Source organism: Deinococcus humi (genome assembly GCF_014201875.1).
In the GTDB taxonomy this organism is placed as follows: domain Bacteria; phylum Deinococcota; class Deinococci; order Deinococcales; family Deinococcaceae; genus Deinococcus; species Deinococcus humi.
Map to the genome: position 1 here is coordinate 1 of NZ_JACHFL010000001.1, position 56,309 is coordinate 56,309.

At 64.5% G+C, this 56,309-nt stretch carries 52 protein-coding genes and 1 tRNA gene (1 of these 53 running past the window's edge); 28 read left to right on the plus strand and 25 right to left on the minus strand.

Annotated features, from left to right (window positions below; genetic code table 11):
- Window positions 1-159: 159 nt before the first annotated feature.
- The 3 genes from HNQ08_RS00010 to HNQ08_RS00020 form a co-directional block, all read right to left on the minus strand.
- Entirely contained in the window at window positions 160-1,188 is a 1,029-nt protein-coding gene (locus tag HNQ08_RS00010) for an MFS transporter (RefSeq protein WP_184126830.1), read from the minus strand.
- On the minus strand, window positions 1,077-1,376 hold the full coding sequence (locus HNQ08_RS00015) for a hypothetical protein (protein WP_184126831.1): 300 nt from the start codon (window positions 1,374-1,376) through the stop codon (window positions 1,077-1,079). Before HNQ08_RS00015 ends, HNQ08_RS00010 begins: the two co-directional genes overlap by 112 nt.
- A 241-nt stretch (window positions 1,377-1,617) precedes the next feature.
- Window positions 1,618-2,376, minus strand: a complete 759-nt coding sequence (locus HNQ08_RS00020) for an ABC transporter substrate-binding protein (protein ID WP_184126832.1) — start codon at window positions 2,374-2,376, stop codon at window positions 1,618-1,620.
- Window positions 2,377-2,498: 122 nt separating this feature from the next.
- Here HNQ08_RS00020 and HNQ08_RS00025 point away from each other — a divergent pair, with 122 nt between their 5' ends.
- The 9 genes from HNQ08_RS00025 (at window position 2,499) to HNQ08_RS00065 (ending at window position 13,430) form a co-directional block, all read left to right on the plus strand.
- Window positions 2,499-3,872 (plus strand): FAD-dependent oxidoreductase, encoded by a 1,374-nt coding sequence (locus HNQ08_RS00025; RefSeq protein WP_184126833.1) that lies wholly within the window; start codon window positions 2,499-2,501, stop codon window positions 3,870-3,872.
- Window positions 3,873-3,971: 99 nt separating this feature from the next.
- Window positions 3,972-5,222 carry an aminotransferase class V-fold PLP-dependent enzyme gene (locus HNQ08_RS00030; RefSeq protein ID WP_221283939.1) on the plus strand — a complete coding sequence of 417 codons (1,251 nt, stop codon included), beginning with the start codon at window positions 3,972-3,974 and terminating at the stop codon, window positions 5,220-5,222.
- The gene (sufU, locus tag HNQ08_RS00035; protein WP_229789501.1) at window positions 5,219-5,668 is read left to right on the plus strand and encodes a Fe-S cluster assembly sulfur transfer protein SufU; all 450 of its coding nucleotides are present in this window, start codon (window positions 5,219-5,221) and stop codon (window positions 5,666-5,668) included. Before HNQ08_RS00030 ends, sufU begins: the two co-directional genes overlap by 4 nt.
- Window positions 5,669-5,698: 30 nt before the next feature.
- Complete coding sequence (locus tag HNQ08_RS00040) at window positions 5,699-6,784, plus strand: hypothetical protein (protein WP_184126835.1); 1,086 nt, start codon at window positions 5,699-5,701, stop codon at window positions 6,782-6,784.
- Entirely contained in the window at window positions 6,766-7,689 is a 924-nt protein-coding gene (locus HNQ08_RS00045) for a phosphotransferase (RefSeq protein ID WP_184126836.1), read from the plus strand. The genes HNQ08_RS00040 and HNQ08_RS00045 overlap by 19 nt, the downstream gene beginning before the upstream one ends.
- Before the next feature lie 108 nt (window positions 7,690-7,797).
- Window positions 7,798-10,143 carry a 3-hydroxyacyl-CoA dehydrogenase/enoyl-CoA hydratase family protein gene (locus HNQ08_RS00050; RefSeq protein ID WP_184126838.1) on the plus strand — a complete coding sequence of 782 codons (2,346 nt, stop codon included), beginning with the start codon at window positions 7,798-7,800 and terminating at the stop codon, window positions 10,141-10,143.
- Between the two features lie 68 nt (window positions 10,144-10,211).
- Window positions 10,212-11,381, plus strand: coding sequence for an alpha/beta hydrolase family protein (locus HNQ08_RS00055; protein ID WP_184126840.1), 1,170 nt, complete (start codon window positions 10,212-10,214; stop codon window positions 11,379-11,381).
- Entirely contained in the window at window positions 11,378-12,208 is an 831-nt protein-coding gene (locus HNQ08_RS00060; RefSeq protein ID WP_184126842.1) for a DUF4393 domain-containing protein, read from the plus strand. The genes HNQ08_RS00055 and HNQ08_RS00060 overlap by 4 nt, the downstream gene beginning before the upstream one ends.
- A 19-nt stretch (window positions 12,209-12,227) precedes the next feature.
- On the plus strand, window positions 12,228-13,430 hold the full coding sequence (locus HNQ08_RS00065; RefSeq protein WP_184126844.1) for a thiolase family protein: 1,203 nt from the start codon (window positions 12,228-12,230) through the stop codon (window positions 13,428-13,430).
- Between the two features lie 107 nt (window positions 13,431-13,537).
- Here HNQ08_RS00065 and HNQ08_RS00070 read toward each other — a convergent pair whose 3' ends face one another.
- The 3 genes from HNQ08_RS00070 to upp form a co-directional block, all read right to left on the minus strand.
- A complete protein-coding gene (locus HNQ08_RS00070; RefSeq protein WP_184126846.1) occupies window positions 13,538-14,362 on the minus strand; it encodes a nitroreductase family protein in 825 nt (274 codons plus the stop codon).
- A gap of 183 nt (window positions 14,363-14,545) precedes the next feature.
- A complete protein-coding gene (locus HNQ08_RS00075; RefSeq protein ID WP_184126848.1) occupies window positions 14,546-15,694 on the minus strand; it encodes an MraY family glycosyltransferase in 1,149 nt (382 codons plus the stop codon).
- Between the two features lie 61 nt (window positions 15,695-15,755).
- On the minus strand, window positions 15,756-16,379 hold the full coding sequence (upp, locus tag HNQ08_RS00080; RefSeq protein ID WP_184126850.1) for a uracil phosphoribosyltransferase: 624 nt from the start codon (window positions 16,377-16,379) through the stop codon (window positions 15,756-15,758).
- 87 nt (window positions 16,380-16,466) lie between these two features.
- Between upp and HNQ08_RS00085 the strand changes: the two genes are divergently transcribed.
- Window positions 16,467-16,637, plus strand: a complete 171-nt coding sequence (locus tag HNQ08_RS00085; RefSeq protein WP_184126852.1) for a hypothetical protein — start codon at window positions 16,467-16,469, stop codon at window positions 16,635-16,637.
- A gap of 55 nt (window positions 16,638-16,692) precedes the next feature.
- On the opposite strand, the gene leuB is transcribed toward HNQ08_RS00085, so the two are convergent.
- On the minus strand, window positions 16,693-17,745 hold the full coding sequence (gene leuB, locus HNQ08_RS00090; protein ID WP_184126854.1) for a 3-isopropylmalate dehydrogenase: 1,053 nt from the start codon (window positions 17,743-17,745) through the stop codon (window positions 16,693-16,695).
- Complete coding sequence (locus tag HNQ08_RS00095; protein ID WP_184126856.1) at window positions 17,738-18,319, minus strand: 3-isopropylmalate dehydratase small subunit; 582 nt, start codon at window positions 18,317-18,319, stop codon at window positions 17,738-17,740. Before HNQ08_RS00095 ends, leuB begins: the two co-directional genes overlap by 8 nt.
- 290 nt (window positions 18,320-18,609) lie before the next feature.
- Here HNQ08_RS00095 and HNQ08_RS00100 point away from each other — a divergent pair, with 290 nt between their 5' ends.
- Window positions 18,610-20,358: an SLC13 family permease gene (locus HNQ08_RS00100; RefSeq protein WP_184126858.1), complete on the plus strand. Its 1,749-nt coding sequence runs from the start codon at window positions 18,610-18,612 to the stop codon at window positions 20,356-20,358.
- Window positions 20,359-20,453: 95 nt separating this feature from the next.
- On the opposite strand, the gene HNQ08_RS00105 is transcribed toward HNQ08_RS00100, so the two are convergent.
- Window positions 20,454-20,615, minus strand: coding sequence for a hypothetical protein (locus tag HNQ08_RS00105; RefSeq protein WP_169739084.1), 162 nt, complete (start codon window positions 20,613-20,615; stop codon window positions 20,454-20,456).
- Between the two features lie 82 nt (window positions 20,616-20,697).
- Complete coding sequence (locus tag HNQ08_RS00110; RefSeq protein ID WP_184126860.1) at window positions 20,698-21,987, minus strand: MFS transporter; 1,290 nt, start codon at window positions 21,985-21,987, stop codon at window positions 20,698-20,700.
- Window positions 21,988-22,226: 239 nt separating this feature from the next.
- Between HNQ08_RS00110 and HNQ08_RS00115 the strand changes: the two genes are divergently transcribed.
- Complete coding sequence (locus tag HNQ08_RS00115) at window positions 22,227-23,231, plus strand: C40 family peptidase (RefSeq protein WP_184126862.1); 1,005 nt, start codon at window positions 22,227-22,229, stop codon at window positions 23,229-23,231.
- 90 nt (window positions 23,232-23,321) lie between these two features.
- Here the strand turns inward: HNQ08_RS00115 and aguB are convergent, their stop codons facing one another.
- From aguB to HNQ08_RS00135, 4 genes are all read right to left on the minus strand, one after another.
- Complete coding sequence (aguB, locus tag HNQ08_RS00120; protein WP_229789510.1) at window positions 23,322-24,227, minus strand: N-carbamoylputrescine amidase; 906 nt, start codon at window positions 24,225-24,227, stop codon at window positions 23,322-23,324.
- Between the two features lie 44 nt (window positions 24,228-24,271).
- Window positions 24,272-25,030 carry a DUF4388 domain-containing protein gene (locus HNQ08_RS00125; RefSeq protein ID WP_184126863.1) on the minus strand — a complete coding sequence of 253 codons (759 nt, stop codon included), beginning with the start codon at window positions 25,028-25,030 and terminating at the stop codon, window positions 24,272-24,274.
- A 128-nt stretch (window positions 25,031-25,158) separates the two neighbouring features.
- On the minus strand, window positions 25,159-25,716 hold the full coding sequence (scpB, locus tag HNQ08_RS00130; protein ID WP_229789513.1) for an SMC-Scp complex subunit ScpB: 558 nt from the start codon (window positions 25,714-25,716) through the stop codon (window positions 25,159-25,161).
- The gene (locus HNQ08_RS00135; protein ID WP_184126865.1) at window positions 25,709-26,350 is read right to left on the minus strand and encodes an L-threonylcarbamoyladenylate synthase; all 642 of its coding nucleotides are present in this window, start codon (window positions 26,348-26,350) and stop codon (window positions 25,709-25,711) included. The genes scpB and HNQ08_RS00135 overlap by 8 nt, the downstream gene beginning before the upstream one ends.
- Before the next feature lie 56 nt (window positions 26,351-26,406).
- Here HNQ08_RS00135 and pilC point away from each other — a divergent pair, with 56 nt between their 5' ends.
- Window positions 26,407-27,627 carry a type IV pilus assembly protein PilC gene (gene pilC, locus HNQ08_RS00140; RefSeq protein WP_184126867.1) on the plus strand — a complete coding sequence of 407 codons (1,221 nt, stop codon included), beginning with the start codon at window positions 26,407-26,409 and terminating at the stop codon, window positions 27,625-27,627.
- 297 nt (window positions 27,628-27,924) lie between these two features.
- Here pilC and HNQ08_RS00145 read toward each other — a convergent pair whose 3' ends face one another.
- On the minus strand, window positions 27,925-28,998 hold the full coding sequence (locus HNQ08_RS00145) for a M20/M25/M40 family metallo-hydrolase (protein WP_229789514.1): 1,074 nt from the start codon (window positions 28,996-28,998) through the stop codon (window positions 27,925-27,927).
- 113 nt (window positions 28,999-29,111) lie between these two features.
- Here HNQ08_RS00145 and apaG point away from each other — a divergent pair, with 113 nt between their 5' ends.
- Window positions 29,112-29,531, plus strand: coding sequence for a Co2+/Mg2+ efflux protein ApaG (gene apaG, locus HNQ08_RS00150; RefSeq protein ID WP_184126871.1), 420 nt, complete (start codon window positions 29,112-29,114; stop codon window positions 29,529-29,531).
- A gap of 3 nt (window positions 29,532-29,534) precedes the next feature.
- On the opposite strand, the gene queA is transcribed toward apaG, so the two are convergent.
- The 3 genes from queA to HNQ08_RS00165 all read right to left on the minus strand — a co-directional run bounded on the left by queA (window position 29,535) and on the right by HNQ08_RS00165 (window position 32,579).
- A complete protein-coding gene (queA, locus tag HNQ08_RS00155; protein WP_184126873.1) occupies window positions 29,535-30,608 on the minus strand; it encodes a tRNA preQ1(34) S-adenosylmethionine ribosyltransferase-isomerase QueA in 1,074 nt (357 codons plus the stop codon).
- An 8-nt stretch (window positions 30,609-30,616) separates the two neighbouring features.
- Window positions 30,617-31,189 carry a LabA-like NYN domain-containing protein gene (locus HNQ08_RS00160; protein ID WP_184126875.1) on the minus strand — a complete coding sequence of 191 codons (573 nt, stop codon included), beginning with the start codon at window positions 31,187-31,189 and terminating at the stop codon, window positions 30,617-30,619.
- Between the two features lie 226 nt (window positions 31,190-31,415).
- Window positions 31,416-32,579 carry a glycosyltransferase family 4 protein gene (locus HNQ08_RS00165; RefSeq protein ID WP_184126877.1) on the minus strand — a complete coding sequence of 388 codons (1,164 nt, stop codon included), beginning with the start codon at window positions 32,577-32,579 and terminating at the stop codon, window positions 31,416-31,418.
- Window positions 32,580-32,761: 182 nt separating this feature from the next.
- Between HNQ08_RS00165 and HNQ08_RS00170 the strand changes: the two genes are divergently transcribed.
- From HNQ08_RS00170 to HNQ08_RS00210, 9 genes are all read left to right on the plus strand, one after another.
- Window positions 32,762-34,246, plus strand: a complete 1,485-nt coding sequence (locus HNQ08_RS00170) for an oligosaccharide flippase family protein (RefSeq protein WP_184126879.1) — start codon at window positions 32,762-32,764, stop codon at window positions 34,244-34,246.
- A 469-nt stretch (window positions 34,247-34,715) separates the two neighbouring features.
- On the plus strand, window positions 34,716-36,014 hold the full coding sequence (locus HNQ08_RS00175) for an aspartate aminotransferase type Ic (RefSeq protein ID WP_184126881.1): 1,299 nt from the start codon (window positions 34,716-34,718) through the stop codon (window positions 36,012-36,014).
- 54 nt (window positions 36,015-36,068) lie between these two features.
- The gene (locus tag HNQ08_RS00180; protein WP_184126883.1) at window positions 36,069-36,554 is read left to right on the plus strand and encodes a MarR family winged helix-turn-helix transcriptional regulator; all 486 of its coding nucleotides are present in this window, start codon (window positions 36,069-36,071) and stop codon (window positions 36,552-36,554) included.
- A gap of 146 nt (window positions 36,555-36,700) precedes the next feature.
- Window positions 36,701-39,871 carry an ATP-binding protein gene (locus HNQ08_RS00185; protein ID WP_184126885.1) on the plus strand — a complete coding sequence of 1,057 codons (3,171 nt, stop codon included), beginning with the start codon at window positions 36,701-36,703 and terminating at the stop codon, window positions 39,869-39,871.
- Window positions 39,872-40,557: 686 nt separating this feature from the next.
- Window positions 40,558-40,803, plus strand: a complete 246-nt coding sequence (locus HNQ08_RS00190; RefSeq protein ID WP_184126887.1) for a double zinc ribbon domain-containing protein — start codon at window positions 40,558-40,560, stop codon at window positions 40,801-40,803.
- A gap of 16 nt (window positions 40,804-40,819) precedes the next feature.
- Complete coding sequence (locus HNQ08_RS00195; protein ID WP_184126890.1) at window positions 40,820-42,454, plus strand: C1 family peptidase; 1,635 nt, start codon at window positions 40,820-40,822, stop codon at window positions 42,452-42,454.
- 63 nt (window positions 42,455-42,517) lie between these two features.
- Window positions 42,518-42,661: a hypothetical protein gene (locus tag HNQ08_RS00200; RefSeq protein WP_184126892.1), complete on the plus strand. Its 144-nt coding sequence runs from the start codon at window positions 42,518-42,520 to the stop codon at window positions 42,659-42,661.
- Between the two features lie 26 nt (window positions 42,662-42,687).
- Window positions 42,688-44,202, plus strand: a complete 1,515-nt coding sequence (locus HNQ08_RS00205; RefSeq protein ID WP_184126894.1) for a hypothetical protein — start codon at window positions 42,688-42,690, stop codon at window positions 44,200-44,202.
- A 15-nt stretch (window positions 44,203-44,217) separates the two neighbouring features.
- Entirely contained in the window at window positions 44,218-44,922 is a 705-nt protein-coding gene (locus tag HNQ08_RS00210) for a hypothetical protein (RefSeq protein ID WP_184126896.1), read from the plus strand.
- Window positions 44,923-45,093: 171 nt separating this feature from the next.
- Here the strand turns inward: HNQ08_RS00210 and HNQ08_RS00215 are convergent, their stop codons facing one another.
- Window positions 45,094-46,641 carry an MFS transporter gene (locus HNQ08_RS00215; RefSeq protein WP_184126898.1) on the minus strand — a complete coding sequence of 516 codons (1,548 nt, stop codon included), beginning with the start codon at window positions 46,639-46,641 and terminating at the stop codon, window positions 45,094-45,096.
- Between the two features lie 338 nt (window positions 46,642-46,979).
- Between HNQ08_RS00215 and HNQ08_RS00220 the strand changes: the two genes are divergently transcribed.
- Window positions 46,980-48,035 carry a GGDEF domain-containing protein gene (locus HNQ08_RS00220; protein WP_184126900.1) on the plus strand — a complete coding sequence of 352 codons (1,056 nt, stop codon included), beginning with the start codon at window positions 46,980-46,982 and terminating at the stop codon, window positions 48,033-48,035.
- A 138-nt stretch (window positions 48,036-48,173) separates the two neighbouring features.
- On the opposite strand, the gene HNQ08_RS00225 is transcribed toward HNQ08_RS00220, so the two are convergent.
- Window positions 48,174-48,248: transfer RNA gene (locus HNQ08_RS00225), tRNA-Thr, on the minus strand.
- Window positions 48,249-48,362: 114 nt separating this feature from the next.
- On the opposite strand from HNQ08_RS00225, the gene bshB1 reads away from it, so the two are divergent.
- The gene (gene bshB1, locus HNQ08_RS00230; RefSeq protein WP_184126902.1) at window positions 48,363-49,094 is read left to right on the plus strand and encodes a bacillithiol biosynthesis deacetylase BshB1; all 732 of its coding nucleotides are present in this window, start codon (window positions 48,363-48,365) and stop codon (window positions 49,092-49,094) included.
- A 25-nt stretch (window positions 49,095-49,119) separates the two neighbouring features.
- On the opposite strand, the gene HNQ08_RS00235 is transcribed toward bshB1, so the two are convergent.
- Both HNQ08_RS00235 and HNQ08_RS00240 read right to left on the minus strand, forming a co-directional pair.
- Window positions 49,120-50,820 carry an asparagine synthase-related protein gene (locus tag HNQ08_RS00235; RefSeq protein ID WP_184126904.1) on the minus strand — a complete coding sequence of 567 codons (1,701 nt, stop codon included), beginning with the start codon at window positions 50,818-50,820 and terminating at the stop codon, window positions 49,120-49,122.
- Window positions 50,821-50,893: 73 nt separating this feature from the next.
- On the minus strand, window positions 50,894-51,349 hold the full coding sequence (locus tag HNQ08_RS00240) for a peroxiredoxin (protein WP_184126906.1): 456 nt from the start codon (window positions 51,347-51,349) through the stop codon (window positions 50,894-50,896).
- A 437-nt stretch (window positions 51,350-51,786) separates the two neighbouring features.
- On the opposite strand from HNQ08_RS00240, the gene HNQ08_RS00245 reads away from it, so the two are divergent.
- A complete protein-coding gene (locus tag HNQ08_RS00245; RefSeq protein ID WP_184126908.1) occupies window positions 51,787-52,881 on the plus strand; it encodes an acyl-ACP desaturase in 1,095 nt (364 codons plus the stop codon).
- A 113-nt stretch (window positions 52,882-52,994) separates the two neighbouring features.
- Here HNQ08_RS00245 and HNQ08_RS00250 read toward each other — a convergent pair whose 3' ends face one another.
- Both HNQ08_RS00250 and HNQ08_RS00255 read right to left on the minus strand, forming a co-directional pair.
- Window positions 52,995-53,282: a YkgJ family cysteine cluster protein gene (locus HNQ08_RS00250; RefSeq protein WP_184126910.1), complete on the minus strand. Its 288-nt coding sequence runs from the start codon at window positions 53,280-53,282 to the stop codon at window positions 52,995-52,997.
- 4 nt (window positions 53,283-53,286) lie between these two features.
- The gene (locus tag HNQ08_RS00255; RefSeq protein ID WP_184126912.1) at window positions 53,287-54,366 is read right to left on the minus strand and encodes a pyridoxal phosphate-dependent aminotransferase; all 1,080 of its coding nucleotides are present in this window, start codon (window positions 54,364-54,366) and stop codon (window positions 53,287-53,289) included.
- Window positions 54,367-54,490: 124 nt separating this feature from the next.
- On the opposite strand from HNQ08_RS00255, the gene HNQ08_RS00260 reads away from it, so the two are divergent.
- Window positions 54,491-55,078 (plus strand): TetR/AcrR family transcriptional regulator, encoded by a 588-nt coding sequence (locus HNQ08_RS00260; RefSeq protein WP_184126914.1) that lies wholly within the window; start codon window positions 54,491-54,493, stop codon window positions 55,076-55,078.
- Window positions 55,075-55,407: a hypothetical protein gene (locus tag HNQ08_RS00265; RefSeq protein ID WP_184126916.1), complete on the plus strand. Its 333-nt coding sequence runs from the start codon at window positions 55,075-55,077 to the stop codon at window positions 55,405-55,407. The genes HNQ08_RS00260 and HNQ08_RS00265 overlap by 4 nt, the downstream gene beginning before the upstream one ends.
- A 78-nt stretch (window positions 55,408-55,485) precedes the next feature.
- Here HNQ08_RS00265 and HNQ08_RS00270 read toward each other — a convergent pair whose 3' ends face one another.
- On the minus strand, window positions 55,486-56,309 hold the 3' portion of the coding sequence (locus tag HNQ08_RS00270; RefSeq protein ID WP_184126918.1) for an undecaprenyl-diphosphate phosphatase. It continues 13 nt past the right edge of the window; 824 of the gene's 837 nt are visible here — the last part of the coding sequence; the start codon falls outside the window, past its right edge; it ends in the stop codon at window positions 55,486-55,488.

Genomic DNA, 56,309 nt, shown 5'->3' on the forward strand with positions numbered 1-56,309 from the left:
ATCGCGGGCAGCACAATGGTGCTGATCCCCGGCGCCGCCCACGCCGCCATCTACGAGAATGCCCCCTTCGCCAACCGCGCCATTCTCGATTGGGCGAAAACGCTGAAGTAAACGGATTTTGAGCCGGGGCAGCCTTTGGTAGCTGCCCCGGCGTTCTTTTCAGACCGACTTTCTCCCGCCACCTGCCCGCCGCAGCAGACCCAGTGTGGGCAAGCGCACCAGCGCGGCCAGCGCCAGTGCCGCCCGCACACCGAGGGCATTGCCCAGCAGGCCGAAGACCGGGCCGAAGCTGACCTGGCCCAACGCGTCGGCCTGCGCGGCGATGGAATTGACGGTGGCGCGCGAACGTGGGTCCAGCCCCCGGTTGATCCAGGCGTCATACAGCGGCGAATACAGCCCGCGCAGAACGCCATGAACCACCAGCGCCGCCGCCGCCCAGCCGAAGCTGGGAGCCGAGGCGAATGCCAGCAGCGCCGCCACGCTCAGGCCCAGCACCCAGCGCAACGCCCGCGAGGCTGCCCCCGCGTCGGCTGGATTGATGCGGCGGCGCAGCGGCTCGGTGACGGCCAGCCCGACCACCTGTGCGGTCAGGGCCAGCAGCACAAACCAGTTGGCCGCGCTCAGGCCGCCGGGCAGTCCCACTTCCCGGATCAGCAGAAATTCGTTCAGACGGTCCAGCGCCTCGCTGCTCGCGCCATACAGCAGCGCGCTCAGCATTAGCAGAGTCAGCACTCGGCTGGCCCGGACCTCGCGCACACCCTGACGGAACGTGGTGGTCAGCACCGCCCAGGTCTGGCGTTCCCCGCGCGGCGCTGGGGTAAAGCCGTCTTCGGGCATCTGCAGCCACAGGTACAGCGTGAGCATCAGGGCCAGGGCGCCGCCCGCCAGAATGGGAACGTGCAGGCCAAGAGTCGCTAGGGCCGCCGTCGCCGCAATGCCCACAATGCCCGCCGCCCGGCCGTACTGGCTGCCCAGCAGGTAGAGGTGCGCGGCGCGGTCTTCCCCCACCTCGTCGGCCAGCCACGCCTGCTGGGCACCGCTGAGGAAGGTGTAGCCGGCTGCCGAGACGATCTGCGTCAGCAGCAGCGCCCAGAACACTGGAAAAGCGGCCACCAGCAGCATAGATACGCCCAGGCACAGGCACCCCAGGACCACCGAGCGGCGGCGCGAGTACACATCGGCCACCACGCCGGTTGCACCTCCAGCACAAAAGCCGCGCCCTCCAGCGCTGCGCCGATCAGGAGCAGTTGCAGCGGATCCAGACCCGCCACAGTCACGAAATACAGGCCCTGTAACGTATAGGCCAGGGTAAAGGCGAACGACAGGCCCGCCGACAGCACCAGATAGACCCGCGTGGGGTCATTTGTTTTCAACATAGTCTTCCCTGGGAGATCAACAGTTCGTGAGGGTCAAGAAGGACAGCCGCGCTTCCCGGCAGGGGCGCGAAGATTCTTGGCGTGGAGGATCAGAGGACTGTTGACATGGGTGAATCACCCAGGGTTGAGGCTAAACGTACTGTACTGGAACTGGGGCCTGGGTGCCCACCAATGCAGAGGAGGGCGGCAGCCCCCGCAGGAACTGCCGCCCTCCTCTTGTCTGGCCTCTACCCCACCCCGCTCAGTTGCGGCAGCGGATGTCCTGACCGAAGGTCTGGTTGCTAATCTTGGCGTAAGTGCCATTGTTCATGACCTTGTCCAGCGCCGAGTTCAGCTCCTTGAGGAGGCTGCTGTTGCCCTTCTTGACCGCCATGGCGATGCTCTCCTTGAACAGCAGGGCGCCCTGCTTGACCTTGCCCTTCTGCGCCTTGACCAGATCGATCCCGGTGAACTTGTCACCCACCCAGGCGTCCACACGGCCCGCCATCAGTGCGGCTTGGGCATCAGTGTCCTTGGGAAAGGTCTTGACGTCGCCCACGCCGGGCACCTTACGGACATTTTCCAGGTAAGTGGTGCCCACCTGCACAGCCACCGACTTGCCCGCCAGATCAGCCGCCGTCATGGGGCCGCCGGGCTTGGCGACAATGGCGCCCCCGGTGCAGTAGTGGGGGTTGGAGAAGTCCACAGCCTTGGCGCGCTGCGGGGTGATGCCGTGGCTGGCGATCACGAAGTCGTAACGGTCCTGGTTCAGGCCGATCAGCAGGTTGTCGAATGGCTGCGTGGTCCATTCCACCTTCAGGCCCAGTTCCTTGGCCAGCGCCTCGGCCAGATCGACCTCAAAACCGGTCAGCTTCTTGCCTTCCAGCACATTGAAAGGGGGAAAGGCGCCCTCGGTGGCGATCTTGATGGTGCCGCTCTGCTTGATGGCGTCCCAGGTGCGGGCCTGTGCGGCGCTGGCAAGAAGGGCAAAGGCGGTCAGGGTGAGGATGGCTCTTTTCATGGGGTCTCCTGTGAATACTGAAACCTGGCACCTTGATGACGTCAGGCATGTGGTTGATAACCCGCATTGTAGCGTTCAGCGCCAAGTGAGGCGCAATGCGGGCCCACACCCTAGACTGCTCCATGCGAATCGTAATCGTGGGCGGCGTGGCCGCAGGAATGAGTGCGGCCAGTCGCGCCATGCGGCAGAACCCGGAGGCCGACGTGGTGGTCTTCGAGCGCGGCGAGTACATCAGCTACGGCGCCTGCGGGCTGCCGTACGTCCTGGGCGGCGACGTGGACAGCTTCGACGATCTGATCGCGCGGACGCCCGGACAGATGCGCTCACGCGGTATCGGCGTCCGGTTGCGCCATGAAGTGACGGGCGTCGACGCGAAAGCCGCCACCGTCACCGTTGTTGATCACGATTCCGGGCGCAGCGCCGTGGAACCGTACGACAAACTGCTGCTCGCCACCGGCGTCTCGGCCATCCGCCCCGACTGGGCAACAACCGATCTGGGCGGCGTCCATGTCCTGCGCGACATTCCCGACGGACAGGCCATCGAGAGCAGCCTTAAGGACGCCAGCGCCCATGGGAAGGGGCGCGCCGTGATTGTGGGCGGCGGCTACATCGGGCTGGAGCTGGCCGAGACGCTGCATTGCCGGGGCCTGAGCGTGGTGATCGTGGAAAAGGCCCCGGAGGTGGCGGGCCGCATGCTGGACCGCGATTATCAGCAGCGCGTGCGCGCCGAGCTGGAGGGCAACGGCGTGGAGATTCGCTGCGGCACCAGCGTCGAGGGCCTGACCGGGAAAGACGGACGCGTGACCGGCGTGCAGACCGATCACGGCCTGATCCGCGCCGACGTGGTGATCGTGGCGGTGGGCGTGCGCCCGAACACCGGGCTGGCCCGCGTCGCCGGGGCACGCGTGGGCAAGACCGGGGCGGTGGCCGTCAACACCCGCCAGGAAACGGCCGTGGAAGGAGTGTATTCGGCAGGCGACAACACCGAATCCCTCCACCGGGTCACGCGTCGCAAGGTGCACATTCCGCTGGGACTGACCGCCAACCGGATGGGCCGGGTGGCCGGGGTGAACATGGCCGGAGGCGACGCCACCTTTCCGGGAGTGGTGGGCAGCAGCATCTTCAAGACCTTCTCGCTGGGCGCGGCCCGCACCGGCCTGACCCAGACGGAAGCCGACGAGCTGGGCCTCAGGGCGGTTAGCGTGGACGTCAGCAGCACCGATCACGCCGGGTACTACGCCACCGCCAAGCCGATCTACGTGCGCCTGACCGCCGAGCACGGCACGGGCCGCCTGCTGGGCGCCCAACTGGTCTGCAACAACCACGAGAGCGTCAAGCGCGTCGATGTGATCGCTGCGCTGCTACACGGACGCGGCAAGGTGCAGGACCTGTTCGAGATGGACCTGTCCTACGCTCCCCCCTTCTCCGGCGTGTGGGACGTGCTGCTGGTGGCCGCCGATCGCCTGAGCCGCGAGATCGGCAAGAAGCAGGAGTAGGCGTGCTGACGGCAGGTAAGCTGGCCTGCAAAGGCTCACCGGGAGGCTGATACCCTGAGGGTGTCCCGCCGGCGCGATCACCCGGCCAAGGAGCGCCCCATGATTCATCCGCCCCCAGAGATCTCCCGTCCGGCGCCGATGCTGGACGTCAGGGCCGATTTCCCGCTGTTCGCGCACCGCCCGAAACTGGTCTTTCTGGATTCCGCCGCGTCCAGCCAGAAGCCGGCCGCCGTGATTCAGGCCATGGCCGATTTTTACGCCCACGATTACGCCAACATCCACCGTGGCGCCTACCGCCTGTCGGCCAATGCCACGGACCGCTTTGAAGCCGTGCGGGACCAGGCCGCGCAGTTCTTCGGCGCGCCGTCGCGCGACGGGGTGATCTTTACCCGCAACGCCACCGAGGCGATCAATCTGGTGGCCCACAGCTGGGGCCAGCTGCACCTGAACCCCGGCGACGTGGTGCTGGTCAGCGAGATGGAACACCACGCCAACCTCGTGCCGTGGCACCTGATCACCGGGCAGCGCGGCGCGCGGGTGGAGGCGGTCGCCATGACGCCGGATGGCAGGCTTGATCTGGAGGATTACGGGCACAAACTGCGTGACCTGCCGGTCAAGCTGGTGGCCCTGCAGCACGTGAGCAACGCGCTGGGAACGGTGCATCCGGCGCGGCAGCTGGTGGAAATGGCCCACTCTTACGGTGTGCCCATCCTGCTGGACGGCGCTCAGGCGGCCCCCCATCTGCCGCTGAATCTAGACGCGCTGGGCGCGGATTTCTATGTTCTGAGCGCCCACAAGATGCTTGGCCCCAGCGGCGTGGGCCTGCTGCTGGCCCGCCCGGAGGCGCTGCGCGGGATGCCCCCATACCAGGGCGGCGGCGACATGATCCGCGAGGTCTACTCCCAGCACAGCACCTACGCCCCGCTGCCCCACACCTTCGAGGCGGGGACTCCCGCCATCGCCGAGGTCATCGGTTTCGGCGCGACCCTGGAGTACCTGGGTGGTCTTGGGATGGCGAGGGTCGCGGCGCACGAACACGCCCTGCTCAGCTACGCCTTGCAGCGGCTGGGCGCGGTGGACGGTCTGCAACTCTACGGCCCACCCGATGACCGCTGCGGGGTGGTCAGCCTCAACGTGCTGGGCGCACACGCCCACGACGTCGCCGGTTTCCTGGACGAGGCGAACATCTGCGTCCGGGCCGGGCACCACTGCGCCCAGCCGCTGATGCGTGCGCTGGGCGTGGCCAGCACCGTGCGGGCCAGCTTCTCGGTCTACACCACACCCGCCGACGTGGATGCCCTGGCAGACGCGCTGAGCGAGATCGTGCAGTTCTTTGCGGAGACCCCATGACCCCCCCGGACAGCGCCATGCAGGCCCTCTATAAGCAGGTGGTCATGGAGCACTACCGCCGTCCGCGCAACTTCGGCAACCTGCCGGACGCCACCCACGCTGAGGGCGGGCACAACCCGTCGTGTGGCGATCAGCTGCAACTGATGCTCAGGCTGGACGGGGACCGCATCGAGGACGCCCGCTTCACCGCGCAGGGCTGCGCCATCTCGGTGGCGAGCGCCAGCCTGATGACCGGGGCGCTGAAGGGCAAAACCGTGCAGGAGGCCAGTGCCCTCATCCTGGCCTTTACCGGAATGGTGCGCAGCGGAGAGGCCGCACCCGAACTGGGCGATCTGGCGGCCCTGCGCGGCGTGCATACCCTGCACACCCGCGTCAAGTGCGCCACCCTGCCGTGGCAGACCCTGCAGGTGCTGCTGGAACAGGTACGCCCGCAGGACGGGGCATAAGGTGGAGCCGCCCACCACCCTCCCGAAGCCATGCGACTGACCGGCCTGCTCGTGGTCTCGCTGCTCACGCTGGCCAGTATCCAGACCGCCGCTGCACAGACCACACCTGAGGCGCTGGCTGGGGCGCTTCAGACGGCCGCACGGGCCGGTGATGGAGCCGCCTACCACATGCTGCTCAGCCTGGAGGGCACCTTCGCCGTCGAGGGCGGGAACTTCGCCGCCGATCTGGGCCGCACGCCGCAGCCCACCGTCACCTATCAGTTCTCCGAGGTCAGGGCGGATGGCCCGCAAAGCCGCGCCAGTCTCGCGCTGAGCTGGGAACGGCAGCCGGGACAGCTGTCGCGCGTCTCGCTTCCGGTGGTCCTGAACAGGCAGGGTGACGTCTGGCGTTACGGCGGCGAGGCCTTTGTGACCCTCCCAGCGAGAGGATTCACGCTGGACATTCTGGATGTGCCCGGGCTGCCCACGCGGGCCACGTCCGTCGCGCCCCTCCTGCCGCAGGCCGCCGCCCACGTGGCCGATGTCCTGGGCCTACAGGTGCCTGCCGCGGCCACCGTCAAGGTGTACCCGGACATGCCGACGCTCAGCGCCAGCGTCGCCCTGTCTCTGCAACCCGTCGGCGGCTGGAACGAGCCGGGCGAGGCGATCAAGCTGGTTCTGCCCGGGGGGAACAGCCCCGCAACCGAACTGCTGCGCGTGCTCTCGCATGAATTCACGCACCTGAGCGTGTCGGCGGCGGCAGGTCAGGGGCGCGACAAACGCCTCCCCTGGTGGCTGCACGAGGGGCTGGCCGACTTTGTGGCGCGGGCTTACTGGACGCCAGGGGCTACCCAGAGCCGCCGCGAACGTGTGGCCGGATACGCGCGCAGCGGCTGGGTGCCCCTCTCGGAACTGGCAGATTTCAGTACTGTCCCCGAAAACCGCTGGACCTACGTCTACGCGCAGGGGCTGGGCCTCGTCGAGTTTCTGGCGGCGACGAAGGGGCAAGAGGCTCCCATGCAACTCGCGCTGGCCTTCGCCGACACCGGGGATGCTGATGGGGCAGCCCGTGCGCTGGGGTTTTCCTCGTTCGCGGACCTCGAAACGAAGACGCGGGCGTGGCTGGCCATGCGTTGAGCCTGACCCTGAACGCGGCGCAGGCTGCCGCAATCATTCGCCGACAGTTCCCGCTGCTGGCCGCCCGGTCCGTGCAGGGGCTGGGAGAGGGCAGCGACCACTGGGCCTTCGAGGTGGATGGGCAGTGGGTCTTCCGCTTCCCAAAACATGCTGGTGGAGGCGAGACGCTGCTGTCCGAGGCGCGGCTGCTGCGTTGGTTGGCCGCCCATCTGCCGCTGCCCGTGTCGGCGCCCCCCTTCATCGGCCAGCCGTCTCCACCGTTTTCCGAAGCTTTTACCGGGGCGGCGAAGCTAGAAGGGACGGCGGGGTTGCACTGCCCGACTCCCGATCTGGCAGGGGTCGGGCGTTCGCTGGGGCGCTTTCTCCGAATCCTGCACGCTCAGGACACAGCGGAGGCTCACAGGTTGGGCCTGGGGCTCGACTTCGATCCCACCTTCGCTGACTGGCAGGAAGACGCGCTGGCAGACGCCGCAGCCATCGCTGATGCGGGCCACCTTCCTAACGCAGAGGAGTGGCGCGGGGTGCTGGGCCGGCCCCCAGCTGCACCGCCCCAACGCTTCGTGGTGCTACATGCCGATCTGGCCGCAGAGCATGTGCTGCTGGGGGAACGCGGCGAGATCACCGGCATCCTCGACTGGGCCGACGCGGCACTGGGCGATCCGGCACGCGATCTGGCCGGGCTGATCGGCTGGGGCGGGCGGACCATGCTGGACGCGGCCCTCAGTGAATACGGAACGGCTGACGCTGGATGCATCCGCCGCGCCGTATGGTACGCCGCCTGCCGCGCGGTGGCCGATATCGCCTTTGGAATCGAGCGAGACAGGCCGGCGTACGTGCGGGCTGGACAGCGGGCGCTAACGCTGTTACAAACCGAATTCGCTGTCGAACTGGCCGTGGGCAGATGAAGACTTTGTCCTCCAGTTGTGGTGGACAATGGCCCCTCATTGCACTAAACTTTGAACCGAGTCTAAATATTTTCGCCCCTTCAGATTCACCGTTTCCCAGGAGGTTCCATGAAGATTCAGCAAGCTGCCGTGATCGGCGCGGGTGTGATGGGCGCTGCCATCGCCGCGCAACTCGCCAACGCGGGTATTCCCGTGATGCTCCTCGACATTGTGTTGCCCGACAATCCGGACCGCAACTTCCTGGCGAAACAGGGCGTTCAGCGGGCCCTAAAAGCCCGCCCCGCTGCCTTTATGGATAAATCCCGCGCCGCGCTGATCACCCCCGGCAACTTGGAAGATGACCTGGCGAAAATCAAGAACGCCGACTGGGTGCTGGAAGCCATCATCGAGAAGCTGGACGCCAAGCGCAGCCTGTGGGAGCGCGTCGAGAAAGTGGCCAAGAAGACCGCCATCATCTCCAGCAACTCCTCGGGCATTCCCATGCACCTGCAGATCGAGGGCCGGGGCGAGGCCTTCCAGCGCCGTTTCGTGGGGGCGCACTTCTTCAATCCGCCGCGTTACCTCCACCTGTTGGAAGTCATCCCCACCCCCAAGACCGATCCCCAGGTCGTGGAAACGTTCAGCGAATTTGCCGAGACCACGCTGGGCAAGGGTGTAGTGATCGCCAACGACGTCCCGGGCTTCGTCGCCAACCGCATCGGCGTCTACGGCATCATCCGCGCCATGCAGCACATGCAGCAGGCTGGACTGACCCCCGCGCAGGTGGATCAGCTGACCGGGCCGGTGCTGGGCCGCGCCAATTCGGCCACCTTCCGCACCGCCGACCTCTCGGGTCTGGACATCATCTACCACGTCGCGAATGACCTCGGCAAAGCCACCCCCGATGATGAGGATTTCAGCCTGACCGATTCCTTCCGCACCCTAGTGGAAGACAAGAAGTGGCTGGGCGACAAGACCGGCAGCGGCTTCTACAAGAAGACGAAGGACGAGAAGGGCAAGACCAAAATTCTGAACCTCAATCTCGATACCATGGAGTACGAGGACCAGGGCAAGGTCAAGGTGGCCGCCGTGGAAGCGGTGAAGAGCAAGCCACTGGCCGAGCGCGTCAGGAGCCTGTACACCGCCGAGGGCAAGGAGGGCGACTTCCTGCGCGGCGTGATGAACGACGGCTTCTGGTACGCCGCCAAGATGGCCGGGAACGTGTCCAACCGCCTGCAGGACATCGACAACGCCCTGAAATGGGGCTTCGGCTGGGAGCAGGGACCGTTCGAGACGATGGACACCCTGGGCGTGCAGACCGTGATCGCCAACTTGGAAGCCGAGGGCCGCACGCTGCCGCCGCTGCTGAAGGCCATGAAGGACAGCGGACGCGAGCAGTTCTATGCGGGCGACGAGACCGTGACCCCCGAAGGTCAGCCCACGAAGTACGAAGCGCCGTACTTCATCCTCACGGACCTCAAGAAAGACGCGTCCAGGGTGGTCAAGAAGCGCGGCGGGGCCAGCGTCGTCGATCTGGGCGACGGCGTGCTGCTCGTCGAATGGCACGCCAAGATGAACGCGCTGGGCGAGGATCAGCTGCGCGCCGTGCAGGACGGCCATAAGCTGGTGCAGGAGATGGGTTACGCCGGGCTGGTGCTGGGCAACCAGGGCGAGAACTTCAGCGCCGGGGCCAATCTGCCGATGATCCTCTCGCAGGCGCAAGCCGACGAGTGGGACGAGCTGGACGACTCGATCAAACAGTTCCAGCAGGTCACGACGTCCCTGCGCTTCAGCCCGCACCCCACGGTGGCGGCGCCCTTCGGCCTGGCCCTGGGCGGCGGCGCGGAGTTCACGCTGCACGCCGATCACGTCGTCGCCAGCGCCGAACTGTACATGGGTCTGGTGGAGGTTGGTGTGGGTCTGATCCCCGGTGGCGGCGGCACCAAGGAAATGCTGCTGCGCTACACCGATCAACTGCACCCCAGCCAGCAGGTGGGAATCACGCTGCTCCCCGCCGTGCAGCGCGCCTTTGAGCTGATCGGCACCGCAAAAACGTCCACCAGCGCCCTGGAGGCCCGCAACCTGGGGTTCCTGCGCGACACCGATACGGTCGCCATGAACAGGAACCACATCATCATGGAAGCCAAGCGGCAGGTGCTGGCGCTGGCCCCCGGTTACGTGCAGCCCACGCCCCGTCAGGACATCCCCGTGATGGGTGACGCCGCCATGGCTGCCCTGAAGAGCGCGCTGTACGGCATGCACCAGGGCGGCTACATCACCGACTACGATCTGGTAGTCAGCAAGGAGCTGGGCCGGGTGCTCAGCGGCGGCACGGGCAACAACCGCACTGCCAAGGTCAGCGAGCAGCACCTGCTGGATCTGGAGCGCGAGGCCTTCCTGACCCTGCTGGGCAAGAAGGGCACGCAGCAGCGCATCGACCACATGCTCAAGACCGGTAAGCCGCTCAGGAACTGAGTTTCCTACCCCTCTGCCGTTGTAGAGGCCCCCGATTTCCCTCTCGTCCACTCGCAGGAGAATGTTTCATGTCGATCCTCACCCGAATCCGCCAGATCGACCGCCGCCGCGCCCTGGCCGGGATGGTCCTGAGCTATGCGCTGGCAGTGGTGGGCGGGGCGTTCCTGGGCGCGGAGATCACGCTGCGTTCCAAGACTCGGCGGGTGAAGGGCGAATTCGTGCCGGTGGGGCGGCGGGGGAACTCCGTGTATCTGCCTGCGTCGCCGGAAACCCTCTCGCGGGGCGTGGTGGGCATTGTGCCCCTGTTGCCCAACCAGGGCCACGCCCTCCTGGGGCCGCACAAACTGGTGGGGACACTGGTCAAGCGCGAGATTCTGGAAGAGCGGGGCGTGCTGCCCAACGGTTCGCTGGCCTGGGTGTCAACGTTTGTCTACAACGGCACGCCGGAGCAACTGGGCGTGGATTACGAGGTCACCTCCGTCAACACGGAAGTCGGAGACATGCCCGCATGGCACATCCCCAGCGTTTCCGGTGGCAAGGACGCCATCGCCATCGTCATTCACGGGCACGGCGGGCAGCGGGCGCAGGCGCTGCGGATGCTTCCGGCGTTGCGGCGTTCGGGGGTGGCCTCGCTGTTCGTGACCTTCCGCAACGCGCACGGCGCGCCCCGTGTGGGCCAGGGCTACCTAAGCCTAGGCGACAAGGAGGCCGAGGACGTGATCGCCGCGCTGGACTGGGCCAAAGATGCTGGGTACAGCCGGGCCATGCTGTACGGCTTCTCGATGGGCGGCAACGTCGCCCTGAGTGCGCTGCGGCCCCGGCACCAGCCGTACCCCATTCCGGTGACAGGCGTGGCGCTGGATTGTCCGGCGCTCGACTGGCGCGATACCATCCGCAGCAACGGACAGCGCTATGGCATTCCAGGCTTCATGGCACGGCACATCGGCAACTTCGTGCAGTATCTGGTCACCCGGCGCAGCGGGCAGGATTTCGATGTGGTGGATCAACTGGCCGCCGCCTCTCGCTTCAACCTGCCGATCCTGCTGTGGCACGGCACCCGCGACGCCACCATTCCCATCCGCCAGTCCGACACCCTCGCCGCCCTTCGGCCCGATCTGGTGGAGTACCACCGTGTCGAGGGAGCTAAACATATTCGCTGCTGGAACATCGACCCGGCGGGCTACGACGCGGCGCTGGAGGGGTTTGTGGCGCGGGTGATGGGGGATAATGAGCTATGAGTGACAGTGGCTCGGATGCTTCTAAAACGGCAATGCAGATTGCCGCATCCCTTGCTGGTGAAGTTTACAAGGATGGTGTGCAGCCATCAATACAAACGATTGGTGAAACTTTAAACGGCATCTTCAAGGCCGTAGGACATTACCCACGCTACTGGGGGATGATGTCTGATATTTCCCTGGAGGCTAAGGAAGAGCAATTCCGCGAAAAATTGCAGTCCAAAGTTGATGCAATACCCCAAGAGAGAAGGATTCTTCCCAGGCCCAATATATTAGGCCCTAGCATTCAAGCGCTTGAGTACGGGATATTTGAGGACCACCTAAGTGAGATGTTCACCTCGCTTATCGCAGGTTCTATGGATTTTGAAATTGCAAATGATGTTCATCCTTCGTTTGTGGAGATTATAAAACAGATTAACTCTGATGAAGCAAAGATGCTGCATGGATTACACACTTTTACTAGCATGTTCCCAATATGTAATGTTAGAAAAGGTACAATTAGAGATGGTAGTTTTATACATATCCTAGAAAAATTTACTCTGCTGTCTTGGAAAGTTGGCTGCTCTGCGCCGGAAAAGTATAGAGAGATGATAGAGAATTTGGAGAGGCTGAAGCTTATAGAGGTCTCGCTGGGAGGATTTGGTAGCAGGAGTATGGCAGATGAAAATGCCTACGATGAGACGATCAAAGAGCTAGAATCTCGTCTAGGTCTAAAGATAGACTTTGACACTAGCTCCTTCTCCATAAAGGTGGACCAAGTTCTTATGGATAAAGGATATATAGAGATGACCGCCTACGGAAGCCAGTTCGCACGGATTTGTGTCCGTTAAGCCTCAAGGAGTAACCCAAATGAAAGACGCCGTTATCGTATCCGCCGTTCGGACCCCTGTGGGACGCGGCATCAAAGGCACACTCGCAAACACCCGCCCCGACGATCTGGCCGCACTGGTCATGAACGAAGCCGTCAAACGCGCCGGCATTGACCCCGCCCTGGTGGAAGACGTCTACCTGGGCTGTGCCATCCCCGAAGCCGAGCAGGGGCTGAACCTAGCGCGCCTCGCCGCGCTGCGCGCCGGAATGCCGGACAGCGTGGGCGGCGTGACCGTCAACCGCTTCTGCTCCAGCGGGTTGCAGACCATCGCGATGGCGGCTGCGGCCATTCAGACCGGGCAGGCCGAAATCATGCTGGCCGGGGGCGTAGAGAGCATGAGCATGCTGCCCATGAGCGGCCACAACCCCAGCCCCAACCCCGATCTGGTCGATGACCGCCCCGGCGCGTACATCGGCATGGGCATGACCGCCGAGAACGTGGCCGATAAGTACAGCGTGAGCCGCGCCGATCAGGACGCCTTCGCTCTTCGCAGCCACCAGCGCGCCGCCGCCGCGCAGGATGCCGGACGTTTCGATGCCGAGACCGTCGCGGTGCCGGTGGAGAAGGATACCGTCAAGGGCACCAAGCTCAAGACCGAGACCGTCCCGTTTGAAAAGGACGAGCTGATTCGCCGCGACGCCAACCTGGAAGACATGGCGAAGGTGCGCCCCGCCTTCAAGACCACTGGCAGCGTGACGGCGGCCAACAGCAGCCCCTTCAGCGACGGCGCCGCCGCCGTGGTGATCATGAGCGGTGATAAGGCGCAGGAACTGGGCCTGAAGCCCCTCGCCAAGTTCCTGGGCTTCGCGGTGGCGGGCGTCGATCCCGAGCTGATGGGCATCGGCCCGGTCAAGGCCATTCCCAAGGTGCTCGCGCAGGTGGGCCTGACCCTGGACGACATCGACCTGATCGAGCTGAACGAGGCCTTTGCTGCCCAGAGCCTCGCGGTGATCCGCACGCTGGGTCTGAACGAGGAGATCACCAACGTCAACGGCGGCGCCATTGCGCTGGGCCACCCGCTGGGCTGCAGCGGCGCGAAGCTGACCACCTCCGCCATTTATGAACTTGGACGGCGCGGCGGCGGCAAGGCGCTGGTGACCATGTGCATCGGCGGCGGCATGGGCGCAGCAGGTGTGCTGGAAGTGTATCCGGCAGAAGAGACGGCCCAGGCCGCCGACTGAGTTTTTCCCAGACCCCAGAGGCGGCTTTCGGGCCGCCTTTTACTTTTTCGGGGCTGACAGGCACGGACCGCGCTACCCCAGAGGCGGGCGATCAAGCGGGTTTACGATCACGTCATGGACTGAAGTGGGCCGTCCAGCCGCTGCTCACCCGCCCACATGCCTTGCCGCTTGAGGGCCGCCACCAACCGGGGTTCGCGACTTTCCATGCTGCCATCCACAGCGAAGTAGGACCGTAGCAGTCTGGCCCAGTCGCCGGGCTGGTCCTTGCGGGCCGCGATGGGATTCATGACCTCCACTGCGTCGCGGATTTCATCGTCTGTGCCGCTGTGGTAGGTATCGGTGTGGATGACCAGCGGGCGGGGAACGCGCGGGCGATACGGCGTGTCCTCGGCGGATGTCCCGATGGTCAGGGCAGCGAAGGGCAGCACGCCGGGCGGCAACCGCAGCAGATCAATGATGCCTTCCAGCCCGTTCATCACGCCGCCGATCCAGCAGCCCTGATAGCCCAGCATCTCGGCGGCGGTCAGCAGATTAGTGCCGGCCATCACGGCGTCCCCGATCCCAAAATGCACGGCGATGGCGGGCCAGTGCCCCGGCGTGTGCCCGCTCACCTCCAGCACCCGTTCCACCCGCCGCACGTCCGCGCACACCACGAAGGCCTCAGAGGCAGTGGTCACGTGCGCGTTCGTCGTCAGTGCAGCCACCTCGGCGCGCACCTTCGGGCTCACCAGCCGCACCAGCGAGTACAGCTGCGCGGTGGCGTCGGTGGGCGCACGCTGGGCGGCGTGCAGAATGGCCTCCAGATGATCGGCAGGCAGGTGCAGTGGGGAGCCGTCGTGACCCGTAACGTACTTGCGGGTGGTGCGGTGGGCATCGTAAAAGGCCATAACCTCTTCGGCACTCTGGGTACGGGTGGGCAGCGGGGCAGACATGCGGGCAGCATAGCGGGCGGGGAACCGGGGAAAGCCAGAGTTGCAGCCTGGGCGCATCTGTCATGAAGCAGGTATGCCGGGCAACTTCTGAACCCGAACTAGGTCCTGGTGACTCTATGAAGAAGGCCAGCTTCCAGACACTTGATCTGGAAGCTGGCCCGTGTTGGCTCAGGCGCGGAGGCGTCAGGCATCTTTCGTGGCCGACGCTTGCCGTCCAGACTCGATTTTCTGGGCGCGCACGCGGCGGTGGGCGACAAACCACAGGCAGGCGGCGATCAACACTCCGGTCGCCACGATGACCGGCCAATCCACGCCCTGAAACGCCATGCCCACCATGCCGCAGACCAGCGCCACCGTCCACAGGATCACGGCGGTGCGCCGGGCGCTGGCGGTGCGGGCCAGCACGCGGTGATGGATGTGGGTCTTGTCCGGGTGGCCCAGCGGGTTGCGAATGCCGCGCGCCAGCCGCCCGATCACCACCTGGGTGGTGTCCAGCACTGGCAGCGCCAGGACGATCAGCGGCACGATCAGGCTGGCCCCGGCACTGAACTTCAGTGTGCCCAGCAGGCTCACGGCGGCCAGGGTGTAGCCAAACAGGTACGCTCCAGCGTCGCCCATGATGATCCGGCTGGGATTGAAGTTGTGCCGCAGATAACCCAGCGCCGCACCGGACAGACCCGCCAGCAGCACCACGGCAGCGGCCCGGTCCGGAAACTGCGCCGCCGTCGCCAGCAGGACGGTGCTGACCACGAAGCCCACGCCCCCCACCACACCATCCACGCCGTCCATCAGGTTGACCGCGTTGGTAAGGCCCACGATCCATAAGACGGTCAGGAAGATGCTTAGCGGCGCGTTGATGGCGTCCGGGATGATTGGCAGGAAAGGAATGGCGTTGAAGTCGATTCGCAGGCCGTTGACGATCAGGAGTGCGGCGGCGAGCACCTGCACCAGCAGGCGCGACAGCGGCGACAGACCGTACTGGTCATCAATAAAGCCCACCAGCACCAGCAGCGACGCGCCCAGCAGGATGGCCAGCACCTGAATGTTGACGATTTCCACGACGATGGGCCGCAGCGCCCACGCCACGATCACGCTGACGATAAAGCCCGAAAAAATCGCCAGCCCCCCGGCATTCGGCAGCGGCTCGGTGTTCAGTCGCCGCGCGTTGGGCTGATCGGCCCAGCCCACCTGCACGGCGAAGTCGCGCAGGCGCGGGATGAACAGCCAGGTAAAGACCCCGGCGGTCAGGAAGGTGACGACGACGCTGAGAAAGCCCCGGCCAAAAAGGTCGGCAATACCCAGATGCTGGGCGAAGGCAGAAAGTGAATCCATAAGCTGACCGGAGTCTAAGGGCTGCGCGGCGCCGAAAGGTCAGTCGAAGGGTACAGGCCACTCATTTGGTGCCGTAAATCCGGTCTCCCGCGTCGCCCAGCCCCGGCACGATGTAGCCATGGTCATTCAGGTGCGAGTCGATGGCGGCAGTCACGATCTCCACATCCGGGTGATCGCGCTCGATCACGGCGATGCCCTCGGGGGCCGAGAGAATGCACATCAGCTTGATTGATTGCGCCCCAGCCTCCTTCAGGCTGTCGATAGCCGCGCTGGCACTGCCCCCCGTCGCCAGCATGGGATCGGTCAAAAAGACGCGGCGCTCGGCAATGTCGGCGGGCAGTTTGTTGTAGTACGCCACGGGCTTCAGGGTCTGCGGATCGCGGTACATCCCCAGATGACCCACCTTGGCCGCTGGAACGAGGCCCACGATGGAATCGGTCATGATCAGCCCGGCCCGCAGGATCGCCACCAGGGCCAATTTCTTGCCGCTCAACATCGGGAATTCGCCACTTTCCAGCGGCGTGGTGACGGTGTGCGGGGCGAGTTCCAGATCACGCATGGCCTCGTAGGCCAGCAGCATGCTGATCTCGGCGGCCAGCTCGCGGAACTCCTTGACCCCGGTCTGGGTGTCGCGCATCAGCGAGAGCTTGTGTTGAATCAGCGGATGGGAGACGACGGTGACCATGGGGGGAGCATATCGCCTTGAGGGCAGGTAGCCGGGAGGAGACGCAGGTCGACATGGGATCAGAGCCGCCCTTTCGTAAGCTAGGCTATGCCCAACCTCAGTCTGATGGAGTTGATCACGATCCTGCTGGTGCTCACCGTGCTGCTGGGCGGGATCTATCTGATCGTCCGGGTCATCCGCCGGGCCTGGGGCGGCGGCAATACCACTCGGATACAGGAGCTGGAAGCTCGGGTGAGGGAGCTGGAACAGGAGCGCTGAAAGCGGGGCGAAGGATCATTTCATCCCCCGCCCCGCTTCCTAGATCACCCTCTGCTCAGCCGACGGGCGTACCCATCGCTTCCAGCACAGCGTTGGTGAAGGTTTTCGTGTCGGCCTTGCCGCCCAGATCACGCGTGGGCTCCTCGCGTAGCGCCAGCGCCACGGCGCGCTCGATGCTGTTGGCCGCGTCGCTGCGTTTCAGACCGTGCCTGAGCAGCATGGCAGCGCTCATGATCGCGGCGGCGGGGTTGGCGACGCCCTTGCCGGCAATGTCGGGGGCGCTGCCGTGGATCGGCTCGAACAGACCCGCGCCGTCGCCCAGACTGGCACTGGGCATCAGACCCAGGCTGCCGGGGATCACGGCGGCCAGATCGCTCAGGATGTCGCCGAACAGATTTTCCGTGACGATCACGTCGTAGCGGCTGGGATCGGAGACGATCAGCATGGCCACGCTGTCCACGTACTCGTGGTTCAGGTGAATGCTGCGGTACTCGCGGTCACGCAGGGCCTGCACGTCGCGCCGCCACAACTCGCTGACCTCCAGTACGTTGGCCTTGTCCACGCTGGTCACGCGGCCCTTGCGCTGCTCGGCGGCCCAGAAGGCCATCTTCGCCACGCGCTCCACTTCGGGGGTGGTGTAACGCATGGTGTTGTAGGCGGTGTCGCCGTCGAGCTTGCGGTCTCCATCGAAATACACGCCGCCCAGTAGCTCGCGCACGATCAGAATATCCACGCCACGGGCCAGTTCGGGCTTGAGGGGCGACAGGTGTTCCAGACCGGGCTGCACGCGCACCGGACGCAGGTTGGCGTAGCAGCCCAGCGCCTTGCGCAGGGCCAGCAGACCACTCTCGGGTCTCAAGGGACGCGGCAGACTGTTCCATGGACTGTTCTGCGCGCCACCCACGGTGCCCAGCAAAACGGCGTCGGCGTCGGCCAGCGCGTCGCGGGTGCGCTGCGGGAAAGGATCACCGTGGGCCTCGTAGGCGCCCCCTCCGATGGCGTGTTCCTCGAACTGCAGGTCGGGGGCCACCTCGCGCAGCACCTGGACAGCGGCGGCGGTCACCTCGGGGCCAATGCCGTCGCCGGGCAACGTGACGATCTTAGGCATGCTGTTTCTCCTGTTGTGCAGAGTCCTGACCGGGGTGAGAGTGGCCCGCCTCGGTGCTGTGGGCCTGGAGGGTTTCGGCCTCTAGATCAGCCGCGTCCTGTTCTTTCATGTACTCCAGCCAGCCCCCAGCCTTCTGCACGTCCAGTGCAAACTGCGGCACCGGCACAAAGGTCAGGGCCTGCCCGGTGCGGGTGTTGGTCACGGTCCCGCCCTGCAAGTCCAACTCGGCGCTGTCGCCGTCCTCAAAAGCCTCCACGATGCCGTCGCATTCCAGCGCCAGAAAGCCGTTGTTGATGGAGTTACGGTAATAGATGCGCGCAAAGTTGGGGGCAATCACCGCGCTGACTCCGGCGCCGCGCAGCGCCCAGACGGCGTGCTCGCGGCTGCTGCCACAGCCGAAGTCGGCCCCGGCCACGATGATATCGCCGGGCTTGACGCGGCGGACGAAGGTCTTGTCGTAATCCTCCATCGCAAATTTCGCCAGTTCGGCCTCCACGTCGGTGGTCAGGTGGCGGGCCGGAATAATTTCGTCGGTGTTGATGTGATCGCGGGCAAAGACGTGAACGGTGGGCATGGGCACTCCTTGGGGGCGGGGACGACAGCCGGTGTCCGGTCACAGTATCAGCGCTGCCGTATCCGTGCCACCGCAGGAGGGCAGGTTGTCGAGAGGACACGGCAGTGGGCAATCTGAGAACCGCCCTAGTGAATTTCATGGCCCGGTCACCCACACCGCTCCGGCCCGCGAGCCGTTAGACCTGATCTAGACCCTCTCATCTGATCGCTTCGGGCCACGCCCACACTCTGGGCAGCCGCAGGAAGGTTGGCCTTCCTCTCCCCCATCCTCCTCTGCTGACAGGTGAACCCATGGACCCGGTAACCCTCATTCTGATCCTGTTCGTGGCCGCGCTGGTGCTGTTCGCCACCGAATGGCTGCCCGTGGATGTCACGGCGCTGGGCCTGCTCTCGGCGCTGCTGCTGACCGGGCTGGTCACGCCCAAGCAGGCCTTCGCGGGCTTTGGCAGCGACACGGTGCTGACCCTGGCCTCACTGTTCATTCTGACGCGGGTCCTCCTGCGGGCGGGGGTGATCGAGTGGATCGGCGTGTCGCTGGCCCGCCGCGCCCGCAACGCCCCGGCCATGCTGCGCGGCCTGCTGGGCACGGTGGCGGGGATCAGCGCCTTTACCAGCAACACCGCCACCACCGCCGTCTTCCTGCCGGTGGTGGCAGGGCTGGCCAGGCGGGGCGGCATCGGCGCGGGCCGGGCGCTGATGCCACTGGCTTTTGCCAGCATCCTGGGGGGCAGCATTACCCTGATTGGCACCACCACCAATCTGGTGGTTTCGGGAGCGCTCCCTACCACTGGGCAGAGACCGCTGGGCTTTTTCGAGCTGGCCTGGGTTGGCGTGCCGGTGGCCGTGGTGGGGCTGCTGTACTTGTTTCTCGTGGCCCCCCGCCTGCTGCCGGAGCGCGAGGCCGCGCTGGAAGAATCCCTGCGCGCATATCTGGCCGACCTGACGGTGTCCTCCGGCAGTCCGCTGGCGGGCAAGACCCTGCGAGACAGCGGCCTGGGGCGCGATTACGGCCTAACGGTGGTGGCCGTGCGGCGGGACAATCAGACCTTCTACGCGCCGGGGCCGGAGTTTGTGGTGCAGCCCGACGACACGCTGGCGGTGGAGGGCCAGACCGAGCGCATCCTGGCCGGAAAGAGCACGCTGGGCGTGATCAGCAAGTCCGAGCAGAAGTTGCGCGCCGCGCCGGGCGAGGACGGTGACGTGCGCTTGATCGAGGCCGTCGTCCTACCGGGTTCCCCGCTGCTGGGCCGCACGCTCAAGGAGGGCCGTTTCCGCGAGCGCTACGGCGTCTCGGTGCTGGCGCTGCACCGCCGAGCGCAGCATTTCGAGCGGCTGGCGGGCCTGCGGCTGGCGGTAGGCGACATGCTGCTGATCCAGGGCAATGCCGCCCGCATCGATTCGCTGGGCGACTATCTGGCGGTAATGGGTGATCTGACCGAACGTCAGCGTGACCCGCGCCGCGCGCCGCTGGCGGTGGCGGTGTTCGTGGGGGCAGTGGGATTGGGCGCCTTCGGCGTCATGCCCCTGGCGGTCGCGGTGGTGGTGGCCGTTGCCCTGAGCCTGATCTTCCGCCTGATCTCGCCGGAGGAAGCCTACGGGGCGGTGGAGTGGCCCATTATCGTGCTGATCGCCTCCATGCTGGCCTTTGGCACGGCCTTCGAGGCGACCGGGGCAGCGCAGGTCCTGACTGGGGCACTGTCGGGCGTGCTGGAGCCACTGGGACCGTATGGCCTGCTGGCCGCGCTGTTCCTGGTGACTGTGGCCCTGACCCAGCCGATGAGCAACCAGGCGGCAGCGCTGGTGATGCTGCCCCTGGCCATCGGCACCGCCAAGACGCTGGGCTATGACCCGCGCCCCTTCGTTATCGGGATCACGATTGCGGCCAGCAACTCGTTCATCACACCGCTGGAGCCGTCATGCATGCTGGTCTACGGCCCTGGACGCTACACCTTCCTGGACTTCGTGCGCGTCGGCTCGGGGCTGACGCTGGTAACGTTCGCGACGGCCCTACTGGTCATTCCGCGCGTGTGGCCGTTCTAGAGAGCCGGGGAAAGCGGCACGCTGACCAGAAAGATGCGAAAGAGCCCTCTGCGCCGGAAAGGGGACGCGGCGAGGGGGCTCTTTGCTTTTACGCCTCAGATGAACAGCGGTGCGTCGGGGTCATCCAGCAGGGGCCGGTCCTTGCGCGCCATCAGGGCGGCGGCGGTGCCGATGCCGATGACCGCGCCGATGCCGATCACGATCAGCGTCCAGGTGATCAGCACTTGCGAATGTTCGTGGGTGCGGTCTGAAACCATGTGTGAAGCATAACAGTCTGCGCATGGGGCGGGATTTGAACCGGGTTGAGGAACTGGGGGTGGGAAGGGCGGGGCCGCGGCTTCAATCCGCTGGCATCGCTTTCGGGCCTTCCAGCACGCGTGGCAGGGACCGCCACAGCGCCAGCAGCGCGATCAGCCCCAGCGCCGCCAGCACGATCAGGCCCCAGCGCGAGCCGAGCGGCCCATCTTTGTCAATCAGGGCGCTGGACAGTAGAGCCCCAGGCGGCCCCATGCCCACCAGCACGAAGGAATACAGACTCATCACACGCCCTCGCAGGTGATCGGGAATAGTCAGCTGCACGGTGCTATTGGCGCTGACCAGCAGCGTGAGCATCCCGAAACCGCAGGCCGCCAGCACCGGCGCGGCCAGCACCGAACTGGGGATCAGCGCCAGCGTAATGGTAGAGACGATCAGGATGACCGAACCGTACCGCAGGTTCCGCACCGGATTGGGCTTGCTGGCCTGCCACAGCGCGCCGCCCATCGCCCCCACGCCGAAGAACGCCGAGAGCAGCCCGAAAGCGGCCTCGCGCTCACCGTACACGACGCGGGCGAAGTAGGGGATGATCACGTTGAAATTGATGACGGTCAGGCTCAGCAGCCCCACCAGCAGCATCACGTTGCGGACGGCGGGGGTGGCCCGCACGTAGCGCAGGCCCTCGCGGATGTCGTCGGAGACCTTGCCGCGTTCCACGCCTGGCCGCGCCGGGAAAGGCAGGATCGAGAGGACGTAGAGCACGGCCCCGAACGACGCCACGTTCAGATAGAAGGGAAAGGCCAGCCGGGCAATGTCGGTGGCGTCGCCCCCGGCCAGTAGTTGAATCCCCAGCACGGCCACCACTCCAAACAACGCCTGCCCAAGCGTTCGGCTGACATTGAAGGACAGACTGTTGAGGGCCACTGCGTTCGACACGGCCTCGCGCGGCACGAAGTCCACCACCATGCTCTGGCGGGCGGGCATGTCGAAGGCGTTCGCGCAGCCCGACACGAAGGCCAGGATCATCACCAGCGGTAGCGAAACGACGCCCAGGTGGGTGGTCACGGCCAGCGTCAGGGCGGTGCTCAGCAGCACCAGCTGGGTGGTCAGCAACACCCGCCGGCGGGGCACCCGGTCCACGATGGCCCCAGCGAATAGAGACAGTAGCAGGCTGGGCATGAACTGGGCCACCGTCACGTAGCCCAGCGCTGCGCTGCTGCCCCCGGACAGTTCCAGCACCAGATATTGCTGTGCGGTGGTCTGCATCCACGAGCCCACCAGCGACAGCAGCTGCGACAGCCAGTAGCGGCGGTAATTGGGATGCCCAAGTGCCCTGAAGGTATTGATCCGCCACTCGCCGACGCGCGCAAACACCCGCCCACCATACGCCCGCCCGGAGCGTGGATAGCGGCCCAGCAGACCGACTAAAGGGGACGTGAGGATGACCGGGCGCGGGCATTACCCTCCCTCCCCCCGACGCTGAGTGGTCACTGCGACACAATTCTCACACCCCTCTCCTTTTCCAATTCTTGATGTTGTGTTACCGTATGCACAATCATTTCCCAATACGGTTCTCTGAATTTCTGTTTTCGCCCCCTGCGAGCTTAAATCCGATGCTTCGAACGACAATTGTTCCCTCGATTCCAGCCCTGCTTCTGAGCGCCCTGCTGTCCCTGGGGGGTCACGCGGCGGCCCAGACAGAGGGATTTCAGGGCATGACCGTGACCGTGCAGGCCAAGGACACCGCCTACAGCCTCGCCAAACGCGCGGGCCTGAGCGTGGAGGCCCTGCTGGCGCTCAACGGCCTGCACAGTCCGGACCTCAAAATCGGCCAGGTGCTCCGGGTCTCCAGCGTGGCGCGGCACGTCGTCGGGCCGAAGGAAACGCTGTACGCGCTGTCCCGCCGCTATGGCGTCAGCGTGGACGCGCTGCTGGCCGAGAATGCGCTGCCGGAGGGCGCGATTCTCAGCGTGGGGCAAGTGTTGCGGCTGCCCGCGAACGCCACCCTGCCCGCTGCGCAGCCCGTCCCCGTCGCCCTGGCCCCCACGCCAGGGCCGCTTGCTGTGACGCCCGTCCTGCCCACGCTGACACCTCCGGCGCTCCTGAGTTCTCCACAGCCGCCCGAGGCGGTCCCCGACGGGCCGCAGACCGCGGGCGAGTGGCCCGCCGCCCATAACCCCAGCGCGGCACAACCGGACCCCACCGCTACCGCGAGCATCCTGCCGGGTGACTGGCGCGGCATGGCCATGGCGCTGCTGGGAACGCCGTACCACTACGGCGGGACCACCCTTGCCGGTCTGGATTGCAGCGGCTTCGTCCTGCAGGTCTTCACGCCGCTGGGCGTTCGGCTGCCCCGCGTCAGCGCGGATCAGGCGCAGGTGGGCCAGCCAGTAGCGGCAGAAGACCTGCAACCCGGCGATCTCGTCTTCTTCGACACCGAAGGCGGAGGGCGCATCTCGCACGTGGGCATCTACCTGGGCGGTGACACCTTTGTCAGCGCCAACAGTTACCAGGGCAAGGTCGCGCTGGATACCCTGATGGCTGACCGCTACTGGGGGCCGCGTTACCGGGGAGCCCGGCGCGTGCTGAGCACTCCATACGCAATTCAGAGACCCTGAGCTCCTGCCCGACCTGCGCCCACGCATAACTCCGGGCTTTGCTTTATGCGGGACGCTCAGGGGTGGACGGCCATTTCCGTTTTCCCTGCCTCAGCCTCGCCGTGTGACCCCGTCCACGGTCAGCAAGGGACCGTACAGTTCAGGGCGACGGTCCCGGAAAAAGCCCATGCCCGCGCGAAATTTACGTGCCTCGGCCAGATTCAGATCGTGGATCAGCGCGCCCTCGTCGGTGTCGCCGAATTCAGCCACCAGTTCGCCGGTGTAGTCGCTAATGAACGAGTGGCCGTAGTAGGTCTGGGTCAGGCCGCCCACTATTTCGGTGCCGATGCGGTTAGCCGCACCGACATAGCTGGAATTGCTGACGGCGTGGCCCACCATCGCGCGCTGCCACATGTGGTGGCTGTTGGGCGACTCGACCTCGGCGGGCTCACTCCCGATGGCGGTGGGGTACAGCAGGAAATCCGCGCCCTGGAGCATCATGACGCGGGCCGTTTCGGGATACCACTGGTCCCAGCAGATGCCCGCACCCACGCGGCCGTAGCGGGTGGACCAGACTTTGAAACCGGTGTCGCCGGGGTTGAAGTAGTACTTTTCCTCGTAGCCGGGACCGTCGGGGATGTGGGTCTTGCGGTAGTTGCCCAGCACCTCACCGTCGGCATCGATGCACACCAGACTGTTGTAGTGCGCCTGCCCGGCCCGCTCGAAGTAGCTCAGTGGCAGTACCACGCCCAGTTCGCGGGCCAGGTTCTGGAAACGCCCGATAAACGGGTGGCCGTCCTGCGGGTGGGCGAGGGCAAAGTAGTCTTCACGCTCGACCTGACAGAAATACAGGTTCTCGAACAGTTCAGGCAGCAAGATCACCCTTGCGCCCTGCCGGGCAGCGTCGCGCACATGCTCCTCGGCGCGGCCCACGTTGTCGTCCAGCTGATCGGTGACGTGCATCTGGATAACAGCCAGTTTCACGGTCTGGGGGGATTGGCTCGGCATCGTGGTCATGTGCCGAGGCTAACGGATTGAAGTGACAGGGAGCGGAATCCAGCTCACGCCGGACGCACCAGCACGCTGTCTCCAGCTCCCAGTCCTGTCCTCAACAGCAGTTCGGGCGGCACCATCAGTGCGTTGGACAGATTCGGGCCGCCGCGCACGGGCAGGGTATGCACCTGACCGTCGTCGGTGCGAATGGCGATGTGCTGTGGTGGACGCAGCATATCTTCCTTCCAGCGCCTGATGATCTGCTCGTCGATCACCACCACGCCCCGGACTTCGCGGGTCACGGCCACGTTCAGGCGGGCCACCCGGGACTTACGCGGCGCAATCAGGTGGATGTGGTGCAGTTTTTGCAACAGCCTGCGGGCGTCGGGGTCCTGCGACAGCACCGAGACGGGCCGCTGGACCTCGATCTGTTTGAGAATCTCCTGCTCCTTGAGCCCCCAGCGAATGCGCGCCACACGTTCCGGCGAGGTGATCTTCACCGGGCCGCTGAAGGGCAGGGGGATTTCGGGCAGACTGTCAAGCACGTCCAGCGCCACGTCGTCCAGGTTCATGTTCAGCAGCGGATTGGGGTGCGCAATGCCCTCGTCGAATTTAAACTGGCCCCGCGGGTCGCGCAGCAGCCTCAGCAGGGCAGGAATACCCGTCTGGGCCGCAAACTGCAGGTGGCGCACCCAGTGGCCTTCCAGATAGGCCTGAAACGGCCCGTCGGTACGATGGACGGTCAGGACGCCCGTGCGGCCCTGCTCACTCAGCAGGTACAGAAGTTGTAGGAAATCGAAAGTTTCGAGGCTGGCGGTGTTGGTCATGGGGGATGAGGCTTAGGGAACGCCTGGCCACAGAGTGTAGCGGGAACGGCCAGAGATGGATTCGCCCTCTGGGGGGGGTTACCCCCGGCCCCCCCGACAGCTCAAGTTGCGCGTCGCCCCTGCCTGCCCTACCCACGCAACAGGTGCGAGAAACCGCCGTCTTGGAGGGGTGGCAGATCATCGAGGCTGCCCAGCCCGAAGTCCAGCAGAAAACGCGCGGTGGTTCCGTAAAGCAGCGGGCCGCCCACCGCGTCTGAGCGGCCCACCACCTTAACCAGTTCGCGTTCTTGCAGGGTCACCACAGTGCCCGCGCTGCCGCCGCGCATGGCCTCGATCTCGGCGCGGGTGACGGGCTGCCGGTAGGCAATGACAGCCAGCACCTCCAGCGCGGCGCTGCTTAGCGCAGGCAGCGGCGGCGGCGCCAGCAGCGGCGAGAGCCGGGCGGCCAGTGCGGGCGGCACGATCAGGCGCCAGCCCCCCGCCACGGCCTCGGCCATGAAGCCTAGATCGGAGGCGGCCAGGGAGCGCGCGAACGCTTCCAGGCCCCGCTGCACGGCGCTTTCGGACAAGTCCAACGTGTCGGCCAGTTCCCGCGCAGTTACGGGCCGTCCGGCGGCCAGCAGCGCCGCACCGATCAGCGCCGACAGCTTGGGCGGGGCGCCGGAATCCGCGGGAAGATCAACCACCGGTCTGCAACCTGGCGAGCAGCGCGGCTACCGCCCCGTCCAGCGGCCCCGAACGCAAGACCGTTCCTTGCGGCAACTGAATGACCGTACTGGCCTGTCCACCCACCGGCAGCTCGTCAGCACCCCCATCCGAGAAGTCCGACAGCACAAAATCGGCCAGCTCCATGCCGCTCGCTTCGGCCGCCGTCAGGGCCGGAGGCTGACCACTGCGGTTACAGCTGGTGGTCAACAATCGCCCCCCACTGCGGCGCAGCAGCGCCAGCGCCAGCGGATGGGACGGCACGCGCAGCCCCACCAGACCCCCTGGGGCCAGCATGGGCGAGGTCTCGGGCAGGGCCGGAGTCACTAGCGTCAGCGGACCGGGCCACAGCACCGACAGGGCCGTGAGCGCGGCGTCCGGCCTGGCCAGTTCCAGCGCCGCGCGAGCGTCCTGACAGGAGACCTGTACAGGCCGGTGGGCCGCCCGGCCCTTGATCTCATAGAGGCGCTGCACGGCCACAGCATGATCCGGTAGAACGGCCAGACCCCAGACCGTCTCGCTGGGATAGGCCACCACACCGCCGCCCTCGAGAACGGTCCAGGCACGGTCTAGTGCGGCAGCATGTTGGGAAGAAAAAGTGGGGAATTCAGGCATAGGGACAGCGCTTGTAAGGCCAGCGCAAGACCACCCCAGATTATACTGGCCGGACTATGGCCGTCTTCGAATACCGTGCACGTGACCGCTCTGGCAAAGTGCTCAAATCCCAGATGGAGGCCGAGACGGCCACCCAGGTCCGCGACACGCTGCGCGCCAAGAACCTGATGATCGTCGAGATCAAGGCTCCCAAGAGCGGTTTGAACGCGGACCTGAAGATCCCCTTTCTGGATGACCGTCCCCCCAGCCTCAAGCAGGTCTCGATCTTCAGCAAGCAGCTCGCCACATTGATCAACGCCGGGGTGCCGCTGGTACAGTCGCTGGCTGTGCTGCAGGGCCAGATCGAACACAAGGGGTTTCAGAAAACCGTCAAAACCCTGCGTAGCGAAGTGGAGGCCGGCACCCCCCTGAGCGAGGCCATCGCCAAGTACCCCAAGATCTTTAATCGCCTGTACGTCAATCTGGTGCGCGCTGGAGAAACCAGCGGCACGCTGGATCAGGTCCTGGAGCGTATCGCCGACTTCCAGGAAAAGGAACTGGCGCTGCGCGGCAAGATCAAGAGTGCGCTGACGTACCCAGTGGTGGTGCTGGTGTTTGCCATCCTGATCACTTATTTCCTGCTGACCACCATCGTGCCGCAGTTTGCGGGCATCCTGGCGCAGCTCAATGCGCCGCTGCCCTTCATCACCAAGATGTTGATGGCCGTGTCGGACTTCCTGAAACATTCGGCCTGGCTGATCGTGGTCTTTGCGATCATCCTCACCTTCGTATACCGCTGGGTCTACAAGATGCCCAAGGGGCGCACCACCATCGACGACATCAAGCTCAAGCTGCCGGTCTTCGGCAACCTGACCCAGAAAAGCGCCATTGCCTCCTTTGCACGCACTTTTGGACTGCTGATCAGCAGCGGCGTGAACATCATCGAGGCGCTGGAAATCACCAAGGGTACGGCTGATAACGCCATCGTCGAGGACACCATCGAGAACGCCAAGAACGTCGTGATGGTGGGTGAGCAGATGAGTTCCAGTCTGGCGACCAGCAAGGTCTTCCCCCCCATGGTGGTCAGCATGATCTCTATCGGCGAGGAGACTGGCGCGCTGGACTCAATGCTGGCCAAGGTGGGCGACTTCTATGACCGCGAAGTCGACGAGGCCGTCGAGAGCATGACGGCAGCCATCGAGCCGATCATGATCGTCTTCCTGGGCGGAATCGTGGGGACCATCGTCGCCGGGATGTTTTTGCCCATGTTCAGCATCATCGGCCAACTCAGCCAGTAGTGTTGTACAGGAGGAGGTACTTGTCACCATTCGGATATACATGTCATCACCCCAGGAGAGCGCCCAAGCGGGCGCTCTTTTGTTCGTCTGACACGAGATTCATCGAGAGCTTTCCTCTCTTTCTTTGCAGAACGGCACCTATGCTTCCACAGGTAAGTGCTGTATAGAGCACAAAAACCCACCGATTCGGCAGGCTCTTGCAAGTGAAAACAGGCCGTGATCGAGTGTGCCTCCATAGGTGACATTCAACAAAAGCAGCTGTAGCGGCCGGGGGCGGCACCTACCGCAACACAGGACTTACACGCGCGTGAAGTCCGGCCCTTCCTCCAGCGCTTTGACCCAGGCGGCGATGATGTCGATGCACGCCTTCACGTCCCGCACGTCGACCATCTCGGAGGGGCTGTGCATATAGCGGTTGGGAATACTGACCACGGCGGACGGCACGCCCCCGCGCACCAGGGTCAGGGCGTCGGCATCGGTGCCGGTATAGCGGCCAGATGCACTCAGGGTGTAGGGAATCTCAGCGTTTTTGGCGGCCTCCACCATCTGGCGCAGCACCACCGGGCTGGTCATCGGACCAACCGCCAGATTGGCACCACTGCCGAAGGGGGCCACGCCGTATTTCTTCTCACTCACGCCGGGCTGCTTGGTCTCGTGAGTGACATCCACGGCAACGCCCGCGATAGGATCGAGACGGTGACCGCTCACGGTTGCGCCGAAGACACCGATTTCTTCCTGGCTGGTGCCAACAGCCACAATCCGGTGCTTGAGGTCCGTAGTCTGCAGCGCCTTGAGGGCTTCAAGCACGATAAACGCACCCACACGATTGTCCAGCGCGCGGCTGACGATCCTGTCGCCCACCATGAGCGGTCCCTGCTCGATCACGCCGTAGGTGCCTACCGGAATGCGTTCTTGCACCTCTTCCTTGCCCAGGCCCACGTCGATCCACAGTTCCTCGAGTTTGCTGGCCTTGGTGCGTTCCTCAGCTTCCATGACGTGAATGGCCTTCTTGCCGATCACGCCGATCACGTCGCCGCCCGGTGCGAGCAGGCGAATACGCTGGCCCACCAGCACCTGCGGGTCCCAGCCGCCCACACCTAGGAAGCTGATCAGGCCCTCGTCGCCGACGAACGACACGATCAGGCCGATTTCGTCCAGGTGGCCCATCAGGGCAATCGCGGGAGCATTCTCCGGCCCCAGCTCGGCATACACGTTGCCGTAATGGTCCTCGGAGACGCGGGCGAAGGCGCTGGCCTCGGCCTTCCACACATCGGCGGCGCGGCGCTCCTGACCGCTGGGGGCGGCCTCGGACAGCAGCTTGAAGAGAAAGTCCTTGTTGATGCTGGCGTTCTGATCTGAGTTGGAAGTCACGCGGGGCAGTTTAGAGCAGACCCACCAGCGCTGCATCCGGCACCTGGCCTACCGATTGATCTTGCAGTTCCCTGAGAACGTTGTGACTGCGGCCTCCGCTATCCTCTGCACCCATGAGCCATCCTCCCGATCCAGAACGCTCACAGCCTCCCGGCACCGACAATGCACAGGGCATTCAGGTCAACGTCCAGGTGGTGCATCTAGCGGCGCAGAGCACGCCGGAGCGCCGGGTCTTCTCCTACGTGATCCGGATCGAGAACCGCAGCGATCAAACCTGGCAATTGCTGGCCCGCCACTGGGACATCGTGGACGCGCTTGGCCACGAGATCCAGGTGGACGGCGACGGGGTGGTGGGCGAGCAGCCGGTCATTCCGCCAGGAGGCATCTTCGTCTACGATTCTTTCGTGACTGTAGAAGCAGTTCCAGGACGCATGGGCGGCTATTACGTCATGCAAGACGCCTGGGGAGCACGGGCACGGGTGTCGATTCCGCCCTTCATATTGGACGTGCCGGGAGAACGGACCCTGAATTAGGGGTCACCCCATCCCGCCGCTCCGCTGATTCTCCAGCAGCATGGCGTCCCCCAGGGAGTAGAACCGGTAGTTCTCTGCCAGCGCAGCGTCGTAGGCGGCACGGATACAGCCCTCTCCGGCAAAGGCCGCCACCAGCAACAGCAACGTGCTACCGGGCAGATGGAGATTGGTGATCAGCAGATCAGGGACGTGAACGGGGGTGCCGGGGGTGATGAAGATGCGGGTGTCGCCCTCGCCCGGCCGGACCACCCCACCGTCCCAGGCACTTTCCAGCGTGCGGACGGTGGTGGTCCCGACCGCGACGACGCGGCGGCCGTCAGCCCTGGCGCGGTTGATGGCGGCGGCGGCGGTCTCACTGACTGAGTACCGTTCGGCGTGCATGGTGTGGTCGGCCACGGACCCCTGGATGGGCCGGAATGTTCCCGCCCCCACATGCAGGGTCACGGCGCAGCGTTCTACACCCATGCCCTCCAGTCGGGCCAGCAGTTCCGGCGTGAAGTGCAGGCCAGCCGTGGGCGCCGCCACGCTGCCCGGATCGCGGGCGTAAACCGTCTGGTAGCGGACGCGCCACACCTCGTCGTCGTCGCCCGCATCGATGTACGGCGGCAGGGGCAATCGCCCTATCTCGTCCAGATGGGGTTTCAGATCTGAATCGAAACGCAGCAGACGTGCGCCGTCCTCCAGAATCCCGATAACCTCAGCCCGGTGCTCGCCCAGCCACAATTCCTTCCCAGCACGCCTGGCCGGTTTCAGGTACGCGCTCCAGACATTGGCCTCTTCCTCGCGCAGCAGCATCACTTCGACCTGTCCGCCCCCATGCCCATCCGGCGTGACAGGCTTGCGGGCCATCACGCGGGCGGGAATCACACGGCTCTGGTTGAAGACCAGCAGATCGCCGGGGCGCAGCAGGTCTGGCATTTCGTGGAACCTGCGGTGCGAGAGGTCGCCCGCCCCCACCACCATGAGGCGGGACGCGTCGCGCGGTTCCGCTCCGGTCTGGGCGATTCGCTCCGGCGGCAGCGTGAAGTTCAGGCGGTCCAGAACGGCGTCCGCGTTATGGAGATTGGGGTCAGCCATGGTTAAAGTTACTGAACGGTTTCTTCGGGCTTCGGCTCGTCGGCCTTGGCGTTGCCCCGCTGGCGGGCCGGCATCAGCGCACCCTCAATGTCAGGCAAATGCAGGAAACGGTCCGCGGCGTCGATCAGCTTCTGGGCGGTGTGTTCGCGGAAAGCGATGACCTCTACCCGCTTGCCTCGCTCCTGCAAGACTTCGACAATATCGGTAAAGTCGCCGTCGCCGCTGCCCAGCACCACCACATCCAGATGATCCATCAGCCGCACCATGTCGGCCACAATGCCCATGTCCCAATTGCCCTCATAGATGGGCTTGCCACCGTCGGTCACGTGGTGCAGGTGCAGGTTCATGCGCCGCACCTTGAAGCCTAGCGTGGACAGCTTGTAGATGAAGGGACGGGCGGTGGCCTCGTTCTCGCGCTCCACCGTGTACGAGATGGCATGAAGCAGCTCGCGACCATCCACGGCGACGTTCAGCAGCGTCTCGAAGTTGACGGTGCGCTCCAGCAAATCGCGAGCGGAATGGTACAGGTTCTGGGTATCGATAAACACGCCTACACGAGGGCGGTGAACAACGTAGTGCATTGGGGGTTCTCCTGTTATGGCAGAGCAAAAAAGGATAAGGCGGAAGCTCAAGTAATCTGAAAACTGAAAGTGGTGACGCAAGGATCTTAGGTCTGAAGTTTAACACTGGGGCGGGTCCGTCCGCCGCTTCCAAAATGCAGGGCAGAATGATTCCAATCTTCCGGACATCGGAGGCCCAATCGCCATGGACTTTTCCCCGGCCCAGTCATAGAAGGGCTATCGGCGTCTACAGTTCTCTCACCAATGCCCGAGACGAACGCTTGGTGACGACCCCCTGCAAGAATCCCGTCACCTGCTGGGCGAAGGGTTCAGGGGGAAACCTTCGGCGGCAACTCTGTTCTCCAGCCTGGGCGAGTTGGGCCGCGTAGGCTGGATCCTCGATCAGTTGCGTGACTTTCCGCTCCAAATCCTCCACGTTGCGCGGTTCAAACAACAAGCCAGTTTCACCGTCACGGATCAACTCTGGAAGGGCAAAGGCACGTGCCGCAACGACGGGGCGGTGGGCAAGCATGGCCTCGACAACCGCAAGCCCGAAGGCCTCTTCAGGTGACACGTGGACATAGATGTCGATCAGGCCCAGGATGGCCCGGGCATCTTTGCGAGTTCCGAGAAAAAGAATGCGATCCCTGGAATCAAGCTGGTTTGCCAGACTGAGCATGGCGTCACGATCTGCGCCACTACCGAGCAGAACAAGATAAAGTTTGGGATATTTCTTTGAGAGAGCATCGAACGCGCGCAACAGCGTCGGATGGTCTTTGTAATAGACAAAAGTCGCCATATAGCCGAGCACAGTTGCATCTTCCGGCAGACCGAATTCTGCTCTCTTCTCCTTGCGATAGGGCTGCCAATCCGGATTGCTTTCTGGCGTTTCGACTGAGTTATAGATAACAGCGTCCTGCCCACGGTAACCTTCGGGGCGATTGTTGACCCCCACCGCCTCCGAAACATAGATGAGCGAATCATGCCGGGCCAGGTTTGAGAAAATCGTTTTCTTGAGGGAACTTGTCTTGAGCTGATTTACTGTGTGGATCCAATAGACGACCGGTTTACCACTCAAAAGCGTGGCGACTTTTCCAACAAGGTAGGACCGAAAAGAATTTGCCACCACCACGTCGAGTGATTCAGAACGAATCATTTTCCTCAGCTGCAATGCAGACTGCAGAATAGAGGAGTTCCCCAGATGATTAACTTTTGCATCAACAGACTCAAAGAATTCAACCATCGATTTTTGCGGAACATCAAGACTGGCGATAAATACATTGAGCTCATCTCTATGCCTGTAACGCGCGACCTTCGACAAGACCTGAGTAATTCCGCTGTTGTAAATGAGGGGAACGTCCACAAACACGGCGCGTAGGGGCTGACGATCTGACGTCGGTGAATCAGGCATGCTGAGCTGGAGTAGATCACGCCCACAGTTACCAGAAGGTAAAACTGAATGGGCGACACCCGAGCTCACAGCACAAGCGATGCCTCCTGGCTGTCATTCTCCAAGTGACGCTCCCACAGACCAGCGTCAACCAGACCATCAGGACACAGCGATCTCCGATTCAACTATGATTCGTGACGCCTGTGAGTAGCCTCAAAGCCAAGACCGTCAACGCGATGAAATGGAGTTACCTCTCCATGTTCGTCGGGCTGGCGCTACAGCTGTTTTTTGCCGCCATCCTGTCACGCCTCCTGACCAAGGAGGAGTTCGGGGTGTGGGCCATCGCAGCTGTGCTCCAGAGATTCGGGCAGTTTATCACTGATCTCGGCGTGGGTCAGGCAATCGTGCAAAAAGCGAAACTCACTGAAGAGGATATCCGGGCGGGGTTTACAGCGGCCATGATTCTCGGCATCCTGACGACGGCTCTGGCCTGGCTCATTGCGCCGGCAGCGAGTCGTTTCTACATGGATGTTCCAAATCTGGTCCCCGTTTTCCGGGGTTACGCCCTGGTATACATCCTGAGCAGTGGAATTATTATCTCCAGCAGCCTGCTGCGGCGTGCACTGAACTTCCGGCCAGTCGTGAGAGCCGAATTGACCTCATATGCCATTGGACATGGCGTCATTGGTCTCAGTGCCGCCTACCTGGGATATGGGGCGATGAGTCTGGTCATCAGCGCTATAGCACAGGCTGTCATTCAACTGATCCTGTTGTACTCCGCGACGAGACATACCCTGACACCCATTTTCAGGTGGAGCGCTTACCAGGGCCTGTTCAGTTTCGGTGTCAAGGCTACAGCCGTTAACTTTCTGGAATACCTCAGCTCTATCCTCGATACACTGATTATCGGCAAGCTGTATTCACCTGTCGCACTCGGCGCGTACAGTCGAACCTTCAGTACGCTGGCGATGCCAGCCACCAACTTTGCCAGCAGTCTTTCGAGGGTCATGGCTCCCTCGTTCAGTGCCGTGCAAAACGAGCCTGAGCGGCTCCGCCGTGCCTACCTTTCAGGTTTACGGGCGGTTGCTCTTGTCATCGGCAGCGCGACCGGATGCATCCTGATTGATGCGCCAGAAATTGTGAAAGTCATGCTCGGTCCTAATTTTCTGGACTCCATTCTCCTGATGCAGATCTTCGCTCTGTACATTCCTTTTGCTGTCCTGACCAACCTCTCTGCGGTTCTGGCCGAGGCAACAGCTCGGCTAAACGTGAAGATTAAAATCCAGGCTGTGTATCTCGTGGCACTCGGACTGTCATTCTGGACGGCCTATAGCCTGGGAGGGCGGGTCGAGGAACTGGCCATGGTGTTGGTGGGAGCCAGTGCACTCCGGAGTGTGGCATTTGCTGTGGTGGCCCGGCAAATTATTGGGGGCGGTGGACGTCAGATTGCACTTGCATATGGCCTGGGCGGCCTCTATTTCCTTGGTTCCGCGTGCCTCACTGCTGCCGTAGTGTTCCCGCTGAGGTCAGTGAATCTGCCGTTGCCTGCACTCTTCATTATAGAAATGGTCCTTGGTCTTCTAGTGGTCGCGTCCGCCGTGCTGCTCGGGCCGCCCAGCGAACTCCAGTCCATGGCGCGCGCCACTTTGCAACAGTTGCGCGGTCGGCTCGCCAATTCAGCCGGCTAGGCCGCGTTGACGAAACCGTGGCCGTAGTCCGCTAGCCGGCACCGCTATGACCTGACTGACGGCCAGAGGAGTTAGTTTGTTTCACTCCTTCACGGGGCCATCTCCCTATGACCACCGACAGGTGCTGGCTGCATACCATCCTCCACGCTGGTGACCCCGGCCCAGCAACGGTACGTCAAGTGGGACAGCTTTGCTGGGCGCTGGCGGGATCTGGCAGATGAACTTCGTGGACGGTAGGCGAAAGAGGCGGGAAGGAGCGTTCAATCAAAACTCCATCTACGCCCTACGGGGCGAGAGCAGGCCAAGTGCGTCTGTGCTGGCTGATGGCGAGCGGCACGAAGCAAAGTCCCTGGAGCCACGCCCAACTCTGGTTGCACCAGACGAAACATCTGGGTGCCCCTTCTCTTTCTCGATGTCCCTGCCAAACAACCTCATCCCCCCTCCCCCGCCCAGCGGGTAACGTACAGGCATGACCCGTGACGGTTCTGCCCCCGCTTCCGCCGATGCCCTGAGTGCCGCCCAGGCCGCCTACGACGCCATACGCGCCAGGGGCCTGAAGCTGAACATGCAGCGCGGTCAGCCTTCCGACGCGGATTTCGATCTGTCCAATGGGCTGCTGTCCACTCTGGGCGAGACGGACCTCAGCATGGACGGTATCGATCTGAGGAACTATCCAGGCGGAATTGCCGGGCTGCCCAGCGCGCGGCAGCTGTTCGCGGAGTATCTGGATGTCAAGGCCGAGAACGTGATCGTCTGGAACAACGCCTCGTTGGAACTGCAGGGCTTCGTGCTCACCTTCGCGCTGCTGCACGGCATGCGCGGCAGCACCCAGCCATGGGTCAAGGGGGACGCCAAACCCAGGTTCATCGTGACCACCCCGGGCTATGACCGGCACTTCCTGCTGCTCCAGACGCTGGGCTTTGATCTGGTGGCGGTGGACATGCAACATGACGGCCCCGATCTGGACGCCATCGAACGGCTGGCGGCGGACGATGCGGGCATCAAAGGCATCCTCTTCGTGCCGACGTTCAGCAATCCTGGCGGCGAGACGATCAGCGCCGACAAGGCCCGGCGGCTGGCCGCGCTAAAAGCCGCCGCGCCCGACTTCACGATTCTGGCCGACGACGCCTACCGCGCACATCACCTGGGGACGCCACCCGAGACGGTTAACTTTGTGACGCTCTGCCGGGACGCGGGCCATCCGGACCGGTCCTTCGTGTTCGCCAGCACCAGCAAGATTACGCTGGCGGGAGCGGGGCTGGGCTTCGTGGCGAGCAGCGAGGACAACATCAAGTGGATGTCGAAATACCTGAATGCCCAGAGCATCGGTCCCAACAAGGCCGAACAGGCACGGCACGTCAAATTTTTGAGGAATTACCCCGGCGGCATCGAGGGGCTGATGCGCGACCACGCCGCGTTGATCGCCCCCAAGTTCCACGCGGTGGACGAGACCCTGCGCACCGAGCTGGGCACCGACGGCGAATACGCCACCTGGGCCAGCCCCCAGGGCGGTTATTTCATCAGTCTGAACACTGCGGCCCCTGTGGCGGCCCGCGTGGTGGAACTGGCTGACGCGGCGGGTGTGAGCCTGACCCCGGCCGGGGCCACGTACCCGGACGGTCTGGACCCCGGCAACCGCAATATCCGTCTTGCGCCCACCCGCCCACCCGTCGGTGAGGTCTATACCGCCATGAGTGCTGTCGCCGCGTGCATCCGCCTTGCCACTGAGGAACACCGCGCCGGGCACAGGGGGCAGGGCAACTCCTGACTCCTGTGCCCTCACGCTTGATTTCCGCATGGTCCGTGGGACAGGATACCCGCCATGCCTAACCGCTTTTCCGGCAACGACACCGAGCGGTCCGCGCTGGAGGCTTACATCAAGCTGTGGCGCGCCGCACAGGCTGTGGAGACGGCGGCCAACCGTCATCTGTCGGACCACGGCCTGACCCTCAGCCAGTTCGCGGTGCTGGAGGCGCTGTACCACCTGGGACCACTCAGTCAGCGGCAACTGGCCGATAAGATTCTGCGGTCCAGCGGCAATCTGACGATGGTCATCGACAACCTAGAGAGGGACCACCAGGTCAGCCGGGAGCGCAATCCCGCAGACCGCCGTGCCTTCCAGATTTCACTGACGGATGCAGGGCGCAACCTGATCGAACGGATCCTGCCCGGTCACGTCCGGGGTATCCAGGCCCTGTTCAGTGTGCTGGAGCCGGATGAGGTGCAGCAGCTCAGCGCCCTGACCCGCCGGCTGGGGCTGGAGGCGCGGCGACAGGACGCCGAGCGGAGCAACAGCGAGAAAGAATAGGGCGGGAAAAGCGTTCCCCATCTGGTGGTCATGCATGACAGCCCATTCAGAAATGAGCTAAAGCCAGTTGCTGATGCCCGCCAGTTCAACCTTTCTTGCATCTGGTCAAACTATGCCACTGCCGGAAGCCTATGCTGGAGCTACAGATGAACGCGACCCTGCCGGTGGTGGGCCAGCGGCTCCGCGCCCTGAGTGCGCGGCGCAGCGGCGTGGCCGTGTGGCTCTGGGGCGAGGCCGGTATCGGCAAAACCTACACCAGCCGGGCGCTGCTCCGCGGGACGCCGTGCCGCAACGCGACCGTGGCCGCCACGCTGCCCCTCACCGCATTGGTCCGCGCCCTTCCGCGCCCGGCGCGCCCCCGCGCTTGGCTGCAGACCGCGTTGGACCACCTGCAGTCTGGCCAGACTGTGGCGGTGCCGACCGAAGACGTTCTGGCTGCCCTGCTGGGACAGCTCGCGCCCTTCGTTCTTCATCTGGAGGATTTGCACGGAGCGGACACTACCCGTAAAGAATGGATTGATCGCCTGGCCGTGGCCGTGGCCCGCACGCGCGGAGCCGCCCTGTTGGTCAGCAGCAGAGTGTCACCACCGGAAAGCTGGCCGGAAGATGCGCTCACTCTGCCGCTGGAGCGCCAGTCGAAGCCGACCAGCGCGGCCCTGATGGAATCCGAGGCCGGCGCAGCGCTGCCTGCCGAGGCGCTGGCATGGGTCTACGAACGGGCCTGCGGCAATCCACTGTTCACGCTGGAATATTTCCGGCTGCTGGCGCGACAGGGACACTTATGGAACAGCGGGGACCACTGGCGCTGGCGTGCGCCGCAGGGTCAGATTTCCGGGTCAGGGCCGCTGCCGGTGACGGTGGAGGCCCTGATCGAACACGGGCTCGATGATCCGGGAGGCTCGGCCCCCGCAGAGGCTTTGCTGGCGGCCCTGGCCCTGTTGCCTGAATCGGTCGACGACTCACAACTCGTCGCGGTGACCGCCCTGACGACAGCGGAATTGGCAGCCGCCCGAGCAGAATTGCACCGCCGGTGCGTGCTGTTTCAGGGGCACTTCGCCCATCCCCTGTACCGCGAGGTGGCCCTTAAGCGGCTGGCGCCGGCCCGGCGGCAGGCGTTGGCCCGGCGCGCAGTTGAGGCCTTCAAAAACGATCCCCAGGCACTCCTGCCTCTGATTCAAGAGGCCCACCTGGATCCGTTCGAGGCGGCGGATCTCCTGGTAGGGGTCGCAGAATCGACTGTCCCGGGGCCGCAGCACTTCCGGCTGCTCGCACAGGCAGCAGAGTATGCCAGCGGTCCACAGCGCCTTCAGCTGTCTCTGCGGGCCGCCCAGGGGCTCAGGACCGACGATCTGCCCGAAGCGGTGCGCCTGGCCGAAGTCGCTGCCCGTCTGGCTCCGGAGCTGGCTGAAGCCGCACACCTGTATGCCGAACTTCTGGCGCTTCAAGGGCGGCTGGCTGAGGCCGAGGCGTGCCTGGAACGGCGGCCCGCCGAGGAACGAACAGGCCTGCCGTGGTGGTCGCGCCTGATCCGGTTCCGGGGAGTGGCGCGAAATTACGCTGGGGTGCTGGAGTTGTGGCTGGCCCATCCTGAGTTTCACGGCCAGGCGGAAGCAGGCGTGATGTACGCCGTGGCGTTTGCATGCGCCCAGACGAACCGGCTGGAACAGGCGACAGAGCTGGCCAACCAGACCCTGACGTGGCCTGATCTGGACGCAGCCACCCGCTGCGACCTGAACAATGTGCTGGGCATCGTGTGTTACAACCGCGGCGATTTTGCAGGGGCGGCAACGTATCAGGGTCAGGCCGTGACGCTCGCACGCGCTGCCCGCCTCTTCCATCTGGAGCCGGTGTACCTGCATAACCGGGCGATGTCCTTGGGCGAAATCGGCGAATTCGAGGCGCGTCTGGCCGACCTGGGGGCCAGTCTTCGCCTCCACCTGGAGCGGGGGCAGTTTCTTCAGGCCAACCGCGCCCAGGTGACCTTGGCCGACGCCCACCTGGACCGGGCGCATTACGAGCAGGCCGAGGAACTGCTGCTGGAGGCGCGGGAATTTCTGAGCCGCCAGGGTCCGTCAGACCAGCTGATCGAGTGCGAATACCGCCTGAGCGTGCTCTACCGTCACTGGGGACCCCCGCATGGCGGGCTACTGTCCCTCAAACATGGCCGCACTGCGTTGAATTACGCCCGGCAGCTTGGCCTGACGGGCAAGCTGGTGTGGTCTCTGGGTTATGCCGCCATTGCCGAGGCGTGTTTTGGGGCGGCAAGCGAGGGAAGACGTCTGGCCCAGGAAGCGCTGGAGCTGTCCGCCCAACTGAACGCACCGGGGCCGCGCGGTATGGCCCAGTTTGCACTGGCCTTCGCGCTGGAGGCCTCAGGTCAGCCCCATGAGGCGCTCCAGGCGTTCGAAACCACTGAGGCCGAACTGATCGCCCTGGGCGTCACGGACGCTGCACAGGAGGTTGGGCTGGAAGCCGATCGCCTGGCGCACCGTCCGGCGCGGGCTGCCGAACGCTTGGCGTGGTTTGAGAGTGCGGGGATGACCAACCTGGCCCGGGTCACCTGCCAATACTTCCCAGACCTGAACCTCACCCCGCCAGAAGCGGGAGGAATACGACGGGTCAGCACCCCTCCCACCGCGGCCCCGCAGATGGATACACTGCGTCTGGACGTGCTGGGCGAGATGCGTTGCGGCCCCCCCGGTGCGGGCACAGCGGTGCGGGGCGGCAAACGCCGCGAATTGCTGGCCTGTCTGCTGGACAGCCGCCTGCGGGGACGCCCTGACGTGCCGCGCCTAACCCTGACTGACGCGCTCTATCCAGGCCGGGGGGAAAGTCAGGCGGCCTCAGCCCTCAAGGAGCTGGTCCACCAGACCCGCACGGCGCTGGGGGCAGGCGTCATCCAGACCAGCGAAAGTGGCTACGCCCTGGGCAATGTGCAGTCCGACGCGGAACTGTTCTTGCAAAGCGGTGATACGGCGCTGTGGCGCGGTCCTTGCCTGCTGGGCAGGGAACTGGAACCTAGCAGCCTGATGGCCGATACCCTGCACGGCGCGCTTGCGGCGCGGGCCCAGGTCCTGTGCCGCGAGCAGCCCGCCGAGGCCGCCCGCGTGGGCCGACTGCTGTGCGAGGCCAATCCCTATGACCTGTCCGCCCTGGCGCTGACGCTGCAGGCGCTCCGGGCGGCTGGAAACCACCGCAGTCTGGGGCGTTTTTACACGTCGGCCTGCCAGGTTTTCGAGGAAGTAGGCGAACACCTACCCGGAGAGTGGGCGGCGTTCCTGGCAACCTACGGCGAACAGGGCCGGCCCGTCACCTGAACGTGCACCCCAACGCTGAGGATCTAGCAGCACTGCAACAGCTCACCCGTAGCGGGTGATGGGCGGGCCAGTGCCTTCTGCTCTTCTCGTTTGCTGGCCTCAGATTCGCGGGCGTCGCCACCACCCGGCCCAGGAACCCTACCGCCCGCCGGACAGGGTGGCGAGGATCAGAGCGTCGCAGCATAGGTCACGCAGCTCAGCAGCTCAAAGTCTGCCGGCAGTCCCGAAAACAGCATGGCCGCATTCGTGTCCCACTGGCATGCTCAGGGTGCCTGATCTCCACGACTGATCATAAGTGACGCTGCAGATTCACCGCACGCCCCCACCGAACCCGTGTGGACCGGATCGGCGCGCCCTCCCCTTTTTCTGACCGCCGCGTGACCGAGGACGGCTCAGGCTGTGGGCAAGGAGGGACAAGGAAGCGATCACCTCTCCATCAGTTGACCCGGGCCTCGCCGACTCCGCCACCGCGAGAGGTGAACGTTTCCCGGCCCATTCGCCCCGTGATCAGGGACAGGAGAAACCGAATATGAGCCACTGACTCCTACGCTCCGTTGGCCTTCAGCGCAGCTGTTGCCCAGTTCCTACCGCAACAGTTCGTCTCTGAACGCAACAGTCAGTCCACCCACCAGTTTCGCTGAGGACAGCCAGACGGTCACCGTATCCCCGTCTTCAGGAGGTACCGCATGGACACCGACGAGTCAGGCGATCCCACCGGCCCCCTGGGGTACCGCCTGTGTCCCCGTTGCGCGCGGGCGGTGCCCCACACCTCTGGCGAACGCTACTGCGCCAACGACGGCACGCGCCTGCTGGAGGTCTGTCCGCACTGCGGCGCACCCATTACCTCGCCGTATGCGCGCTTCTGCGTGCGCTGTGGAACAGATCTCACGTCTCCCGCTGCCCGGACGGAAGCCTCGCCCTCTCAGAGCTGAGCCAAAGGAGCACACCATGTCCAGGTTCAAATTCCATCCCCTCCTGATCGTGATGACCCTGACCCTGGCCGCCTGCGGCCCTTCCGGGATCACTCCGCCGGACGACACCACAGCGGCCTTCTTTAAGGCCCAGCCAGAGTTCGGCGGGACCGCCCCTGTGGGCGCTGAAACCGTGACGCCCGCGCAGTTCATGGAGGCGGTCAAGAACGGTGGCACGGTCATCACGGCGCAGGACCTGGCTAACGAGAAGGCCGCTCAGGAACGGCAGGACGCCCAGGACGACGCGGACGCCCGCAGCTACATCAATCTGTACCCGGACTTCCGCGCCATCCTCGAACCCCCGGCAGCAGACGCCATCAACGCGGATGGCGACCGGCTGGTCAGTGTCCCGACGGCGGGCGGTCCCAAAACGGTCACGCTGATGGGCGGCGCGTTTGGGAAAGCCGTGCTGGCCACCCACACCCGCACCTTTCCCAGCCAGTTCAACCAGTACAGCCTCTACCGCACCCTGTACACCGATCTGGACATCACCCTGAAGAAGCTGAACAACACCGTGCAACAGTTTGGGCTGCCCGATCCGGACGAGGTGAAGAACTACAGCGCCGAGCGGCTGTTTGTTCTGAACAAACGGGCCAGCGACGTGGTCCGCGAGTACGGGGCCGAGATCCTGAACCTCACGTATCTGTTGGACCCGGCAAATCTGGAAACGGGTTCAAAAGATCAATTGGACCGCACCCAGAAAGGCGTCTGCAAAGCGCCCGCCGCCGTTGGGCTCTACCAGAACTTCACGTGGCCGCTCAAGGACCTGACGACCACCGTCAAGGACCAGGGACAGCGCGGCACCTGCTGGGCCTTTGCCACGGTGGCCGCGCTGGAGGCCGAGATCGCCCGGCGTGACCGCACACTGGTTAACCTGTCCGAGCAGGACTACATCGGCCACCGCTTCACCCAGTGGGCGCCCCGCGCCTTCGGTGAGGGCGGCGACCCCATCTTTATTGCCCAGAAGGCTAGCGCTGCCGGTTACGAGTTCGCCTACGAGAGGGGCTGGCAGTACAACAAGAGCCTGAGCCGGATGGTTCCCAAGAACACCCAGACCTACACGAACTCCTGTGACGGCTACCGTGACAGCAGCGTGAACTACGGCGCGTGCTCGAACACCAACGACCAGGGCGAATGGTTTGTGGTGACGGTGGGCGGCAAACTTTACCTGATGCGCCGCCTGCCCAACACCGGCGTGGGCAGCGGCTACCGCATGCAGTCCCCTACCGATTTCTGGGATCAGAGTGATCTAGACCGCAGCATGGTAATTCTGCTGCTGCGCTCGGTGCTGGGCCACGCCACCACATTGACCATCGACATGCGCTACGTGGCCCCCGACGCCAACGGCTACGCACCGATCAGGAGCATGGGCAAACTGCCGAACGGCCTGCCCGATTTCCAGCTGACCCACGTCATGACCGTCACCGGCTTCATCTCCAGCCAGAACCTGCGGGCCAGGGTTCCGGGCGCACCCATCGCCGACGACTTCGGGTACTTCATCGTCAAGAACTCGTGGGGCGACTGCTGGGGTGATCAGGGCTACGTGTACCTGCCGTGGACGTGGGTCAAGACCTTCACGGGCCAGGCCAGCACGGGACTTCTGCCGCAATGACAGGTCCGGGGAGGGGCGGCAGTTCTGGTCTCTCCCCTTCCAACCACCAAAAGGAAGGTTGACATGACGAGACCCTTGCGGCGGCTCCTCCCCATCCTGCTGGGCCTGACCATGCTGCTGAGCGCCTGCGGAGGCGGTGACGGGCTGGCCCCGGCAGGTGGACACATCTGGGACAGCGCCACCTGGGATTCCGCCCTGTGGCAGTAGAGCCTGAGTTCAGAAAGGAGCGAGCCATGAAACGGACAGCCACGAAAGGACTCGTTCTGGGCGCATTGCTGGGCCTGGGGGCGCTGGCGGCGGACACGTTCACCACCTTTCAGGCCGGCACACCAATCCGTGCCGCCGAGGTGAACGCCAACTTCAGCGCCCTCAGGACAGGGCTGGACGGCAAACAGAACACCATTACCGGCAGCCCCTGTCAAACCGGGCAGTTCGTCAAAGGCATCGGGGCCGACGGCGCACTGAGTTGCGGCCCCGATCAGATCGCCGGGGGCAGCGGCGCGGCGGGCGTCTCCAGCCTGAACGGCAAGACCGGCAGCCTGGCGCTGGAGGCAGGCAGCAACATCAGGATCGACAGCTCGCAGGCAGGAAAACTGATCGTGAGCGGCGCGGGTTCCACGGGCGGCGGGGGCGGCAGCCTGACCCTGCCCTTCACAGGAGCATCCAACGGCAGCTCGCCCGCCTTCTCGATCAGCAACACCGTCGGGACGGCCCTCAGCGGCAGCAGTACGGACGGCAACGCACTGTACGCCATCAGCAGCAAGGGATACGGCGTCAGCGCCTATTCGGAGTCTAGTTTCGGGGTGGTGGGGTTCACGGGCAGTGGCATTGCCGGGGTGTACGGCGAATCCAAGGTCAGCGGCGCGGCGGGCGTGCGCGGCGTCAACAGCGTCGGTCCAGGCTCGTCGGGCGTGTGGGGCGAGAGTGTGCCCGGCTCCGGCGTGCGCGGCAGCAGTTCTAGTGGCACAGGCGTCCTGGGTGAGAGCGAAAGGGGCTACGGGGTGCGGGGAACGGTCAGCGCCTCTGGCACCGGCGTGTACGGGGAGAACATCTCGAACGCAGCGGGGGCCGGGGTACAGGGCCGCGCCGACGCTGCGAACTCGGTGGGCGTGGGCGGGATCAGCGCAGCGGGGACGGGCGTGCAGGGCACATCCGGCCGCGCCACCGGGGTGCGCGGCAGCTCCGGCAGCGGCGGCACAGGAGTCGAGGGCAGCGTCACCGGCAGCACCGGCTACGGCGTGAAGGGAACCCACACCAGCAACGGTTTCGGCGTCTACGGCTCCTCACCCAGCGGTGTGGGTGTGGGGGGCGAATCGGCGAACAGCGTCGCAGTGCAAGGGACTGGCCCGGTCGCCATGAAGGCCGTGGGCAACGCCGTACAGGCGCCGGGCTTCGGCGGCTGGGCCAAGGGCATGGTGGTCGTGGATGTGAAAAAGCCCGCCGGACAGCAGATCGTGCGCTGCTACAACTCGCAGCTCACGGGCGCGGCCATGAACACCGTTCCCTGCGGTTACTCGCTGGAAAACGCCACCGGGCAGTGGCGCGTGATCTTCGGGTTCGACACCCGCCAGACCTTCGCGAGCGCTACCCTGACCGACGACGCCTCACAATGTTTCGACCTGCCGTGCAAAGTTCCCGTCATTTCGGGAGTCCAGTACGAAAACGACTCGGTGGTGGTGCTCAGCCGTGTGGCGGCCACCTCCGCTCTCATTGACCCCGAAAAGGGCTTTACGCTGATCCTTTACTAGAGACAGGAGGCTGTCATGGCACATCGAACTGTATTCGCCCTGCTCGCCCTAGCCCTCGCCCCGCTCGCCGCCGCCCAGAGTTATTCCCTGGTGGTCAACGGTCAGGTGGCCCCCGCCCCGGCCATCGTCGTGAACGGCCAGACCTACGTGCCGCTCTCGGCGCTCAAACTGCTGGGAATTCCGAACAGCCTGAAGGGCAATACGCTGACGCTGGGCACGGGCGCGGCTCCGTCCACCTCACCTGGCGGCAGCAATCAGCGCGCCTCGCTGGAAGGCTGCATCGGCGAGACGCTCTTTAACGGCGTATGGCGCATGACCGTCCGTAAGGTCGAGCGAATTGGGCCGGACGTGGGGCTGGGGCCAGGGTGGGGTGTGACCGTCGAAGTCAGGAACGGAACCACCACCAAGACCAATCTTCACGACACCGGTCTGGAAGCCATCGAGCTGGTCGGCGCCGACGGCAATACCTTAACCTTCCAGGAACGCGCTGCGGAAGAGCCGCTGATCTACAAAGACGTCACTCAGGCTGGTGGCATCACCTACCAGCTCAAGTTTCAGACGGGCGATGCCCGCCTGCCAGCGGCCAACGCGCCTGCCGCAGCAAAACTGGTGGTTTCCCTCAACCCCAAGAAGATGACGGCGGGGTACCTGCGGGAGGCCAAGGTGGGGTACACCACACCAACTCCTAGTTTCCGCGTGCAATTGAACTGCCAGAAGTGAGTCGTCAGAACGATTGAGCAGTGAATCAGTGGGGGCGTGACCAATGACTGGCAGGGAGAACGGAGAAGCAGAGAAGATTGTGACCGTTTAGCTACATGCCATAACAATTTGTTACAGCCTGGGGCGCTGTGCTGAAACCACAGCGCCCCAGAGGGCATGGCCAGAGCCCATCTATACTTTGTCGCCAGAGCTCTCCACCTCTTCCCTGCGTCCAGCTAGGAAGAAAAAGCCGGCCACGCCGCCCAGCACTCCCAGCACCCCGCTGGCCAGAGCCACGTTGCGAAAAGCGTCCCCGAACGCAGCCTGGACGGCCAGTCGGCCCGGCTGTCCCGCACCGTCCGGCAAGGTCAGATCAGTCAGCCGGTTGGCCTGCCGCACGGCGCTCTGGCGGATTTCGGCACCTACGCCGGCAGCGTCCAGCCGGGTGACCAGCGCACTTCGGTAGCTGGAGACCAGCAGCAGACCCAGCGCGGCAACGGCAAGCAGCCCGGCAGCACGGGCCACAGCATTGTTGACGCCGCTGGCCACCCCACTCAGTTCGCGTCCAGCGCTGCCCATCACCGCGCTGGACAGCGGCGCCACCGTAAGCGCCATTCCAAAGCCCAGCACCAGCGCACCCGGGAAGATCGCCGCCCAGTAACTGCCGCCCCAGCTCCGGCCCAGCCCCAGCAATGCAAAGCCTACCCCTGCCAGGACTGGCCCGGCAGTCAGGAACGGGCGCGGCCCATATTTGTCGGCCAGCGCCCCAAACCATCCGGACAGCCCAGCGAGTAACAGAGACAGCGGCAACAGCGCAGCCCCAGCGGCCGTGGCGCTGTACCCCAGCGCCCCGATCAGGTACAGCGGGAGGTACAGTCCCACTGCACCCAGCGCCCCGTACAGCAGGAAGGTCAGCAGGTTGGTGCCGGCAAACACTGGACGGCGAAACAGGCCCAGAGGCAGCATCGGCTTTTCCGTGCGGGCCTCATACCACAGGAAAAAGATGAACCCCACGACGGACACGCCCATCGAAGCCCAAGTCAGCGTGTCCCAGCCGTATTCACCCGTTCGCGTGAAGGCATAGGCCAGCCCGCCCAGGCCCAGCGTGATGCTGACGGCGCCCGGCCAATCCGGGCGTGCGCCGGGAGTCTGCGTCTCGGGGACACGGCGCAGCAGCCACAGCACGCCCAACGCCAGCGGCAGATTGATGAAGAACACCCAGCGCCACGAGCCGGCGTCCACCAGCACGCCGCCAGCCACCGGCCCTAGCAGGGTCATCACCGAACTTGCCGCGCTCCACAGGCCCACGCCCCGCCCGCGCCGCCCGGGATCAAAGACCGCACCGATCATGGCCAGGCTTCCCGGCACCAGCAGCGCCGCACCTATACCCTGCACCGCCCGCGCCGCGATCAGGACGGACAGACTGGAAGCCAGGCCGCAGACTAAAGAGGCCAGCGCGAAGATGACGACGCCCAGGCCGTAGATCTTCCTGCGCCCGTAGGCGTCTCCCAGCGCCCCACCGGTCAGGGTCAGCGCCGCCAGCAGCAACGCATAGGCGTTCACCACCCACTGCACGCCCGCTGCGGTGGCGTTCAGCTCGTCCTGCAAGGCAGTCAGAGCGACATTGACCACTGTGCCATCCAGAAAGGCCATGCTCGACCCCACCACCGTTGCCGCCAGCGTCCAGCGCTCCGCAGGCGTGAGAAGGCTGGACCGAGGAGTTGCGGCGGGCTGCGTCATCTCTACTCCTGCGAAAAGGGTGGGAAAGGACTCCTGTGGCTGTGTTCAAGGCGGATGCGTTAGCCGAGGTCTCTTGATGCACGCGGTAAAGCTCTGGCGTGACATGACTGAGGTTGTATCACGCGCGTGCATCGGGGCAGCTAGTTGCCGCCGCACACGAAAAGCCCCAGCTGATGCGGTAGTTCAGCGCCCTCCAACAGCGGCGTGAGAGTCCGGCCCGCTGAGGCCTCCACCAGTCGTGGCGACAGGCTTGCCACCAGCCTCAGTGGCCACCCTACCCTTATCCGTTTGCGGGTGAGCCGCTTGTTAGACTAGGCGTTCTATCGTCTGGACAGATCATGGCCCTCCCCTCCACTCCGGACCGCACCTACCGGCGCAGCGCCCTGCTGATGTTGCTGATCGGCGGCCTGATCACATCCCTGATTACCGTGATCCTTCAGGTCAGCATCATGACCCCTCTGGAAACAGTCTCGCTCCTGCTGATCGTTGTGAAGAATGCGGGCCTGGTGGTGTGGTTGTGGCGGCGTCCGTCGGATCTGACCCGTGTGGGCCTGATCGAGTTGACCCTGCAAATCGGGGCGGCCGTGTTCCGGCTGACGCAACTGCTCCTGTTTGATCAGACCGCCCACGGGCTGGGTGGGTACTCGTACTGGATGGTCATGAGTTATCTGGTGGCTTCGCTGGTATTGCGGCCCTCGGCCTTCTTGCTCGCGTCGCTGGGACAGTACGCGGCGCTCATAGCGGTGGGCGCAGCCTTCTGGTGGGCGCCCGACATCGCGCCCGACATCAGGGCGGCACAGGCCAACCTGTTGCTTCAGCTCTATCTGATGCACGGCACCGTGATTGCCTTTTTGTTTTTGCAGCATCAGCTGCGCCGACAGTATGTGCAGGCCCTTCTGCAAGCAGAACGGGAGGCCAATCTTGCCCAGGTGGACGCCTTGACGGGGCTGCCCAACAGGCGGCAATTGCAGGCCTGGCTCGCTGCGGACCTGGGACGCGTCGCCGACAACCAGCCCCTCAGTCTTGTGTTGTTTGACCTCGACCACTTCAAACAGGTCAACGACACCTATGGCCACGAAATGGGTGACCGGGTGCTCCGGGACACTGCGCTGGCCGCGTCCGATGCCGTGGGGCAGGGTGACCGGGTGGGCCGTTGGGGAGGCGAGGAGTTTTTGATTCTGATCGCGGGCGACCAAGCCGCTGCACAGCAGGTAGCGGCTCGGTTGCGCAGCGCCATGCGTTCCCTGTGGCATCCAGAATCACGCGCCATCACAGTCAGCTGCGGCATCTCTCAAGCCAGCCTAATCGACACGCCTGAAACGCTGCTCCGCCGGGCCGATACCGCGCTGTACCAGGCCAAGTCGGCGGGCCGGGACACCGCACGCGCCATTTGAAATGTTTCCCCAAAGGCCGTCAGCGAGCGCTTGAGACAAGCTGATATGGTCTCCGCGCTGCGACCCTGGACACAACTGTTTGACGATCCTAGCTGAAAACACGAAAGCGAAAACCCCGCCTAGTGCGGGGTTTTTACTTGGAGCCAGTGATCCGGGTCGAACGGACGACCTACTGATTACGAATCAGTTGCTCTACCACTGAGCTACACTGGCCGATCTGCCACCACATGCTGACGCAAAGGCTCAGCGAGTATATGGACGCTGCCTCAGGGTGTCAAGGCAAAAGGGCCGCCCCTGACCGAAGGGATCCCGCCTATGCTGTCCCGCATGACTCCTCCGCCACTCCTTCCCTTCCAGACAGTCTACGGCGCTCCCCAGCCGCTGGACTGGCTGTGTCTGGCCCCCCACCCCGACGACGCCGAGATCGGGGCAGGCGGAACCCTGATTCGTCTGGCACTGGCCGGACGTGCAGTCGGCATTCTGGAACTCTCCCGCGGCGAGCGCGGCACTCAGGGAACGCCGGAAATACGGGTGCAGGAGTGCGCCCAGGCCGCAGAACTCATGGGCCTGAGCTGGCGTGGCAATCTGTGCCTGAAGGACGGAGAACTGGCGGATACACCTGCTGGCGCACACGCGCTCGCCGCTGCCCTGCGTGCCGTGCGCCCGCGCGTGCTGGTGGTGCCGCACCACCGGGACCGCCACCCGGACCATTTCGGCACCTACCATCTGGCGCGGAGGGCGGTTCACCTCGCGCAATTGCGCCGGGCCGATCTGGACGGCGAACCACACCGCATCTCGCGCACACTGCTGTACCAGGGAAATGCAGATATCCAGCCTGACCTGCTGATTGACGTCGGCGGGGTGCAGGTCCAGTGGGAGGCAGCCGTCCGCGCTCATGAAAGTCAGTTCACAGGGGGGGTAGTGTCCGAGACCGTGACTCCTGAGATCATTGAGCGCCGACGCGCTCGCCAGAGCTACTGGGGCACGCTGGCGCGCGTACGTTATGCCGAAGCCTTCGAGGCGGAGGACGCTCTGCTGGTGGACCCGCTGGCGTTGTAGTTGTAAGCCACGCTTCCGGGCCGTCTCAGTGCCGCTCGGCCTCCACTGTGCGGAGCGTCAAGACCCGCATCAGCCAGATGGCCGGATTCAGGAGTGACGGCCCACGCCTGAGCTTGCCCAGGAGTCGCTGCCCAGTCTGGCTGTGCCGGATGGTGCCCAGAGTCTGACGGACCCCGGACCTGAACCCCGGATTGCGGGCACCCCTCCCGCCGTTCGGCACCGTCAGGCGGTCGAGCACGGCCCGGATCGCCTGCGGCTCGATTACCCTGTCCAGGCGACTGGATCCCGAAAGCAACTCCTCTTTCACGGCTTCGCGGTGACGGACCAGTTCGGCGCACCAATCGGTTTCATAGCCCGACGACCTGGCCAGGGGCACCCGGTAGATGCCGGGATCCATCTCCCGCAGGGCACCAATGAGCAGTCGTTTGCCCGCCAGCAATTCAGGTGGGAGACGATAGATGAACTCGGCCAGCGCGCCGTCCAGATAAGGCATGTGAACGGCGGCGGCCCGCCCCGCGAAACGCTCGCGCCACGGCAGCAGACTGTGGGACAGGTACTGCTGGGCCATGACCAGAAAGTCCTGCTGATAGGGGTCCGCGTAGCGGTTGGCCTGGGCACGGATCTGTCCCAGCTCAGCACTCCAGGCCGTCCCGAGGGCCTGGCGGTCGGCTGGACTGAGGCACGTGGCCAGACTGCCCAGCGTCCCGAACGGTTCGATGTGACGCCGGGCCAGCGAATCGGACACGTCGGACAGGCGGAACGGTGAGATCTCGTGCATCTCGTCGCCCACGAACACGTCTGTGATCGACCGCGCCGCCAGCGTGTCCCAGGCATCGACTTCATCACAGAGGTTGGTGACTCCCCGGCCCCAGCGTGCATTGCGGCGGATGGTGGCCAGCAGGTCGCCGCCGTAGGCCTGGACGCTCTCGTGCCTGGAGCCGTACTGGGCCGCCAAAGCGCCGGCCATGCTGGAGTCACTGTGCGACAGCTGCGTGCCCTGAGCGTACGAAAACGTGCGAACCTCGCAGCCCGCAGAAGTCAGCAGACTCAGCAGGCCGCGGGAATCATGGCCACCACTCAGGGAAAGGTGGACCGGTCCAGTCAGCCCGCGGGTCCGGCGGCGCACCGAGCATCGCAGAAGGTCGGCATAGTCCTGGCGCAACTCGGCTTCGGGGCGCCGGTCCAGTCCCTCGGGCGGGCGCAAGTGCCAGTACGCGCGGCTCTGGATGCCTCCGCTCTGCACAGTGTGTAGGCTGGCGCGTTCCAGGCTCTGCACGCCCTCATAGAGGGTCAGGTTGTTCACGAGCATGCCGCTGGTCAGCGCGCTTGCCAGGCCGGCAGCGCGGTAGGGCCTCCAGATAAAATCAGGATGATCCGGCAGGGTGGAGACTGTCACGTGTTCGCGCCCATGGGCGGCGTACACCTTGCACGTTCCCAGCCGGTCTGTCACGGCCACCACGGTCCCCAGGGCGGGGTCCAGCAGCAGCAGCGAGAACGACCCGTCAAAATACCGGGGGAAGGCCGGACCGTGCTGGCGGTACAGCCGCAGCACACCCGCCAGGTCGATGTCGTACACCTGACCCTTCAAAACGGCGATCATGCCATCCTGCCGTAGGGTGGCGTCCGGCGCGGCGTCCAGCTCGACCTGCCACGGGCCGACGGCGAGCGTCCCATTACTCAGGTCACCGGTACGCGCCTTCAGAACGGCACTGAAATCATGGTGCAAGGCAGATGACCCTGGCCTGTAGGTGCGTAGCGGGCAAACAGAAGTGATGAGGGCAGGCAGCCGACATTGCTGTCTACAATTCCTTGATCTTCGCCAGCACCACTTCGGGACGCACGGTGTATTCGCCCGTCTGAGCCTCGATGTGCTGGAAACGCACCACGCCACCCTTGTCGATCAAGAACACAGCGCGTCCGCTGATGCCGCGCTCGTCAATGGCAACGCCGTACTGCCGCGCCACATTCAGGTTCATGTCCGAGAGCAGCGGCACCTCGATGCCATACTCGGCGGCCCAGGCGCGATGGGCGTGGATGGAGTCACGGTTGACACCCAGCACTGCCGCGCCCGCCTCGGCGAAGTCATCCTGCCGCCCGGAGTACTCGGGCAGCTGCATGCTGCACACCGGGCTGAAATCCAGCGGGTAAAACACCAGCACCACATTCTGGTGGCCCCGGTAACTGCTGAGGGTGACGTTCTCCCCCGTGTTGGCGGGCAGGGTGAAATCCGGAGCGGGCTGTCCGATGAGGCTCATGAGGACAGTCTAACGGGTGGAGTGGGATTCTAACGGCTTAATTCTACTTTCGGCCAATCTGCACTCTGCTCTGTGACCGCCACCCAATCCCCTATCCATTTTGCTCCACAGTCGTTTGAACGATGTCTGGAAGCGCTGACCCAGTGCTGGTATCTGGCCTTGGGCCAGTTGCCCCTCAACATGTCAGCGGGCGCTTCTAGGGCACTGGGTGCTGGCTTGACCACCCTGCCTCTCCCTTCACGTTTCAGATACGGAGGCTTGTACCGCGTCCCGGTTCAGAAGATGGTCAGGCGGCGGGCGCTAGGCTGAGTCTCTACCGTCCCCAAGCCTGCACTGACCCACAGGGTACCTGGCAGGCCAGCGCGGCGCAGGGGAACGGCCCTGAAAGACGATACTTCACCCCCAGACCACGGCGGGTGATCCGAGGAGGAACCCACATGGCCGAGATTCTGCCCCCCAACATGCTCAACGAACGCCCCCAGACCCCGGCAGGCCTGCTCAGCAGCCGCGAGAAGGACCGTCTGATCGAGCGCGGCTTTCTGGGCCTTTACCGCTGGTATACCGCGCGCAGCCAGGAAACACGCAATTGGAACGCGGACCGCAGCTTCGACTGGAAGGCGCTGAGCAAGGACCTGCCCCCCGAGATCGTCACCGTGACCCAGGGCTTCTTTGCCGTCGAGCAGTACGCGCCGGACTTCACCAGCAGCCTGCTGAATCTGGTGCGCCGCAGCCACGGGCGCAGCCACTTTCAACTCCGCTGGGGCAGTGAGGAGGAGAAGCACGCTGACGCCTGGGAAAATGCCGTGTTGTTCAGCGGTAAGCGCAGCCCGCAGTGGATTGCCGAATACAAGGAACGCCTCAAATCCCAGACCTGGGAGCTGCCCTTCCCCGACGCCATTCACAATCTCGTCTACACCGTGTTTCAGGAGCGCGCCACCCAGCTTAACTACCTGAACATGATGAAGATCGCCCAGGGCAAGAGCGACAAGCCGCACCTGGCAGGCTTCTCTGACCCGGTGCTGGCGAAAGTCGCTCAGACCATCGCGGTGGACGAGGCGGCGCACTACAACTTCTTCCTGGAAGGCGTGCGGATGTACCTGTACTACTACCCACAGCGCACCTTAGAGGCCATCAAGAACGTGATCGGCCAGTTCTCCATGCCCGCGTCCATGCTGGTGCCCGACTGGAAGGAATTCTCCGAAACGGTGTACCGCGCCGGGATTTACGGTCCGCGCGATTTCAACCGCGACGTGATGCAGGTGGCCTTCCGCAATCTGGGCATCGAGAGCCGTAAGGCGCTGGAGGACGGCATCCGCAAGACCCGCGAAGTGCCGGATTTCGATGGGTACAACCACCGGACCACCGCCATTTTCGACACCTTCGACTACGGCATGGTGGAGGGCGACGTCAGACGGCTGCACCTCAAGATTCAGGACTACGAGAAGGAAATCGGCTTCGACACGGTGGACCCCACCGAGTTCGTCGAGAATCCGGCAATCCCCAAGAAGGACGGACAGGCAGCGGACGACTGAGCCGGCCGATTTCAAGGCAAGCCCTGGCTCCGGCTGGGGCTTTTCCTATTGGGTACACGGCACAGTCTGGTCACCAACCGGGAGCAGGCTGCCAAGAATTACAGACGGCAGCCCTAGCGCTCCAGCCCGTAAATCTCCAGAAACCGGGTCACCCGTGCCTCCAGCGTGGGCAGAAAAGCCACCTCCCCACAGATCCAGTCCGGCTGATAGTGGCGACACACGGGCGGACGGGTCAGGTAGATCTGGCAACGGCAGTCGGCGGCCAGATGCGCGCAAGCCACGCCCAGTGGCTTGGCCAGCGCGTGGATGTCGGGGGCCGCGCAACACGCGCCGCAGCCTGTGCAGTCCCGGACCAGGGCTGAACGCGGCGGGTATTCGGGCGGCGCGGAGAAGCGGTCCACGCTCCTACTTCAGCGCCCGCACAGCCTCGATCAGGGTGTCGTTCTCCGCAGGTGTGCCGATGCCGACGCGTAGGCAGCCCTCAAGACTGGTCAGGCGGTCCTGACGGCGGGTGACGATGCCCCAGTCGATCAGGTGGCGATAGGCGACTTCGGCGTCCGGGGTCCGCAGCAGGAAGAAGTTAGCGCGGCTGGGAATGGCCTGGCAGGTGGGATGGTCAGCCAGGGCTGCGAGCACCCGCTCCCGCTCGGCGACACCTTCCGCAACGCGCTCTTGCACGTAACCGGGGTTTTCCAGGGCCACTTCCAGCGCGGCCTGGGTCAGCAGGTTGATGTTGAAGGCCGGAACCAGCTTCTGGAGTTGCGTGGCCAGATCGGCCCCCGCCAGCGCGTACCCGGCACGCAGTCCGGCCAGCCCCCACGCCTTGGAGAAGGTCCGCAGGCTCAGCGCGTTGGGGTGCTGGCGCACCAGATCGCGGCAGTCGGTTCCGCTGTACTGGTAGTACGCCTCGTCCAGCACCACCACCCACTCACCGGCAGCCTCCAGCAGCTCGCGCACGACGGCCACGTCATCCACGTGTCCCGTGGGAGCGTGTGGCTGGGTGATGTACAGCACGCCAGGGCGCTGGCGCTGCAGCTCGACTTTCAGGCGGTCCACCGGCATCGAGAAGTCCTCGTTCAGCGGTACCTGCACCAGCCGCGCGCCCAGCATCTTGGCCTCCAGGGTGTACACACTGAAGGTGGGATCGACGGTCAGCACGGTCTGCTCGATGCCTGCCAGCTCGGTCAGGAGCTTGATCAGCACGTTGCTGCCAGGGGTAACCACCACACTGCCCGTGTCCCAGTCCTCGTAGCGGGCAATTTTCGCGGCCAGGGTATCGGCGTGCAGGTCCGGGTACCGGTTCCAGGGCTGCGCCAGCATACGCTCGGCGGTCCTGGCCTTCAGCTCTGCCGGAAAATCATAGGGATTCTCGTTCTGGTCGAGCTTGATCGGCACCTGAATGGGACTGAAAGGGTATGCCGGAACAGCCCGCACGGCAGGCCGCACGCCCACAGGCGCCCCCGCGACAGAAGGATTGGAAGTCATGTTCCGTGTTCTACCATCCGCTTCACCACCTTGCAGTGGGACTGTCCACAAGAACCAAACGGTCGTTAGGGACCGTGCTAGGCTTCGGGCCAGCAGGCGTGACCTCGCGCCCCCCTTTTCGATCATGACTGAAACTGCCAAACCCCGCCGCGCCCAGATTCTCGATTCGGCCAGCCGCCTGTTCTCCGAACGCGGCTACCACGCCACCAGCATGCGCGATCTGGCAGGGGATCTGGGCATGCAGGGCGGCAGCCTGTACGCCCACATCAGCGGCAAGGAAGAGCTGCTGATCGAGATCGTGAACGTGGCCTCACGGCAGTTCGACGAGGCGCTGTTCACCCTGCGCGGCCTGGAACTGCCCGCCGACGAGAAGTTGCGCGAGGCGATGCACCGCCACATCCGGGTGGTGGCCGACAACATGGACAGCGCCACCGTGTTCTTTCACGAGTGGAAGCACCTGTCCCCCGAGGCCTACGCCCGAGTGACGGGGTGGCGCGACAGCATCGACGCCTTCTACCGCGAGCTGATCACGCGCGGCATCGAGGAGGGCACCTTCCGCGCCGATCTGGATCCGCGCATGACCGCGTATCTGGTGCTGTCCGCCGTGAACTGGGCCTACACCTGGTACCGCCCCGGCGGCCCGCTGACCCCCAGAGATGTGGCCGACTCCTTCGCCGATATGCTGCTGAGCGGGCTAAGGTCTGAAGCATGAGCCACCCCACCGTCACCGTTCCCATCCGGCAGGCCCTGAAGTACGCCCAGGAGCGGGCCGAGAGGTTTGGGCGCACGCAGCAGCTCGAAATCGGCGTGGACCTGTTCATCCGCATCGCTCCCGGCGGGCGCAAGTTCCTGCTGTTCTGCCTGGACGACGAGCCACAGCGCAGCGTGGCCGAGGCCATTGCCGCCACCCTGGCGCTTAAGAACCCCCAATACGGCTGGCACCAGGGGCAGACCCTGCGCTCGCTGACCGTGATCGAGGAAGGTGCGGAGGATGTCCCCGAAAGCGGGCCGGGCGAGGCAGAGGACGGCGTCCAGCAATAGAAATCAGATTGGGAGTGACAGACCGCGAAGAGCTTTGCTTCTTCGCGGTCTGTCGTTTTGACCTTCCGGCAACCTGTCCTACGCCAGACTGCCGTTGCTCATCACGCCCGTGCCGATCAGCACCAGGATCAGGATACCGATCACCACGCGGTAGACGGCGAAGCCCTTGAAATCGTGGTTGGAAATGAAGCGCAGCAGCCAGCCGATCGAGATGTATGCCACCACAAAGCTCACGCCGATGCCCAGCACCATGTTCAGCGCGCCGATCTGGCCCAGCACGGCGCGGCTCTTGATCAGGTCCAGCAGGGACGCGCCGCCCAGGGTAATGAAGCCCAGGTAGAAACTGAACTGCGTGGCGGTGGGACGGTCGAGTCCCAGCACCATGCCGCCCAGAATGCTGCTGGCGCTGCGTGAGAAGCCGGGCCAGAGCAGTGCCAGACACTGAACCGCGCCGATTGCCAGGGCCTTGGCCGGCCTGATCGACTCGATGTTGTGAACGCTGGGGGTGGATTTGCGGCTTTCCACCACCCAGATCAACACTCCCCCCACGATCAGCGCCCAGGCCACCACGCTGGGGGTAAACAGCAGCGCCTTGATCTTCGAGCCGAACAGGATGCCCAGAACAACAGCGGGAAGACAGGCCACGATCACGCTGGTCCACAGGGTCTGCTGCGTCCTGTCGGTGGCGATATGGCGGATTTTCAGGAAATCTTTCCAGTAATAGACCAGCACCGACAGGATCGCCCCACCCTGGATAATGACCTCGAAGGCACTTTTCATCTCTGGGGTCCAGGGACTGGACAGCAGCCCCTTGAGCAGTTCGCCCGCCACGATCAGATGTCCGGTGCTGCTGATGGGCAGGAACTCGGTAATGCCCTCCACGATGCCAAGAAGAATTGAGT

Excerpts from the sequence above, each read along its gene's own strand:
- HNQ08_RS00015 (WP_184126831.1), bottom strand. The coding sequence starts at position 1,376 with ATGTTGAAAACAAATGACCCCACGCGGGTCTATCTGGTGCTGTCGGCG.
- HNQ08_RS00020 (WP_184126832.1), bottom strand. The coding sequence starts at position 2,376 with ATGAAAAGAGCCATCCTCACCCTGACCGCCTTTGCCCTTCTTGCCAGC.
- HNQ08_RS00025 (WP_184126833.1), top strand. The coding sequence starts at position 2,499 with ATGCGAATCGTAATCGTGGGCGGCGTGGCCGCAGGAATGAGTGCGGCC.
- HNQ08_RS00030 (WP_221283939.1), top strand. The coding sequence starts at position 3,972 with ATGATTCATCCGCCCCCAGAGATCTCCCGTCCGGCGCCGATGCTGGAC.
- sufU (WP_229789501.1), top strand. The coding sequence starts at position 5,219 with ATGACCCCCCCGGACAGCGCCATGCAGGCCCTCTATAAGCAGGTGGTC.
- HNQ08_RS00040 (WP_184126835.1), top strand. The coding sequence starts at position 5,699 with ATGCGACTGACCGGCCTGCTCGTGGTCTCGCTGCTCACGCTGGCCAGT.
- HNQ08_RS00050 (WP_184126838.1), top strand. The coding sequence starts at position 7,798 with ATGAAGATTCAGCAAGCTGCCGTGATCGGCGCGGGTGTGATGGGCGCT.
- HNQ08_RS00055 (WP_184126840.1), top strand. The coding sequence starts at position 10,212 with ATGTCGATCCTCACCCGAATCCGCCAGATCGACCGCCGCCGCGCCCTG.
- HNQ08_RS00060 (WP_184126842.1), top strand. The coding sequence starts at position 11,378 with ATGAGTGACAGTGGCTCGGATGCTTCTAAAACGGCAATGCAGATTGCC.
- HNQ08_RS00065 (WP_184126844.1), top strand. The coding sequence starts at position 12,228 with ATGAAAGACGCCGTTATCGTATCCGCCGTTCGGACCCCTGTGGGACGC.
- HNQ08_RS00070 (WP_184126846.1), bottom strand. The coding sequence starts at position 14,362 with ATGTCTGCCCCGCTGCCCACCCGTACCCAGAGTGCCGAAGAGGTTATG.
- HNQ08_RS00075 (WP_184126848.1), bottom strand. The coding sequence starts at position 15,694 with ATGGATTCACTTTCTGCCTTCGCCCAGCATCTGGGTATTGCCGACCTT.
- upp (WP_184126850.1), bottom strand. The coding sequence starts at position 16,379 with ATGGTCACCGTCGTCTCCCATCCGCTGATTCAACACAAGCTCTCGCTG.
- HNQ08_RS00085 (WP_184126852.1), top strand. The coding sequence starts at position 16,467 with ATGCCCAACCTCAGTCTGATGGAGTTGATCACGATCCTGCTGGTGCTC.
- leuB (WP_184126854.1), bottom strand. The coding sequence starts at position 17,745 with ATGCCTAAGATCGTCACGTTGCCCGGCGACGGCATTGGCCCCGAGGTG.
- HNQ08_RS00095 (WP_184126856.1), bottom strand. The coding sequence starts at position 18,319 with ATGCCCACCGTTCACGTCTTTGCCCGCGATCACATCAACACCGACGAA.
- HNQ08_RS00100 (WP_184126858.1), top strand. The coding sequence starts at position 18,610 with ATGGACCCGGTAACCCTCATTCTGATCCTGTTCGTGGCCGCGCTGGTG.
- HNQ08_RS00105 (WP_169739084.1), bottom strand. The coding sequence starts at position 20,615 with ATGGTTTCAGACCGCACCCACGAACATTCGCAAGTGCTGATCACCTGG.
- HNQ08_RS00115 (WP_184126862.1), top strand. The coding sequence starts at position 22,227 with ATGCTTCGAACGACAATTGTTCCCTCGATTCCAGCCCTGCTTCTGAGC.
- aguB (WP_229789510.1), bottom strand. The coding sequence starts at position 24,227 with ATGACCACGATGCCGAGCCAATCCCCCCAGACCGTGAAACTGGCTGTT.
- HNQ08_RS00125 (WP_184126863.1), bottom strand. The coding sequence starts at position 25,030 with ATGACCAACACCGCCAGCCTCGAAACTTTCGATTTCCTACAACTTCTG.
- HNQ08_RS00135 (WP_184126865.1), bottom strand. The coding sequence starts at position 26,350 with ATGCCTGAATTCCCCACTTTTTCTTCCCAACATGCTGCCGCACTAGAC.
- pilC (WP_184126867.1), top strand. The coding sequence starts at position 26,407 with ATGGCCGTCTTCGAATACCGTGCACGTGACCGCTCTGGCAAAGTGCTC.
- apaG (WP_184126871.1), top strand. The coding sequence starts at position 29,112 with ATGAGCCATCCTCCCGATCCAGAACGCTCACAGCCTCCCGGCACCGAC.
- queA (WP_184126873.1), bottom strand. The coding sequence starts at position 30,608 with ATGGCTGACCCCAATCTCCATAACGCGGACGCCGTTCTGGACCGCCTG.
- HNQ08_RS00160 (WP_184126875.1), bottom strand. The coding sequence starts at position 31,189 with ATGCACTACGTTGTTCACCGCCCTCGTGTAGGCGTGTTTATCGATACC.
- HNQ08_RS00165 (WP_184126877.1), bottom strand. The coding sequence starts at position 32,579 with ATGCCTGATTCACCGACGTCAGATCGTCAGCCCCTACGCGCCGTGTTT.
- HNQ08_RS00175 (WP_184126881.1), top strand. The coding sequence starts at position 34,716 with ATGACCCGTGACGGTTCTGCCCCCGCTTCCGCCGATGCCCTGAGTGCC.
- HNQ08_RS00180 (WP_184126883.1), top strand. The coding sequence starts at position 36,069 with ATGCCTAACCGCTTTTCCGGCAACGACACCGAGCGGTCCGCGCTGGAG.
- HNQ08_RS00185 (WP_184126885.1), top strand. The coding sequence starts at position 36,701 with ATGAACGCGACCCTGCCGGTGGTGGGCCAGCGGCTCCGCGCCCTGAGT.
- HNQ08_RS00190 (WP_184126887.1), top strand. The coding sequence starts at position 40,558 with ATGGACACCGACGAGTCAGGCGATCCCACCGGCCCCCTGGGGTACCGC.
- HNQ08_RS00195 (WP_184126890.1), top strand. The coding sequence starts at position 40,820 with ATGTCCAGGTTCAAATTCCATCCCCTCCTGATCGTGATGACCCTGACC.
- HNQ08_RS00200 (WP_184126892.1), top strand. The coding sequence starts at position 42,518 with ATGACGAGACCCTTGCGGCGGCTCCTCCCCATCCTGCTGGGCCTGACC.
- HNQ08_RS00205 (WP_184126894.1), top strand. The coding sequence starts at position 42,688 with ATGAAACGGACAGCCACGAAAGGACTCGTTCTGGGCGCATTGCTGGGC.
- HNQ08_RS00210 (WP_184126896.1), top strand. The coding sequence starts at position 44,218 with ATGGCACATCGAACTGTATTCGCCCTGCTCGCCCTAGCCCTCGCCCCG.
- HNQ08_RS00215 (WP_184126898.1), bottom strand. The coding sequence starts at position 46,641 with ATGACGCAGCCCGCCGCAACTCCTCGGTCCAGCCTTCTCACGCCTGCG.
- HNQ08_RS00220 (WP_184126900.1), top strand. The coding sequence starts at position 46,980 with ATGGCCCTCCCCTCCACTCCGGACCGCACCTACCGGCGCAGCGCCCTG.
- bshB1 (WP_184126902.1), top strand. The coding sequence starts at position 48,363 with ATGACTCCTCCGCCACTCCTTCCCTTCCAGACAGTCTACGGCGCTCCC.
- HNQ08_RS00240 (WP_184126906.1), bottom strand. The coding sequence starts at position 51,349 with ATGAGCCTCATCGGACAGCCCGCTCCGGATTTCACCCTGCCCGCCAAC.
- HNQ08_RS00245 (WP_184126908.1), top strand. The coding sequence starts at position 51,787 with ATGGCCGAGATTCTGCCCCCCAACATGCTCAACGAACGCCCCCAGACC.
- HNQ08_RS00255 (WP_184126912.1), bottom strand. The coding sequence starts at position 54,366 with ATGACTTCCAATCCTTCTGTCGCGGGGGCGCCTGTGGGCGTGCGGCCT.
- HNQ08_RS00260 (WP_184126914.1), top strand. The coding sequence starts at position 54,491 with ATGACTGAAACTGCCAAACCCCGCCGCGCCCAGATTCTCGATTCGGCC.
- HNQ08_RS00265 (WP_184126916.1), top strand. The coding sequence starts at position 55,075 with ATGAGCCACCCCACCGTCACCGTTCCCATCCGGCAGGCCCTGAAGTAC.